The organism is Streptomyces cellostaticus (assembly GCF_023630175.1).
Taxonomy (GTDB): domain Bacteria; phylum Actinomycetota; class Actinomycetes; order Streptomycetales; family Streptomycetaceae; genus Streptomyces; species Streptomyces cellostaticus_A.
Genome location: NZ_JALLIN010000055.1, coordinates 1 through 46,149, shown reverse-complemented (window position 1 = coordinate 46,149; position 46,149 = coordinate 1). Strand labels below are relative to the sequence as shown.

Here is a 46,149-nt window from a genome sequence, read left to right as displayed (position 1 = left end):
GGGCGGCCGGAGCCGGCCGCGGGTCGGACCCCGCGTCGTCCTGGGCACCCTCGGCGTCGCCGACCGGCTTGCGCACCACGACCGGCGGAATGGGCCGCGATCCGGGGATGTTGATCCGGATCCGGGTCGTCAGCGTGGTCTCGGTCTTCCGTTCCTCCGGCTGCGCGGCCGAACGGCCCGCGTCCGCACCGGCTTCGGAGGCGACGGGGGTTCCGTACGGAGGCGTCCCGGAGGGGTATGCGGCTCCGCCGCGCCCGCTGGGCCCGGAGGACGGAGTGTCAGTTTCACGACTCAAGGCAGGTTCTCCCGGTTGGCTCCACCGCCCGTTACGACCTCAGCGGGCAGTTCGGCGGCGCGCACCACCATACTGGCCACTTCTGGCGCGTATCCCATGACCGCTGAGGAAATGCACACCGGACTCGCACGTGCGCCGTGCGGCGAAGTGGTACGTCACTTGCCAAGTCGGGCGGCGCCACCGCCGTGTTACCGCCGCGGACCGAGGGTGGCGCAGATCACAGCCACCGCCATGCCGCCGAACAGGAAGAGGTAGGAACCCAGTCCGGCGCTGAACAGGAAGTCGCCCTCCGGGCGGCTCGTGGTGAGCAGGATGACGGCGACGATCCAGCCCGTCACCGGCGCCACCGCCCCGCCCCGGCCGCGCAGCGCGTAGGCGCCGCCGAGGAAGAGTCCGGCCGCGCCCGCGAGGGCGAGCAGCAGGCCCCCGGGGAACCAGGCGCCCTGGACCAGGGCCCCGGCGAGGCCGACGACCGCGCCGAGCACGAGCAGCCCGGCGTAGGCGGCGAAGAGCCCGGCCGGGGAGCGCCACAGCGGCTGGACCGGGTTCGGTCCGCGTCCGGCGGAGCTCATGACGCCTCCTCGGTGCCGCCGCCGACACCGGCGAACAGGTCGGTCTCCCCGGGCACGGCGGTACCGCGCACCAACTCGTAGTACTCGGTGGTGAACAGCGGCTGCGCCAGCTCGTTGGAGAGCGCGAAATAGGGTTCGGCCACCTCGATCTGGGTGGCGTGCGCGCGCATCGCGGCGGCCTTGGCCGAGGCGTGGGCGGAGCCGTCGACGGCGGTGGTGATCCGCTCGTCGTCGACCACTCCGGGCACGTCGGCCAGGGAGGCGCCCTTGGCGAACGGCAGCGCGGGCAGCTCTTCCCGAAGGCGGGCGAAGGCGGCCTCGGCGACGGAGCGCGGGACGCGGTTCCAGTAGACCTTCTCGACGAGGTGCCCCTGTTCGGCCGCGAGTTCGACGGCGCGCATGGCCACGCGGTGGGCCTGGATGTGGTCCGGGTGGCCGTAGCCGCCGTCGTCGTCGTAGGTGACGAGGACCTGCGGGCGGATCTCCAGGATCACCTCCACGAGCGACGCGGCGGCGGTGTCCGGTTCGGCCTGCCAGAAGCAGCCGGCGGCCTCGTTGTCGGGACCGCCCATCATCCCGGAGTCGCCGTAGCGGCCGGCGCCGCCGAGCAGCCGGAGGTCCGTCACGCCCAGCTCGCGCAGGGCCGCGGCCAGCTCGCCGCGGCGGTGGGCGCCCAGCGCGGCGCCGGTCAGGTGGCGCAGCTCGGGCGGGATGACCTCGCCCCGTTCCCCGAGGGTGCAGGTGACCAGCGTCACATGCACCCCCTCGGCCGCGTACCGGGCCATGGTCGCGCCGTTGTTGATCGACTCGTCGTCCGGGTGCGCGTGCACCAGCAGCAGACGCCGGTCGGGCAGTTCCGTCATGGGACCACCCTACGAGGCGCCACGGGGCGGCGCCCGGGACCGGGCTCCGCCATCGGTCATCCCCCGGTTCTCCCGGTTCGCGCGGCCCGGGGTGCCGACCCGCCCCGGAGGGCCGTCGCGAGGGGTGAGCGGTGACCGCGGCGGGGCGGGCGTACCGGTGGACGGCGAGGCGGTGCGGGTCCGGACCGGGACGGGGCGGGCCGGTCAGCCGGGGCGGGAGGTGGACCGAGGCGACGACGACCGCGGAGATCGCGGCAGCGCCCCACACCGTGCACGCCCGTGACCCGAAGGGCGTCGAGGGGCCGCGTCCCGCCTTCGTCCCCGCCGCGTGGTCGTGCTGCGTGCCGTACGCGGTGAAGCTGCGACCCGGCCCCTGCCGCCGCCCGGTCCCGGGCGCGGTCAGAACTTGATGCTGCCGATCATGCTGGCGACGTTGGTCGTCAGTTCGCTGATCGTGGGGGCCACGGTGGAGGAGGCGAGATAGAACCCGAGCAGCATGCAGATGACCGCATGACCGCCCTTCAGCCCCGACTTCTTGATCAGCAAGAAGACGATGATCGCCAGCAGCACCACCGCCGAAATCGAGAGTGCCACGGCGGCTCACCTCCAAAAATCCCAGGGACACGGCGGGTTCGGACTATGGGGGTTGTGACCCGGCCGCAGGCCGGGCGTCGATCCGTAAGGCAAGTCCATGCGGACGCCAGCGGGTTCATACCCACTCAGCGGTAGTGATCATAACTATCCGTGCTCGCGCATCGCTCGGCGCACGGCCGCACAAGGGGGCGCATGGCCAATATGGTCGGGGTATGACGACCGAGGCTCACTCCTTCCCCCGCCGGCACGCCCGCACCCAGCGGTTCACGCTCGGCGCGCCGCGCGCGTTCGCGGTGGCACCCGACGGTTCGCGTGTCGCGTTCCTGCGCTCCAACTCCGGCACCGACCGGGCCAACTCGCTCTGGGTCCTGGATCCGGCGGACGGCTCGGAGCGCCTGGCGGCCGATCCGGCCGCCCTGCTGCAGGGCGCCTCGGAGGAACTCCCGCCCGAGGAGCGGGCACGCCGCGAGCGCAGCCGGGAGGGCGGGGCCGGCATCGTCGGCCACGCCACCGACGCCGCTGTGGAGTTGGCGGCTTTCGCCTTGTCAGGGCGGCTTTTCACAGCCGAGCTGCGAGCCGGTACGGCGCGTGAACTCCGGGTCCCGGGGCCGGTGATCGACCCCCGCCCGTCGCCGGACGGACGGCACATCGCCTACGTGGCGCGGGGCGCGCTGCGGGTCACGGGTGCCGAGGGCGAGGGCGACCGGGCGCTGGCGGAGCCGGAGGGCGAGCAGGTGGCCTACGGGCTCGCGGAGTTCATCGCGGCCGAGGAGATGAGCCGCAGCCGGGGCTTCTGGTGGGCCCCGGGCTCGGACCGGCTGCTGGTGGCGCGCGTGGACGACACGCCGGTGCGGCGCTGGTGGATCGCCGACCCGGCCCACCCGGAGCGTGACCCGAACCACGTCGCGTACCCGGCGGCGGGGACTCCTAACGCGGACGTACGCCTGTTCGTCCTCGGTCTCGACGGGGGGCGCACGGAGGTCGCGTGGGACCGGGCGCGCTATCCGTACCTGGCGCGAGTGCACTGGTCAGAGGCGGGGGCGCCGCTGATCCTGGTGCAGGCCAGGGACCAGCGCAGCCAGCTCTTCCTGGCCGTGGACCCGGACACCGGTTCGACCCGGATGGTGCATGCCGACGAAGATCCAACATGGCTGGAACTGTTCACCGGAGTGCCCTGCTGGAGCCCGTCCGGGCGGCTTGTCCGCATCGCGGACGAGGGTGGCGCGCGCGTGCTGACCGTGGGCGAACGCCCCCTGACCGGACCGCAGTTGCACATCCGCTCGGTTCTCGATGTGACGGCCGACGACGTGCTCGTCACGGCCTCGGCCGGCGAGGAGGCCGCGTCGCCGGAGATCGGCGAGATCCATGTCTACCGGGTGAACGAGCTCGGCGTGGAGCGTGTGTCGCAGGAGCCCGGTGTGCACTCCGCGGTACGGGCCGGGGACGTGACGGTGCTGGTGTCCGCGACACCGGACAGTCCTGGCACCCGTGTACAGGTGCTGCGTGACGGAAAACGGACGGCGACTGTCACGTCGTACGCCGAAGATCCCGGTTTGTCGCCCCGTGTGACACTCACCCAGGGGGGCGCACGGCGGATTCCGTGCGCCGTGCTCATGCCTACGGACTACCAGGGTGACACTCCGCTCCCCGTGCTCATGGACCCCTACGGCGGCCCGCACGGCCAGCGGGTGGTCGCGGCGCACAACGCGTACCTGACCTCGCAGTGGTTCGCCGATCAGGGGTTCGCCGTGATCGTGGCCGACGGGCGGGGCACACCGGGCCGCTCGCCGGCGTGGGAGAAGGAGATCCGGGACGACCTCGCGGCCGTCGTGCTCCAGGACCAGGTCGACGCGCTGCACGCCCTCGCCCGGGACTTCCCGCTCGACCTCGGCCGGGTGGCCGTCCGGGGCTGGTCCTTCGGCGGCTACCTCGCCGCGCTGGCGGTGCTTCGCCGCCCGGACGTCTTCCACGCCGCGGTGGTGGGCGCGCCCGTCACCGATCTGCGGCTGTACGACACCCACTACCAGGAGCGCTACCTCGGGCTGCCGGACGAGCAGCCGGAGGTCTACCGCCGCAACTCGCTGATCGACGACGCGGGCCTGGTCGACGCGGCCGAGCCGCACCGGCCGATGATGGTCATCCACGGCCTGGCGGACGACAACGTGGTCGTCGCCCACTCCCTGCGCCTGTCCTCCGCCCTGCTGGCCGCGGGCCGCCCGCACGAGGTCCTGCCGCTGTCCGGCGTGACCCACATGACGCCGCAGGAGACCGTCGCGGAGAACCTGCTGCGCCTGCAGCTCGACTTCCTCCGCCGCTCGCTGCCCCAGCCCGGCAAATCCACGTGAACTGCTTTAACAGACAGGCAACTTCACGGACGCCGTACCGATATGTGAACGACCCAGGCTGAACAGCGTACGGCCGTGCGGGTGCCGTAGGCGGGCCGGGATGCGCCATGTCATCCCGGCCCGCTGCCGTTGCCCGCCGGCTCCCCCGTCTCCGCCGGCGGCACCGCCCGCGCGGTCGGCGGGCGGCTCACGGGCAGGGGTTCGGCGAAGTGACAGGCCGAGTCGTGGGCCGCCGGCCCCGGCGCTTCCCGCAGGACGGCCGGGACCGCCAGTGCCGGGACCTCACGGGCGCACCGCTCCCGGGCCTTCCAGCAACGGGTGCGGAAACGGCAGCCGGAGGGCACGTCGGTGGGCGACGGCACGTCGCCGGACAGGATGATCCGCTCGCGGACCTCCCTGGCCTCCGGGTCGGGCACCGGGACGGCCGAGAGCAGCGCCTGCGTGTACGGGTGGGTCGGATGGTCGTAGATCTCGGTGTCCGTGCCGGTCTCCACGATGCGCCCCAGGTACATCACCCCGACCCGGTCCGAGATGTGCCGGACGATCGACAGGTCGTGCGCGATGAACAGGTAGGAGAGGTCGAACTCCGACTGGAGGCGGGCCATGAGGTTGATCACCTGGGCCTGCACGGAGACGTCCAGGGCGGATACCGGTTCGTCGGCGACGATCACCTCCGGGCGCAGCGCCAGACCCCGCGCGATGCCGATGCGCTGGCGCTGCCCGCCGGAGAACTGGTGCGGGTAGCGGTTGATGTGCTCCGGGTTGAGACCCACGACGTCCAGCAGTTCCCGGACCCGGCGCCGGCGGTCGCCCCTGGGGGCCGCCTCCGGGTGGATCTCGTACGGTTCCCCGACGATGTCCCCGACCGTCATGCGGGGGTTGAGCGAGGTGTACGGGTCCTGGAAGACCATCTGGATGTTGCGGCGGACGGCCTTCAGGGCCCGGCCCGACAGCCCGGTGATGTCCTCGCCCTTGAACCGGATCGAGCCCGCCGTCGGCCGTTCCAGATGGCACAGCATCTTCGCGACCGTCGACTTGCCGCAGCCCGACTCCCCCACGATGCCGAGGGTCTCGCCCCGGCCCAGGGTGAAGTCGACGCCGTCGACCGCCTTCACCGCGCCGATCTGTTTCCGCAGGACGATGCCGCGGGTCAGCGGGTAGTGCTTGACGAGGCCGCCGACCTCCAGGACGGGCTCAGTGGTCACGGCCATCCAGGCACTCCCTCCAGAAGTGGCAGGCGCTGCCGCGCTCCTCGGAGACCGGGTGCAGCGGCGGTACGTCGGTGCGGCAGACGTCCCGTGCCATCGGGCAGCGGGGGTGGAAGGCGCAGCCGGACGGGACGTGCGTCAGGCTCGGCGGCAGGCCGCTGATGGCGTACAGCTCCCTGCCCTTGAGGTCCAGGCGCGGGACGGAGTCCAGCAGGCCGCGGGTGTAGGGGTGCGCGGGCGCCTTGTAGATGTCGCGCACGGGCGCCGACTCCACGATCCGCCCCGCGTACATCACCGCGATGCGGTCGGCCACGTCCGCGACGACCCCGAGGTCGTGGGTGATCAGGAGCAGACCCATCCGGTACTCGCGGCGCAGCTCGGCCAGCAGCTCCATGACCTGGGCCTGCACGGTCACGTCCAGGGCGGTGGTGGGCTCGTCGGCGATGACGAGCGCGGGCTCCAGGGCCAGCGCCATGGCGATCATGATGCGCTGGCGCATGCCGCCGGAGAACTGGTGCGGGTAGTCCCGCACCCGCTGCGCGGCGGCCGGGATGCGCACCCGGTCCATCAGTTCGACCGCCCGGGCCCGGGCGTCCTTCTTCGACATGCCCCGGTGCACCACGAACATCTCGCCGAGCTGGTCGCCCACGCAGAGCACGGGGTTGAGGGCGGACAGCGCGTCCTGGAAGATCATCGCCATCCCGGAGCCCCGGACGGCGCGCCGCTCCTCCTCCTTCAGCCGCAGCACGTCCCGGCCCTGGAAGAGGATCTCCCCGCCCGTGATCCGCCCCGGGGGCGTGTCGAGGATGCCCATCACGGCCTGCGCGGTGACCGACTTCCCCGAGCCGGACTCGCCGAGCACCGCCAGGGTCTCGCCCGCGTCGACGGCGTACGACACCCCGTTGACGGCCTTGGCGACCCCGTCCCGGGTCCGGAACTCCACGTGCAGGCCGCGGACTTCGAGCAGCATGCCGTCCGTCACCTCAGCTTCGGATCGAGGGCGTCGCGCACGGCGTCGCCGAGCATGATGAAGGCCAGGACCGTGACGGCGAGGGCGCCCGCGGGCCACAGCAGCGCGTGCGGGGCGTTGCGGACGTAGGGCGAGGCGGCGGAGATGTCGATGCCCCAGGAGACGCTGGGCGGCTTGAGGCCGACGCCGAGGTAGGACAGGGTCGCCTCGAGCGCGATGTACGTGCCGAGCGCGATGGTCGCGACGACGATGACCGGGGCGACGGCGTTCGGGGCGATGTGCCGCAGCAGGATCCGGGAGTGGGAGGCGCCGAGGGCGCGGGCCGCCTGGACGTAGTCGTTCTGCCGGACGGTGATGACCGAGCCGCGCGCGATCCGGGAGACCTGCGGCCAGCCCAGCAGCACCATGAACCCGATGACCGGCCAGACCGTGTTGCTGCTGACCACGGAGAGCAGGACGAGACCGCCGAGGACGACCGGGATGGCGAAGAAGATGTCGGTGCCCCGGGAGAGCACCGAGTCCCACACCCCGCCGAAGAACCCGGCCAGGGCCCCCAGCACCGACCCGAGCAGCGCCACCCCGAGCGTGGCGCAGACGCCGACCGTGACGGACGTGCGGGCGCCGTACACGGTCCGGGTGTAGACGTTGCAGCCCTGGCCGTCGTACCCGAAGGGGGCGCCGGGGCCGGGGCCGTCCTGGGCCTTGGCCAGGTCGCAGCTCAGCGGGCTGCCGGGGGCGATCACCGAGGGCCACAGGGAGATGAGGACCAGGAAGAGGATGACGAGGGCGGAGACCAGGAAGACCGGGTCGCGGCGCAGGTCCCGCCAGGCGTCGGACCACAGCGAGCGCGGCCTGCCGGGGTCCGGCCCGCCCTCGGGGCCGCCCCCGGTCCGCTCCAGTGCGGTCGCCTCACTCGCCGCGAGGTCCATGGCACCTCCCATGCCGGTGCCCGCGATCGCTCCGTCCTGCTCCCGTCGCTGCTCAGGCATAGCGGATCCTCGGGTCGAGTACGGCGTACAGGAGGTCCACGAGCAGGTTGGCGACCAGGAAGACCAGCACGAGCACGGTCACGAAGCCCACCACCGTCTGGGTGTTCTGCCGCAGGATGCCCTGGTAGAGCTGGTAGCCGACGCCGTGGATGTTGAAGATCCGCTCGGTGACGATGGCGCCGCCCATCAGCGCCCCGATGTCGGCGCCGATGAAGGTGACCACGGGGATGAGGGAGTTGCGCAGCAGGTGCCGGGTGATCACCCGGTGCCGGGGCAGGCCCTTGGCGACGGCCGTGCGCACGTAGTCGGCCCGCTTGTTCTCGGCGATGGAGGTGCGGGTCAGCCGGGTGACGTAGGCGAGGGAGACGGAGGCGAGGACCAGTCCGGGCACGATCAGCTCGTCGAAGGTCGCGGCCGGGGAGACGGAGGGTTTGATCCAGCCCCACTCGACGCCCAGCAGCAACTGGAGCAGCAGGCCGGTGACGAAGGTGGGTACGGCGATGACCACGAGGGTGACGACGAGCACCGAGGTGTCGACCGGGCGCCCCCGCCGCAGTCCCGTGACCACGCCCAGGGCGATGCCGACGACGATCTCGAAGAGGATCGCGACGATCGTCAGCCGGATGGTGACCGGGAACGCCGTCGCCATCAGCTCGGTGACCGGCTGGCCGTTGAACGCCGTTCCGAAGTCCCCGGTGAAGACGTTGCCCATGTAGGTCAGGTACTGCTGCCAGAGGGGCTTGTCGAGGCCGAACTCCCTCTTGAGCTGGGCCGCCGTCGCCGGGTCGCAGCTCCGCTCGCCGCACAGGCCGGCGACGGGGTCGCCCATGACGTTCACCATCAGGAAGATCAGCAGTGTGGCCCCGACGAACACCGGGACCATCTGCAGCAGACGCCTGACCACGTACCGCCCCATGCCGGCTCAGCCGACCTTGATCTCGTTGTAGACCGGGACGCTGAAGGGGTTGAGCGCGACGTGGGACAGGCGGGCGGAGTAGCCGGCGCTGCCGTTCTGGTACCACAGGGGGATCGCGGCCATGTTGTCCCGCACCACCTCCTCCGCCTGCTGGAAGAGCGCGACCGAGCGGGCGGTGCCGGTCTCGGCGTTGGCCCGGTCGACGAAACGGTCGAACTGCTTGTTCGACCATGTGCCGTCGTTGGACGAGGCTCCCGTGTAGTACAGCGGCTGCAGGAAGTTCTGGATCAACGGGTAGTCCATCTGCCAGCCGGCCCGAAAGGGACCGGGCATCTTGTGCCGGGAGATCTGGTTGCGGAAGTCGGCGAAGGTGCCGATCGGGTTGCCGACGCAGGCACGGTCGTCGCCCAGGGCGTTGTCGATGGAGTGGCAGACGGCGTCCACCCACTGCTTGTGCGAGCCCGAGTCCGCGTTGTAGGTGATCTTCAGCTGCCCGCCGGGAATCCCGCCCCCCTCCTCGATCAGCCTCCTGGCGCCGGCGGGGTCGTAGTCGCAGGCGTGGCCGCACAGACCGGACCGGTAGCCGCCCTCCGCGCCGAGGACCGGGGACGTCCAGTCGGTGGCCGGGGTGCGGGTGCCGCGGAAGAGGGTCCGGGTGATCTGCGCGCGGTCGATGGCCATGGACAGGCCCGTGCGCACCTTCCGGGCTCCGTCGGTGTTCCACCTGCGGTCGTAGAACGGGAAGGCGAGGGTCTGCAGGATGCCGGCCGGGGTGTTGATGTACCGGCCGTCGAGGTCGGTGTCCACGTTCTTGAGCTGGGTGGCGGGCACGTCGTCCACCAGGTCGAGGTTGCCGGCCAGCACGTCGGTGTACGCGGTGTTGTTGTCCGTGTAGACCAGCAGGCTGACGCCCTCGTTGCGGGCCCGGTCCGGGCCCGGGTAGGCGTCCCACTTCTCCAGGGCCATCGCGGAGCCCTTGGTGTAGGACCGGACCCGGTACGGCCCGTTGCCGACCGGCTTGCTCACCCAGGCCGCGTGGTCGGTGAAGAACGTCCGCGGGAGCGGGGCGAAGGCGACGTAGCCGAGGGTGTCGGGGAAGCCGGAGAACTTCTGGTTGAGCCTGACGGTGAAGGTCCGCGGGCCGGTGACCCGGAGTCCCGACAGGGTCTGCGCGCTCTGCCTGCCGCTGTCGGGGTGGACCTTGTCGTAGCCCTCGATGTAGCCGAAGAAGTACGCGTTCTTCTGGTTGTTGCGCAGGCCGGCCCCGTAGTTCCAGGCGTCCACGAAGGACCTGGCGGTCACCTTCTCGCCGTTGGAGAAGGTCCAGCCGTCCTTGACCGTGACCGTGAAGTTCGTGGAGTCCGTGGTCTCGATGCTCTCGGCGAGCATGTTCTTCGCCTGGCCGGTCCTCGGGTCGTAGCGCTTCAGGCCCCGGAAGATCATGTCGAGCACCTTGCCGCCCTGCACCTCGTTGGTGTTGGCCGGCTCCAGCGGGTTCTGCGGGTCGCCCCAGGAGGAGGTCAGCACCCCGGCGCCGCCCGCGCTGCCGGCGCCGCCCCCGCAGGCCGTCGCGGCGAGGGCCAGCACCACCGCGCCCGCGATCCGTCGGGCGTACCCGGCTGCGCGCATCCGGCACCTCCTCCTGATACCCGATCAGGCATATCACAAGAAAAGCCATATAAACGCACACCTCGCGGCGGATTCCCTGATCCCCTTACTGATCGGCGGATCAGCAGGCAGACTCACGGCATGGTCGATCGCGTATTCGCCGACATGGAACTGGCTTCGCTGTATGACAAGTTGAACGCCTGGGGTCCCGACGACGACTTCTACCTGGGGCTCGTCATGGAGGCGGAGGCGGTCCTGGACGTCGGCTGCGGGACCGGCCGGCTGCTGCGTGCCGCCCGGGAGGCGGGGCACCGGGGCCGGCTCACCGGCCTGGATCCGGCCGCCGCCATGCTCGTCCAGGCCCGGCGGGCGGAGCCGACGGGCGAATGGGTGCTCGGGGACCTCACGACGCACGGCTGGGACGGGGCCTTCGACCTGGTCGTGATGACCGGTCACGCCTTCCAGGAACTGCTCGGCGACGAGGACGTGCGCGGTTGTCTGCGCGGGGTGCGGCGGGCGCTCGCCGACGGCGGCCGGTTCGCCTTCGAGACACGGAACCCGGCGGCCCGCGTCTGGGAACGCTGGACGCCGGAGAAGGTGCACGAGATCCCCGACGGGGACGGCGGCCTCGTGCAGGTGTGGCACGACGCCGAGCCGGCCCCCGTCGGGGACCGGCTCGGATTCACGGAGACCTATGCGGGCGCGCGGTGGGACCGGCCGCTGGTGTGCCGCAGCACCCTGCGGTTCCTCGGCACCGACGCCCTGGACGGCTTCCTCGGCGAGGCCGGGCTGACCGTCGCCGAGCGCTACGGGGACTGGCGGCGGGGGCCGCTGACCCCCGCCGGACCCGAGATCATCACCGTGGCCCGGGCGGCGTCCTAGGGCCCGCCGCGCCGGTCGGGCAGGGGGGCCGTGCCCGCGGCCCCCGGCCCCGCACCCCGGTCCGGACCGGGCCGGACCGGACCGGACGAGGGTCCTAGGCCTCCGGGGTGTCCCCCTCCTCCATGGCCATCAGCGCCGGGTCCATGACGATGTCGTCGCCACGGGACCCGGTCGTCGGGTCCTCCGGGAAGTGGCAGGCCGTCAGGTGGCCGTCGCCGTTGCCGGAGAGCTGCACCAGCGGCGGCTCCTCCGTCGCGCACTTGTCCTGCGCCTTCCAGCACCGGGTGCGGAAGCGGCAGCCGGACGGCGGGTGGATCGGCGAGGGGACGTCGCCGGAGAGCCGGATGCGCTCGCGGTCCGCGGCCTCCGAGTCGACACCGACCTCCGGCACGGCCGACAGCAGGGCGTGCGTGTAGGGGTGACGGGGCCGGTTGTAGATCGACTCGCGGTCACCGACCTCGACGACCTTGCCGAGGTACATCACCGCGACGCGCTGCGAGAAGTGCCGCACCACGGCGAGGTCGTGGGCGATGAACAGGAAGGCGATGCCCAGTTCCCGCTGGACCTCCTGGAGCAGGTTCACCACCTGCGCCTGGATGGAGACGTCGAGCGCGGAGACCGGCTCGTCGGCCACGATCAGCTTCGGGTTCAGGGCCAGCGCTCGGGCGACGCCGATGCGCTGACGCTGACCGCCGGAGAACTCGTGCGGGAAGCGGTTGTAGTGCTCCGGGTTCAGGCCGACGAGCTCCAGCAGCTCCCGGACCTTCTTCTCCCGGCCGCCCTCCGGCTCGATCCCGTTGACCTCCATCGGCGACTTGATGATCGAGCCGACGGTCTGCCGCGGGTTCAGCGACGAGTACGGGTCCTGGAAGATCATCTGGATCTCGGACCGCACCGGCGCGATCTGCCGGCGCGAGGCGTGCGTGATGTCCTGCCCGGCATAGGTGATCGAGCCCGCGGTCGGCTCCAGCAGCCGGGTGATGAGCCGGCCCGTGGTCGACTTGCCGCAGCCCGACTCGCCGACCAGGCCGACGCTCTCGCCGACGCCGACCGTCAGGTCGATGCCGTCGACGGCCTGCACCGCGCCGACCCGGCGCTTGATCGGGAAGCCGCCGTAGATCGGGAAGTGCTTCGTGAGGCCCTTGACCTCGAGAAGCGCGTCCGCCGGGGTGCCGGAGGTGCCCTGCGGTGCGGGGAGGGTGAGGTTGTCGCTCATGTCTCAGTTCTCCCTAGCGCAGCCGGGGCTGGATCTTGTCGATGAAGATGGTCTGCTTCTGCTCGGCCGTGAGGTGGCACGCGGCCGCGCGACCGTCGCCCAGCGGCGGCCGCACCTCCGAGCAGAGGTTGCCCTGCACCTCTTCCTTGAACGCGCAGCGCGGGTGGAAACGGCACCCGGCGGGCGGGTTGAGCAGCGAGGGCGGGCTGCCGGGGATCGGCGTCAGGTGCTGGTCGAGGTCGCTGTCCAGGCGCGGCATCGAGCTGAGCAGACCCCAGGTGTAGGGGTGCTTCGGCTCGTGCAGCACCTCGCGGACGGTGCCGCGCTCCACGGCCCGGCCCGCGTACATCACCAGCAGGTCGTCGGCCATGTGGGAGATGACGCCGAGGTCGTGGGTGATGAAGATGATCGCGGAGCCGAACTCCTGCTGGAGGTCCTTCAGCAGGTCGAGGATCTGCGCCTGCACGGTCACGTCGAGCGCGGTGGTCGGCTCGTCGGCGATCAGCAGCTCGGGGTCGCACATCAGCGCCATGGCGATCATCGCGCGCTGGCGCATACCGCCGGAGAACTGGTGCGGGTAGTCGTCGAAGCGGACCTTGGGCTGCGGGATGCCGACCTTCTCCAGCATCTGGATGGCCCGGTCCCTGGCCTCCTTCCTGGAGGCGCCGCGGTGCTTCATGAACGGCTCGGAGAGCTGGCGGCCCACCGTGTAGAACGGCGACAGCGCGGTCAGCGGGTCCTGGAAGATCATCGCCATCTTGTTGCCGCGGAGCCGCTCGAGCTCCCGCTCACCGGCGGTGACGAGTTCCTTGCCGTCGAGCACGATCTCGCCGTCGATGGTCGAGGTCCGCGGGTTGTGCAGGCCCAGGATCGTCAGGTTGGTGACGGACTTGCCGGAGCCGGACTCGCCGACGATGCCCAGGGTCTTGCCGCGCTCGACGTCGAAGGAGAGGCCGTCGACCGCCTTGACGATGCCGTCCTCGGTGGAGAACTGCACCTTCAGATCGCGCACCGAGAGGAAGCTCTCCGGACCGGTCGGGGCCGACGCGTCCTCGGTCTTGGTCAGTGTGGTCACGGTGGTTCGTTCTTCCTAGGAGAGCCGGACGCGCGGGTCGATCCAGGCGTACGCGATGTCGGTGAGGATGTTGAAGATCAGGATGAAGAAGGCACCGAACAGCATGACGCCCATGGTCATGGGGAGGTCCTTGTGGATCGCGCCGTCCACGGCCAGGCGGCCGATGCCCTGCAGGGAGAAGGTCAGCTCGGTGACGACGGCGCCGCCGAGCATGCTGCTCAGGTCGATGCCGAGGACGGTCACGATCGGGATGAGCGCGCCACGCCAGGCGTAGCGGAAGAAGACGTACTTGCGCGACATGCCCTTGGCGCGGGCGGTGCGCACGTGCTCCTCGGCGAGCTGCTCGATCATCGAGGAGCGCGCCATACGGGTGTACTGCGCGGTGAAGATCGTGGCCATCACCAGGGTCGGCAGCAGCATGCCGACGAACCAGCCCCAGGGGTCCTGGGTGATGGGGACGTACCCGGGGTTCTCCATCCAGCCCGTGCTGTAGACGAAGATCCACAGGACGATCGGGCCGAGGAGGTAGATCTGGAACGAGCTGAGCACCATCGAGGCACTGGTGGCGACCTTGTCGACCACGGAGCCGCGCCGGTAGGCGGCGATCATGCCGGCCCCCACGCCGACCACGAGGAAGACGACCGCACCGCCGGCGGTGAGCGTCAGCGTGGTCGGGAAGCGGTCCATGATCGTCGACCAGACCATCTCGCCCGAGTAGAACGACTGGCCGAGGCACGGGGCGGTGCAGTGACCGGTCGGGAAGTCACGGCCGACGAAGATGCCGGACATGAAGTCCCAGAACTGCTGGGTGATGGGCAGGTTGAGGCCGAGGGCCTGGCGGATGTCCTCCAGCCGCTGAGGAGAGCAGTCCTTGCCACAGGCCAGGGAGGCGTAGTCGGAGGGCGCGGCAACGAACAGGAAGAACGTGACGGCGCCGATGAGGAACAGGGTGACGACGGCACCGACCGTGCGCCGGATGATGAACTGAAGCATGGCGGGAGGGCTGCTCTCTGCGGAGTCGAGTGGGAGGTTTCACGGAGGTGCGGGGACGCGCTCCGCCTGGTGCGCGTCCCCGCGTTCAGCCGTAGAGAGTTACGACTTCTTCAGGAACAGGTGGTTGATGTCGAGGAGGCTCGACACCGAGCTGTAGCGGGTGCCGCCCACGTTGGAACCCGAGAGCTGGAACTGCTTGGTGTACCACAGCGGAGCCGCCGGAACGACCTTCTCCAGCAGGTAGTGCTGCGCCTCCTTCCAGGTGGCCGCGGCCTCCTCGGGCTTCTGGTTCAGCGCCTTCTTGATCAGCTCCTGGACCTTCGGGTCGTTGACGTGCGAGTAGTTCGACGCACCGTCGGAGACCTGGTCACCGTCGTAGATCGGGGTGATGACCGTGGACGGCGACGGCCAGTCCTGGCCCCAGCCCGTGACGTACATGTCGTACGGGTTCTTCAGCTTGCCGATCTGCTCGTAGTAGCTCGCGGCGTCGACCTCCTTGGAGACGACGTCGAAGCCGACCTTGGAGAGCGCGTCCTCGATGGCGACCTTGCGCTTCTGGCCGTTCTCGGTGTTGCCGTAGGCGAAGACGACCTTCTTCTCGGCCGCCGGGACGTCCTTGAGGAGCTCCTTGGCCTTGGCGATGTTGCCCTGCGGCGTCTTCAGACGGCCGTAGGGGTCGTAGCCGGCCTCGTAGCCCGGGAGGGTCGGGGCGAAGTAGTTCGGGGCCACGTCGCCGCCGTAGACACCGCCCTCACCGGCGATGAGCGACTTGGAGTTCAGCGCGTAGGTGACGGCCTGGCGGACCTTGAGGTTCTTCACGCGGTCCAGGTTGAAGGTCAGCTGCATCACGTAGGGCTGGTAGCCCTTGACCGTGCGCTTGTTGACCGACGGGTTCTTGATGACGTCCTGGATCTGCGTGGCCTCGACGCCGCCGGTGAACTGGATGGCGTTCTTGTCGCCGCCCTGGTCGGCGATCAGACGCTTGGTCTGGGTCGACTCGGTGACGCCGAACTGGAAGTTGAAGCCGTCCACGTACTGGTGGCGCACGGAGTCGGTCTTCGGGTCCCAGTTGGTGTTCTTGACGAGCACCAGGGACTTGCCGTTCTTGTACGACTTGATCTTGTACGGGCCGGTGGCGACCGGGGCCGTGTCGTACTTCTCCTTCGTGTCGTCCTTGGCCGGGACGATCGCGTAGCCGGCCATGGCCAGCGTCTGCGGCAGGTCCTGGCGCGGCGTGTCGAAGTGGAAGATGACGGTCTTGTCGTCCGGGGTGTCCAGGACGGACTTCGGCAGGTGCTTGCCGTCGAAGCCGCCCTTCGGCAGCGCGTCGCGGTACTTGGCGCCGCTCAGCCAGTTCTGCAGGTAGGTCGGGCCGTCGAAGATGAACTTCGCGTACAGGCGCTCGACGGAGTGGCGGACGTCGGCGGACGTGATGACGTTGCCCTTGGCGTCCTTGACGTCGTCCTTGAGGGTGAACGTCCAGGTCTTGCCGCCGTCCGACGACTTGCCCGAGTCGGTCGCGAGGTCACCCACGACCGAGACGTTGCCCTTGTCGTCCTCCTGGAACTGGGTCAGGCGACGGAAGAGCAGGTTGGCGACCTGACCGGCGTCGGAGACGTAGATCTGCCCCGGGTCCAGGTGGGAGAGGCCCGCCTCCTGGTACACGGTGATGGTGCCGCCGCTCTCGGCGCCGGCGATGTCCTCGGCCGGGCCGGTGGAGCCGGCGGCGTCGGCGTAGGTGACCGCCTTCGACTGGACCGAGGCTTCCTGCTGGTCCTTCTTGGAGTTCGCGCCGGTGTCGGAGCCCTTGTTCTCGGAGCATCCGGTGAGCACGAGGGAGCCGGCCGCGAAGGCGACGACGATGGCCTGCGCTCTGCGCGAGCTGAACGACTTCATGAGGCGAATGCACCTACCTGTCGGTTGTTATCCATGAGTACTGCCTGACGCGGCTGGTAGGCCGACTCCGGGGGTGGCAGTCATCCCCCCACAAGCGGACGATCTACCGCCCGGACTTGGGGTCGAAAGCGTCCCGTACCGAGTCTCCGAGGAGGTTGAAGGCAAGGACGAAGATCACCAAGGCGAGACCGGGGAAGAAGAGGAACGCCGGGTCCTGCTCGGTGTACTTGGCACCGTTGGCGAACAGCCTTCCCCAGTCCGGTGTCGGCTCGACGAAGCCGACACCGGCGAAGGACAGGAACGCGATGGTGAGGATGGTGCTGGGCAGCGTGTACGTGAACTGCACCAGGATGGGCGTCACCACGTTCGGCAGGATCTCCTTGCGGACGATCCGCCAGGGCGAGGCGCCGGAGACCTTGGCGGCCTCCACGAACTCGCGCTCGCGCAGCGACAGCACGGTCGAGCGCACCAGACGGGCCATGCCCATCCAGCCGAGGAGCCAGAGCACGATGAGCATCGCCACGGCACGGAGGTACGTGGGCGTCTCCTCACGCGGGTCCACGAAGAACGCGGTCACCACGGGCATGAAGGCGATGAAGAAGAGCTGCTGCGGGAAGGCGAGGAAGAAGTCGGTGACGCGGCCGATCCAGTAGTCGGTCCGGCCGCCGAAGTAGCCGCCGATCAGACCGAGGACGATGCCCGTCACCATCATCAGGACCGTGATGCCCACCGCCATGAACAGCGAGGTGCGCATGCCGTACACCAGCATCGCGAACACGTCGCGGCCGTACTGCGGCTCGACGCCGAACCAGTGCGAGCCGGACAGGCCGCCGAAGTAGCCGAGCGGCAGGCCGAAGTCGTCGAGGACCGGCGAGTCCTGGTAGGTCGGGTCCTGGCCGTACAGGGTGTACGGGTCCGTGCCGCTGAGCTTCGTCAGCAGGGGCGCGGCCAGCGCGATGACGAAGTACAAAATCACTGTCGCCGCGCAGACGACACCGGTACGGTCACGCTTGAAGCGCTGCCACATCAACTGACCGGGAGAGCGACCCTCGAGCGTGGTCTCGCCCTTGGCGGGCTCAGGAACCGGCTCGAGTTCGGGCTCCAGGGCAACCGACGGCCCGGAGCCTTCAGCCTTGGCAGGACTGGACATGTGAGTTCTTCCCCCGGGGGGTTGGAGAGCTGAGCGCAGCGCAGATACCGGAGAGTTCTGCGGTTTGGGGGAACTTTCGCCAATGCGTTCAACGCGCGTCAAGGGCGGAAGACATAGGGATCTCCCTACCGTCAATATTTTGAGCAAAAATTGCAGAGATCGACACCTGTGCGCGCTTGACACTTCAAGCGAGTTCTCGGCAAATCGGACAGCGCGTTACTTTTTTTTCGTTACATGTCCGAAACTTGACGCGCCTGTCCCCGGTATTCGAACACTCGGTACCGGCGTCTGTCCGGGTGAACCGGTCACGAGCGACGCTATCCACGCGAGTCCGGACATACATGCCGAAAGCCCGGCCCCCCTGGCGGCGGGGGGCCGGGTTCTGCGGGCTCGGGGCGCCGGCGTCAGCCGTGCTTGGCGCGGCTCGCGGCGCGGGCGCGCTCGCGGGCGTCCAGGTTCACCTTGCGGATGCGAACCGCCTCCGGGGTCACCTCGACGCACTCGTCGTCGCGGCAGAACTCCAGGGACTGCTCCAGCGACAGCTTGCGCGGCGGCACGATCGACTCGGCCACGTCGGCCGTCGAGGACCGCATGTTGGTGAGCTTCTTCTCCTTGGTGATGTTGACGTCCATGTCGTCGGAGCGGGAGTTCTCGCCGACGATCATGCCCTCGTACACCTCGGTGCCGGGCTCCACGAACAGCACGCCGCGCTCCTGCAGGTTCGTCATCGCGAAGGCGGTGACGGCACCGGCCCGGTCGGCGACCAGCGAGCCGTTGTTGCGGGTCTGCAGCGTGCCGAACCAGGGCTCGTGGCCCTCGTGGATGGAGTGGCCGATGCCGGTGCCGCGGGTCTGGGTCAGGAACTCGGTACGGAAGCCGATGAGACCGCGCGAGGGCACCACGAACTCCATGCGGACCCAGCCCGAGCCGTGGTTGGACATGTTGTCCATCCGGCCCTTGCGGACGCCCATGAGCTGGGTGACGGCACCCATGTGCTCCTCGGGCACGTCGATGGTCATGCGCTCGACCGGCTCGTAGACCTTGCCGTCGACCTCCTTGGTGACGACCTGGGGCTTGCCGATGGTCAGCTCGAAGCCCTCGCGGCGCATCTGCTCGACCAGGATGGCGAGCGCCAGCTCACCGCGGCCCTGAACCTCCCAGGCGTCCGGACGCTCGGTCTCCAGGACGCGCAGCGAGACGTTGCCGATCAGCTCGCGGTCGAGGCGGTCCTTGACCTGGCGGGCGGTGACCTTGCGGTCCTTGACGGCCGACTTCGCGTCGGCGCCCTTGCCGGTGCCGCCACGGCCGACCAGCGGCGAGGTGTTCGTACCGATGACCATGGAGATCGCGGGCTCGTCGACCGTGATCAGCGGGAGCGGGATCGGGTTCTCGGTGTCGGCGAGGGTCTCACCGATCATGATGTCCGGGATGCCGGCGACGGCGCAGATGTCACCGGGGCCGGCCATCTCCGCCGGCTTGCGGGTGAGCGCCTCGGTCATCATCAGCTCGGAGATGCGGACGTTGCTTACGGACCCGTCACGCTTGATCCACGCGACCGTCTGGCCCTTGCGCAGCTCACCCTGCTCGACGCGGAGCAGCGCGATGCGGCCGAGGAAGTTGTCGGCGTCGAGGTTGGTGACGTGGGCCTGGAGCGGGGCGGCCTCGTCGAAGGTCGGGGCCGGGATGTGCTCCAGGATGGTGGAGAAGAACGGCTCCAGGCTGTCGCTGTCGGCCGGGACCGTGCCGTCGTCCGGCTTGGTCAGCGAGGCGACGCCGTCGCGGCCGCAGGCGTAGACGATCGGGAACTCGATCTGGTCCTCGTCCGCGTCCAGGTCCAGGAACAGGTCGTACGTCTCGTTGACGACCTCGTCGATCCGGGAGTCCGGGCGGTCCGTCTTGTTGATGCACAGGATGACGGGCAGGCGCTGCTGGAGGGCCTTGCGCAGGACGAAGCGGGTCTGCGGCAGCGGGCCCTCGGAGGCGTCGACCAGAAGCACCACGCCGTCGACCATCGACAGGCCGCGCTCGACCTCACCACCGAAGTCGGCGTGGCCGGGGGTGTCGATGATGTTGATGGTGATCGGGTCCCCGCCGTCCTTGGGGTGGTACCTGACCGCCGTGTTCTTGGCGAGGATCGTGATGCCCTTCTCACGCTCCAGGTCGTTCGAGTCCATGACCCGGTCGTCCACCTGGTCGAGCTGGTGGGCGGCGAACGCGCCGGCCTGCTTCAGCATGCCGTCGACGATGGTGGTCTTGCCGTGGTCGACGTGGGCGACGATGGCGACGTTGCGGATGTCGTGGCGCGTGGCCATATTGCGGCGTTCTCCCGGAGTATGAGGACGGCCCTGCGCGGACGTCTTGCTGATGCGCGGGCCCTGCCGGGCTGGACACGCCACGGCCTCACCCCATGGTACGTGGCCCTGCGGGTGACGGCCTCCGCAGGGCCACATAGGCCGGGTGCCGGACGTCTCGGCCCCACCTTCCGGACGGACTCCGGTTCACCCGCCGGACGGGCCGGGCCTCACTTCGAGGCGGTCGGGCCTGGGGCGATCTTCGCCCCCTTCTTCAGGAAGCCCATGTCCTCGTAGACCGGCGTCCGGAAACCGAACGCGCCCGCGTTGACCACGTCCTTGCGCACGCCGACCAGTTCGGGCCGCTGGAAGAGGGGGATGGAGGCGGCCGCGGCCCAGATGCGGGAGTCCGCCTTGCGGATCAGGTCGCGCGCCTCGTCCTCGTCCAGCGTCGCCGCGGCCTGGTCGAAGAGCTGGTCGACCTGGTCGGTGCCGACCCGGGTGTAGTTCTGCTCGATGTTGACCGAGCCGTCGGCGGCCGGGATCGGCTTGCCGTAGATCGGCCGGGCGTCGGTGGCGGGGAAGGCGGAGGACGGCCACGAGTACAGGGCGAGGTCGTAGTCGCCGGAGGCGATGTGGTCCTTGAAGTAGCTCTCGTCCGAGACCTTGGTGATCGTCGTACCGATGCCGACCTTCGCCAGCATCGCCGAGATCCGGGCGGCGACGGTGTCGAGCGTCTGCGACCCCGGCCCGGAGGGAAGCACGAATCGCAGGTCGAGCGCCTTGCCGTCCTTGGCCAGCGGCGCGGTCGCGGTGCCGGCCGGGGCGGCGGTGCCCTGCGGGGCGTAGGCGCCCGGCGCGCCGCCGGTGTACTGCCGGCCGTCCCGGGCGAGGTGCTTGCCGCCCTCGTCGCCCTTCTCCCGCCGCTCCTCGGCCGGCTCCTGCCGCTTGGCCTTGTCGTCCTCGCCGACGATGTACTCGCCGTCCTTGCCGCCGTCGGACTTCTTCTCCTCGTCGCCCTTGCCGTGCTCGGCGCCGGCCGCCTTCTCGGCCGGCTTCTGCTCCTTCACCGGTCCGCCGGCCACCCAGCCGGCCTCCGCGAGCAGCGCCTGCGCCTCCTTGACGTCCGGACCGCCCAGCGCACCGCTGCCGTCGGCGTAGGCGTCCTGCCCGGACAGGGCGAGGTGGCTGCCGACCGGCACGGCCGGCAGGCCGAGCGGGGTCAGCACGACCTTGGCGAGCTCCTCGCGGTCCAGGGCCCGCGCGACGGCCCGGCGGACCCGCTCGTCGCCGAGCGTGCCCCCGGCACCGTTGAGGGCGAGCTGGGTGTACGCGGGCTCCAGCGACTTGCGGACGCCGAAGGCGCGCAGTTCCTCCTGCTGCTCCAGGTACCGGGTGATCGCCTTGCGCAGCTTCTTCCTGCCGACCTTCACCTGCTCGGCGTCGAAGCCGTGCGCCAGCGCCCAGGACCGCAGCTTGCTGGCGGAGGTCTTGCCGCCGCCCTGCAGCGGGGAGCCGCCCGAGCCGGAGGCCGCCTTGATCCGCGCGGCGTCGGCGGCGTCGATGTCGGCGATCTGCACGGTCCCGTCGGCGAGCGCCGACGCCCGCTTGTCGCGGTCCACCGCGTGCAGCACGAGCTCGTTCAGCTTCGCGGGGCTGCCCCACCAGCGCGGGTTGCGGGTGAGGACGACGTCCTTCTGGGCAGTGTCGACCTTCTCCACCTTGAAGGGGCCCGCGGTGACGTCCAGCTTCCGGCGCGCCCCGTCGTTGAAGGCGTCCGGGGTGCCCGTGACGTCCTTCGGGTACAGCGGGGAGAACAGCGACTTCCAGTCGGCGTAGGGGCGGGAGAAGGTGACCCGGACCTGGAGGTCGCCGGAGCCGCGCTCGATCTTCTCGATGCGGTCGTAGCCGGCGTTGCGGGCGGTCCAGTAGGCGCTGTCCTTGCCGGACAGGGCGCGCCACTGGGCCGCGAAGTCGGCGGCACCGATCTCCCGGCCGTCGCTCCACACCGCCTGCTGGTTCAGCTTGTACAGCACGACCTGGCGCGGCTCGGTCTCGATGACCTTGGCTGACTCCAGATAGGCGGGGTTCGCCTCCGGCCGGCCGTTCGCGTCGGTCCGGAACATCGACGGCAGCACCGCCTGCGCGACGCGCGTGGTGCCCGCGTCGGCGTCGGCCTGGTAGGCGTTCAGGGTCTCCGGTACGGCGTCCACGGCCCATTTCAGCGTGCCGCCCTCGGTGACCTTGTCACGGGCGACCAGGCCGATGTCCTGCCCGGCCAGGGGGCGGCTCGCCTCCTCGTCCGAACCGCAGCCGGCCAGGAGCGGCACCGCTAGGGCGCCCGCGGTGAGGAAGGCGGCCGGGCGCAGGACCGCGCGCAGGCCGACGCAGTGGTGGGACATCTCTGCTACCTCCAGGAAGCCGCGGGCGTTATGATCACTTTTGGCGGTATATGGAGCTGATCAGATCTATGCACCCACTGAAGAGGAAAGGATCCGGCAGCAGCGGGCGACACGGCGGCGACGGGCACGAACCCCACCCGTGCGGCGCAACACACCGAATGGGCGTCCACAGGCCTCGGCCAATCGGTGCACATCTCTTCACAGCACCAGGCGTGACGCGCAACACTCCAAGGCGCATGAACGTCGCCGCCCAAGGCCCGCAGACCCGCGGAAGTGAGGGCAAGTCATGTCCGTGCACGACGAACTGACAACCGTCCAGCGCTGCCTCGACGACCTGCACCGGTCCGTCGGACGCCTGGAGCAGCAGCTCGGCAGCGGTGGCCTGGAGATGCGCCGGGTCCGGATGGACGCCGACCATCTGCGTGACAGCCTGCGGCTGCTGCGCGAGGCGGTGGACCACCCGTCGGCCCCGAACCGGCCCGACCTCGTCACCATCTCCGACACCCCGTACGACATCAGCCTGTGGACGGACTCGGACGACGAGGGTCTGGGCGCCCGCGACCGGCACGCTCCCTGAACCCCGAACCGACCGGAGTCCCGTCTTGGCTACTGGTACGGAATCCCAACCGGACAGCGGTGGCGTACGCGGCCGTACGCGCGCCGCGATCGCCGCGCCGCATCTGCGGACCGACCGCTGGTGGCTGGCACCCGCCGTCACCGCGGCCGGTCTGCTCGCCTTCGTCGTCTACTCGACCTGGCGGGCGTTCTCCAACGCGCACTACTACGCGGCGCCGTACGTCTCCCCGTTCTACTCGCCCTGCCTGGCGGAGAACTGCCGCACCATGCGCGCCGGGCCGAACGCGGAGGTCTTCGGGAGCTGGTGGGCACTCTCCCCGGCGATCATCATCCTGATCTTCCCTCTCGGCTTCCGCCTGACCTGCTACTACTACCGCAAGGCGTACTACCGCAGCTTCTGGGCGTCCCCGCCCGCCTGCGCGGTGGCCGAGCCGCACCGCGGGTACACCGGCGAGACCCGCTTCCCACTGATCCTGCAGAACGTCCACCGCTACTTCTTCTACGCCGCCCTGCTGGTCGCCGGCGTGCTCACCTACGACACCGTGCTGGCCTTCCGGGACCCGTACTACCACTGGGGCCACATGGGCCTGGGCACCCTGGTGTTCCTGGCCAACATCGTGCTGATCTGGGCGTACACGATCTCCTGCCACTCCTGCCGGCACATCGTCGGCGGCAAGCTCCGGCACTTCTCCCGGCATCCCGTCCGCTACCGCGCCTGGCAGTTCGTCGGGCGGCTGAACGCCCATCACATGCTGCTCGCCTGGGCGTCCCTGGTGAGCGTGGCGCTCGCCGACTTCTACGTCTATCTCGTCGCGTCCGGCGTCTTCGACGATCCGCGCTTCTTCTAGTGACTCCAGTGAGGGACTGATTGATGTCCGTGGTCGACCGGCAGGAGTGGGACGTCGTCGTGGTCGGTGCCGGGGGCGCCGGGCTGCGCGCCGCGATCGAGGCGCGCGAGCGGGGCGCCCGTACGGCGGTGATCTGCAAGTCGCTGTTCGGCAAGGCGCACACCGTGATGGCCGAGGGCGGCATCGCGGCGGCGATGGCCAACGCCAACGAGCACGACAGCTGGCAGGTCCACTTCCGCGACACGATGCGCGGCGGGAAGTTCCTGAACCAGTGGCGGATGGCCGAGCTGCACGCCCGGGAGGCCCCGGACCGGGTGTGGGAGCTGGAGACCTGGGGCGCGCTGTTCGACCGGACGAAGGACGGCCGGATCTCGCAGCGCAACTTCGGCGGCCACGAGTACCCGCGGCTCGCGCACGTCGGCGACCGCACCGGCCTGGAGCTGATCCGCACCCTGCAGCAGAAGATCGTCTCGCTCCAGCAGGAGGACGCCGAGCGGACCGGGGACCACGAGGCGCGGCTGAAGGTGTTCCAGGAGTGCACGGTCACACGGATCCTCAAGGACACCGCGTCCGAGGGCGGCTCCGCCGCGGGCCGGGTCGGCGGAGTCTTCGGCTACGAGCGCGAGACCGGACGGTTCTTCGTCCTCGAGGCCCCCGCCGTGGTCGTCGCGACCGGCGGGATCGGCAAGTCGTTCAAGGTCACCTCGAACTCGTGGGAGTACACCGGTGACGGGCACGCCCTCGCGCTGCTGGCCGGGGCGCCGCTGCTGAACATGGAGTTCGTGCAGTTCCATCCGACGGGCATGGTCTGGCCGCCGTCGGTCAAGGGCATCCTCGTCACCGAGTCGGTACGCGGCGACGGCGGCGTGCTGCGCAACTCCGAGAACAAGCGGTTCATGTTCGACTACGTCCCGGACGTGTTCAAGGAGAAGTACGCCGAGTCGGAGGAGGAGGCCGACCGGTGGTACGACGACCCCGAACACAACCGCCGGCCCCCCGAGCTGCTGCCCCGCGACGAGGTGGCCCGGGCGATCAACGCCGAGGTGAAGGAGGGCCGCGGCTCGCCGCACGGCGGGGTCTTCCTGGACGTGTCCACGCGGATGCCCGCGGAGGTGGTCCGGCGCCGGCTGCCGTCGATGTACCACCAGTTCAAGGAACTGGCGGACGTCGACATCACGGCGGAGGCGATGGAGGTCGGGCCGACCTGCCACTACGTGATGGGGGGCATCGCCGTCGAGTCCGACACCGCGGCGGCACGCGGGGTGCCGGGGCTGTTCGCTGCCGGTGAGGTCGCCGGCGGCATGCACGGCTCCAACCGGCTCGGCGGCAACTCGCTCTCCGACCTGCTGGTGTTCGGGCGCCGGGCCGGCTGGCACGCGGCGCAGTACGCGCGGGGACTGGCGGACCGGCGCCCGCGGGTCGACGACGCCCAGGTCAACACGGCGTCCGCGGAGGCCCTGCGCCCGTTCTCCGCGCGGACGGAGGGCGAGGCGGGCCCGCCGGAGAACCCGTACACCCTGCACCAGGAGCTCCAGCAGACGATGAACGACCTGGTCGGCATCATCCGCCGGGAGGGCGAGATGGAGCAGGCCCTGCACAGGCTGGCCGAACTGCGGGTGCGGGCGCGGCGGGCCGGCGTCGAGGGGCACCGCCAGTTCAACCCGGGCTGGCACCTGGCCCTCGACCTCAGGAACATGCTGCTGGTCAGCGAGTGCGTGGCACGGGCCGCGCTGGAACGCACCGAGTCTCGCGGCGGCCACACCCGTGAGGACCACCCCGCCATGGACCGCGGCTGGCGCAACGTGAACCTGCTGTGCGCGCTCGCCGACCCCGGCGGCACCCTCGCCGGCACCGATCCCGCCCGGGGGCAGATCCGGCTCACCCGGGAGACCACCGAACCAGTCCGCCCGGACCTGCTCGCCCTCTTCGAGAAGGAGGAGCTGGTCAAGTACCTCGCCGAGGAGGAGCTGTACGAGTGAGCAGCTACGAGGCCCGCTTCCAGGTGTGGCGGGGCGATGCGAGCGGCGGTGGCCTGGCGGACTTCACGGTCGAGGTCAACGACGGCGAGGTGGTGCTCGACATCGTGCACCGCCTCCAGGCCACCCAGGCCCCGGATCTCGCGGTGCGCTGGAACTGCAAGGCGGGCAAGTGCGGTTCCTGCTCGGCGGAGATCAACGGGCGGCCCCGGCTGATGTGCATGACGCGCATGTCGGTGTTCGACCGGGACGAGACCGTCTCCATCACCCCGCTGCGGGCCTTCCCCGTGGTCCGGGACCTGGTGACGGACGTCGGCTACAACTACCGCAAGGCCAGGGAGGTCCCGGCGTTCGTGCCGCCGGCCGGTCTCGCCCCCGGCGAGTACCGCATGTCGCAGGAGGACGTGGAGCGCTCGCAGGAGTTCCGCAAGTGCATCGAGTGCTTCCTGTGCCAGGACGTCTGTCACGTCGTACGCGACCACGAGGAGAACAAGCGGGCGTACGCCGGCCCGCGCTTCCTGATGCGCATCGCGGAGCTGGACATGCACCCGCTGGACGCGGCCGCCGAGAAGGGCCTGGACCGCGGGCGCGCGGCCCAGGACGAGCACGGCCTCGGCTACTGCAACATCACCAAGTGCTGCACGGAGGTCTGCCCGGAGGGCATCCGGATCACGGACAACGCTCTGATCCCCCTGAAGGAACGCGCCGTCGACCGCAAGTACGACCCGCTGGTGTGGCTGGGTTCGAGGATCAGGAGGCGCTCCTCGTAGCGGGCCGCCGCCGTCACCGCACCCAGTCCCTGCGGTACGCGGTCCAGTCGTCCTCGGTGGCCGCGAAGTCGACGTACAGGGCGACGCCGAAGCGGGTCCGGCCGGCGTCGGTGCGGGACAGGCCGAGCCGGACGCCGCGGACGGCCGCCGGGACGGTCTCGGCGTGGGCCCAGTGGCCGAATCGGTTCTCGTGGTAGAAGGGCAGGCCCATGAGCAGGTCGGTGGACCTGGGCGTGACCTCCAGGGCGAGGCTGGTCTGCTGGGCCACATAGCCGCCGTACAGGCTCGGCATCGGCTGCATGGTGTCGTACGACATCACGGCGATCTGGTCCACGCGGCGGGCCACCTGCCCGAAGTAGGCCTGCGACCACCACTTGGGGTGGCCGGTGGTCGTGGCCCAGAAGGAGTGGAACCCGGGCAGCGGGTCGATCTGGTGGGCGGCGACGGAGAGCAGGGCGTGCCGGGCGCGGGTGAGGGCGCGCAGGTCGTCGAGGAGGGAGAGGTAGTCGCGGTCGCCGGAGTGGAGGGGCTCCAGGTCGAAGTGGGCACCCTCGAAACCGGCGGCGAGGACGGCCCGGGCCGATTCGACGATCGCCGCGCGGGTGGCGGGGCGCTCCAGGCGCAGCCCGTCGGGGCCCTCGCTGGCCAGCACGTCGCCGAGCCAGGCCTGGACCCGGACGCCGGGCAGTTCCCGGTGCACGGCCGCCGTCAGCCAACCCGCCCGCTCGTAGGCCGACTTCGGGAGCGTGCCGTCGTGCTCCAAGGGGCCGGAGTGGACGTACAGGTCGCGGATGCCGGTGCCCCGCAGGCGGTCGGCGAGGGCCTCGACGTCCGCGTCGGTCTTGCGCCCGTCCACCCAGGCGTGCCCCAGCCAGAGGGCGTCCTTGTCACGGGTGAGGGTGCCGGGTGCCGGAGTTCCGGAGTAGTTGGCGCGAAGGCCCGTCTCGGCGGCGAGCAGGGGCAGGGTCAGGACGAGGAGGAGCGCCAGCAGGACGCGGCGCAGGCGTCGGCGCCTGGGGTTCCGGCCGCGGCCGGGTCCGGGCTGGGCGTCGGGTACGGGCTGGGCGTCGGCCGGTGCGGGTGCCTCTCCGCCGGATCCGGGCTGGGCGTCGGGTACGGGCTGGGCGTCGGCCGGCGCGGGTGCCTCTCCGCCGGGTCCGGGCCGGGCCTCGGGTACGGGCTGGGCGTCGGCCGGCGCGGGTGCCTCTCCGCCGGGTCCGGGCTGGGCCTCGGCGGAAGGGGGTTGCTCGCCGGCGGGTGCGGGTTGCTCATCCGCGGACACGGACTCGTCCGCCGCGGACACGGCCTGCTCACCCGCGGACACCGGCCGGTCCTCCGCGGACACGGCCTGCTCATCTGCGGACGCGGGCCGGTCCTCGGCGGGTGCGGACTGGGCCGCGGCCGGTGCGGGCGAGGCCTCGGGGGCCCGCCCTCGCGGTGCCCCCCGGTCCGGTTCCGCCTCCCGGTCGTGCCGTTCCCTGTCCATCCCGACCCCCTGTCCTCGTGTTCCCCCAGCCGTGTCCGCCCCACTCGCGCGGGCGCCTACCTGCCCATACGCTCCGAAATGTGACGTCCTCCCCGATCTCCGGCCGATCCCGGCGCAGCCGGGCACCCATACGGGTGCGCGTGGCGCTCGTCGCGGCCGGCGCACTCGTGGGGACCGGGTTGTCGATGGTGCCAGTGATGACGATGGGGAGCGGTGATCCGGTTCCCGCCGCCCCGAACGGACCGGTCGCCGGCTCCGCCGCACCACGCCAGGACGAGACCTCGACGACCGACCTCGTGCTGCCGCTCGCCGCCCTCGGCGCCGCCGGGGTGCTGGCCGGTTACGGGTATCTGCGGCGCACCCGGCGGGCCCGGACCCGCACCACACCGGGCGTGGTGCCGGCGGCGCCGCCCGTGCCCACCCCGGCCGAGAGCGAGCGGCAGGCCCGCGCCGCGCTGGTACTGGCCGACGACTGCGTGCGCGGCAGCAGGGAGGAACTCTCCTACGTCGAGGAGTTGTTCGGAGCGGAGGCGGTGGAGCCGTTCGTGCACGCCCTGCGGGCCGCGGAGACCGAGCTGTCGGCCGCGTTCGCCATGTGGCGGCGGTACGAGGAGGGGCTCCCGGAGGACGCGACGGCCCGGCGGCAGGCACTGGCGGGGGTGGTCGGACGGTGCGCGGAGGCGGGACGGCGGCTGGACGCGCGGGCCGCGGACCTGGACCGGTTGCGCGGGCTGGAGCACGGGGTGACCGCGGCACTCCGGATCGCGGAGGACCGGTTCCGGGAGCTGGCCGCGCGGACGGCGGCGGCGCAGGCGACGGCGGCCGGGCTGCGGGAGCGGTACGCGCCCTCGGCGGGCGCACCCGTCACCGGGTTCGTCGAACAGGCCAAGGACCGGCTGGTGTTCGCCACCGAGCGGCTCAACGAGGCCCGGCAGGCCGCCGACGCGGGCGAGCTGCCGCGGGCCGCCCGGCAGTTGCGCGCCGCCGAGGGGGGCATCACCCAGGCCGGGATCCTGGTGGGCGGAGTGGAACGCCTCGCGACCCGGCTGCGGGAGGCGGCCGCGCTGGTGCCGGCCGCGCTGACCGGCGCGGAGGCGGAGATCGCCGGGGTGCGCAAGGGAGGCGGGCGCGGCTCCCTGACCGGCGGCGAGCTGCGGGCCCGGCTCGCGCACGCCGACGCCGCGCCGGCCGCGGTGCGCGCCGAGCTGACCGGCGGCCCGTACGACCCGCTGGACGCGCTGCGGCGGATCACCCGGGCCGTGGAGCGTCTGGAGGCGGGGCGGTCCGGGGTGCTGGAGGCCGCCGGGCTGCTCGTGTCGCGCGGCTCGGTCGACACCGCCGAGGACTTCGTCGCCGTGCACCGGGGGGCGGTGGGCGCACCGGCACGGGCCCGGCTGGCGCAGGCGGTACGGGCCCTGGACGCGGGCACCGAGGCGGACGTGCTCGCCGGGCAGGCCCGGGAACTGGCCGAGCGGGACGTCGGCATCCGTGGGAACCCGTTCGCCGACGGCCGTGGCGCCGGCCTGACCGGCGCCGTCCTCGGTGGCGTCCTCCTGGCCGAGGACCCGGACGGCGGCCCCCCGGCGAGCTTCGGCGGCCCCCTGACCCGCTCCCGCCGCCACCTGCCGTGAGTCCGCCCGGCGGCACGCGCCCGCGGTGGCGGAGGGTACGCCGGCCCCGTTCGCCGACCTGCCCGTCGCGACGGGTGGGTCGGGGTCTCAGAAGAGGCTGAGCAGGGCCTCCGCCGGATCGGTCAGGCCGGTTTCACCGCCGGGGAGAGGGAGTTCGAACCACACCGTCTTGCCGCGTGGCGTGCGCCGCGAGCCCCAGGCCGCGCTGAGCAGCCCGACGAGTTGCAGACCGCGGCCTCCCTCGTCCGTGTCCCGGGCCCGGCGCCGCCGCGGCTGCACCAGACCGGAGTCCCACACCTCGCACACCAGGGTCCGGTCCAGCAGCAGCCGCAGCCTGATCTCGCCCTCCCCGTAGCGCAGCGCGTTCGTCACCAGCTCACTGACCAGCAGTTCCGCCGTGTCGACCAGCGGTTCGAGACCCCAGCCGACCAACTGCGTCCGGGCGTACTCGCGGGCCCGTCCCACGCTGCGCGGCTCGCGCGGCAGCGTCCAGTCGCCGACGGACTCCACGGGCAGCCCCTGGACCCGGGCCATCAGCAGCGCGATGTCGTCCTCGCCGTGGTGCGTGTCGAGGGTGTTCAGGACGTGGTCGCAGACGTCCTCCAGGGGCCGGGCGGGGTCGGTGAGCGCCCCCACGAAGGCCTGGAGCCCCTCGTCGAGGGGGTGGTCGCGGGACTCGACCAGTCCGTCCGTGTAGAGGGCGAGCAGCGCGCCCTCCGGCAGTTCGACCTCGACCTCCTCGAACGGTTCGCCGCCGACCCCGAGCGGCATCCCGGGCGGCACGTCGAGCATCAGGGCCGCTTCCCCGGGCTCCACCAGGACGGGCGGCAGGTGCCCGGCGTTGGCGAACGTGCAGCGCCTGGTGACGGAGTCGTAGACGGCGTAGACACAGGTCGCGAGGTAGACCTCGGAGAGGTCGGCGTCGCGGGGCTGGCGCGCGGCGCGGGTGGCCTGCTGGACACCCCCGGGGGTGCCGAGGCCGCGGGCGATCTCGTCCAGCGCGGAGAGCACCTCGGCCGGTTCGAGGTCCAGCAGCGCCAGGGTGCGTACCGCCGTGCGCAGTTCGCCCATCGCGACCGCCGCGCGCAGTCCGCGCCCCATGACGTCGCCGACGACGAGCGCGGTGCGGTGACCGGGGAGTTCTATGACGTCGAACCAGTCACCGCCGACCTCGGTGGCCGCGTTCCCGGGCAGGTACCGGCAGGCGATGTCGAGACCGGACGCCTCCGGATCGCCGGGCGGGAGCAGGGAGCGCTGGAGGATCAGCGCCCGCTCGTGTTCGCGGCGGTACAGGCGGGCGTTGTCGATGCAGACGGCGGCGCGCGCGGCCAGTTCGACCGCGAGGTCCCGGTCCCGGTCGCCGAACGGCTCGCTGCCCTTCGTGCGGGCGAACCGCGCGAGTCCGACGACGGTGTCGTGGGCGACCATCGGCACGGCCAGCGTCGACTGCACGAGTCCCCCGTCCTCGGCCGGCACACGCTGCGGCCGGGCGGTGCGCAGGGCGTCCGCGCAGGCCGAGTTGAAAGGGAAGTGGTGGACCGCGCCGACCGCGACGGCGTCGCCGGAGCCGCTGAGGGGGGCGTCGGAGACCGCGCTGGCGAAGGCGACGCGGCGCAGTTCGGCGCTGCCGTCGGCGAGGCCCGGCGGGGTCTCGTCACCGATGAGCAGCCCCTGGTAGAGGTCGACGGTGGCGAGGTCGCAGAAGCCGGGGACGACGACGTCGAGGAGTTCGCGGGCCGTGGTCTCCAGGTCGAGGGAGTTGCCTATGCGGGCGCCGGCCTCGTTGAGCAGGGCGAGGTTGCGCCGGGCCGAGGCCGCCTCCCGGGCCGCCGCGCGGCGGGCGGTGATGTCGGTGCCGAGCCAGGCGATGCCGATGGGCCGGCCGCTGCCGCTGTGCACCCGGTAGAGGTTGACGGACCAGTGCCGGCGCTCCTCGGAGCCCGGGACGAACCCGGTCACGTGCATGTCGGTGATGGAGTCACCGGTCTCCAGCACCCGCCGCAGGGTGGCCGAAACCCGATCCGCCTCGGCACGCGGCAGGTAGTCGTGAACTCCCTTGCCGCGGTGGTCGTCCGGGGTTCCTCCGAAGATGGAGGCGAAACGCATGTTGGCCCGGCGGATCCCCAGATCGGTGTCGATCAGCAGGAATCCGAACGGGGATTGACCGAAAATCGCCTGCGAGGCGGCGAGGTCCGTCTCGATGCTGCGCAGGGTCCGGACATCCACCACTATGCAGACGGCGGCCCGCTCGCCCTCGGCGGTCCGGGTGGGCATGACGTAGACCTCGGCGAGCCCCTCCTCGCCCGGGGCGCCGTCCGGCCCGTCCGGCATCCGGAAGGGCACCGCTCCGGTCCACTCCCGCCCGTCGAGGATCTCGGCCATCTTGCGCTGGCTGCGCTCGCGGAGGTCGGAGTCGACGAAGGCCTCGATCGGGTCCATCCCGACGGCGCGTTCGGCGGGGATGCCGAAGAGCTCCTCGGCCCGCAGGCTCCACTGGTCGACCAGCCCACCGGGACCGATGGAGAAGGACGCGACCCTGATGTAGTCGTAGATGGAGCCGGGCGGACTGCTCTGCCACATGGCGTCGCCCGGGCCGCCCGCGTTGCGTGCGGCCTGGTCACTAGCGCCGTCCGACGGGTCCTCGGACTCCGTGGCCTTCGCTGGTATCTCGCTCACGCGAACCGTCCCCTCCAGCTCACCGCACCCGGCACCGGTCACCGGGGGCGGCTGCCCGCAGTATCCAGCACTACGGCGCCGCACAACACGGTGTTCACGATCACAGCTCGGTCGAGGTGCTTTTCGGACCCGGCCGTGACAACACTTCCAGTCTTCTAACCAGGTAACACGGCCTCGAATCACGTCATCCCGCACCGTTCGCCGGAGGACCGGTGCGGGGGGGGCGCCCACGGGGGCGCACACCGGCTCAGCCGGGCACCGCGAGCTCGAACCAGACGGTCTTTCCACCGCCGCCGGGCCGGGTTCCCCAGCGGCGCGCGGCACCGGCCACGAGCTGCAGACCGCGCCCGCTCTCGTCCTCGGGCCGGGCGACGCGCTCGCGCGGCGGGTCCGGGAGCGGGTCGGAGACCTCGACCAGCAGTGTGCCGCCGAGCCGGGCGGGGCGCACCAGGCGTACTCCGATGGGGCCGGTGGCGTGCCGCAGGGCGTTGGTCACCAGCTCGCTCACCAGCAGCGCGGCGAGGTCGGCGACGCAGTCGAGGTCCCAGCCGCGCAGTTGGCCGCGGACCGCGCCGCGGGCGGTGCGCACGACGCCCGGCTCCGCGGGGAAGACCCACTCGGCGCAGTCACCATCGGTGTCGATCACGCCGATCACTTCCCAGGCGAGCGAGCCCACCCATGTCCATTTTCATGGGGTTAATGGGCACATACCCGGTATCCGGTGGGCAGTACCGCGCGGGACGGCGCACTGTGGTGCGAACGGCGCAGGGCCCTCTCCGCCCCGCACGCACCGGCCGGCGGCCGCGGGCCCCGCTCAGCGCGCTGGCGCACCGAGACGGGCGGCGACCTCGCGGACGGCCGGGACGTCCTGCTCGAGCCAGGGCACCTCCCAGAGCCGGTCGGGGGTGAGCCAGCGCAGCTCGTCGTGGTCCTGGAGGGGCCGGGGGGCGGCGGACCCGGCACGCAACCGGGCGGTCCACACCCGCAGTACGTACGGGGACTTCAGCGGCCACTCCCCCGGTACGCGTTCGACGGGCTCGGCGTCGACGCCGAGTTCCTCGGCCAGTTCACGGGTCAGGGCGTCCTCGGCCCGCTCGCCCGGCTCGACCTTGCCGCCGGGCAGTTCCCAGCGTCCGGACAGCTCGGGGGGTGCGCTGCGGCGCGCGGCCAGCAGCCGGCCCGCGTCGAGCAGGGCGGCTCCCACCACCACGATCCGGTCCGTCATGGGGCGTTCCGTCATGGAACGGAGCCTACGGGAAGCCGGAACAGGTCAGTTGCGGGCACCGTTGCCGTTCTGACCGATGCGCTCGACCCAGTAGAGCTGCTTGTGCCCGTGGTCGTCGAGGCTGTCGGCGATCTTCTGGGCCTCGGCCCGGGTCGCGTACCGTCCCACTCGGTAGCGGTTGCCGTTGTCGTCCTGCCTTATCACGATCCAGGGCAGGGAGACGCCCGTGCCCTCACTCATGGCCCCAGCCATTCCATCTCGCACCGCCCCGCCCTCCCTCGCTCTCGGGCGTCCGCCGTGCCCCGCCCGAGGAAACCGCAGTCCGCATATGCCCGAGCGTACGCCCAACCTTCACGGAGCGAATACGTGTTTTCACAAAGAGGTACGCAACCAGCCAGAACGCGGGGGGCGCGCGATCGCGAACGCGCCGCCCCCCGTGCTGCTGTCGTGGGTCGGGAGGCATTTCCGCGGCACCCGCGATCACCTGGGAGAACGGCCGGATTGCAGCGGCGGGTACGGCACCGGGTGCCACGGGGCGCGCAACGGGACGCGGGGCGTCGGCGCGCGCCGGGGTGTGCGCTACTTCACGGGCAGGTGGTACGCGGCCCGGTACCGGTCGGCCGGGATCACGACGTCGGCGGTCTCCACCGGGCGGCCGGAGGCGAAGTAGGTGCGCTGGATGACGAGGACCACATGACCGGGGACGCCGCCGAGGACGTGCAACTCCTCGGCCAGACCGGGGCGGGCGCCGACCTCCTCGGTGACGTTGTCCACGATGACGTCGATGGCCCGCATCCGCTCGACCACCCCCATGCCGCCGAGCGGCCCCTCCTCGGGCAGCATCACCGGGGTGCGGCCGGTGACGGCGAGGGGTTCCCAGGAGGTGGAGAGCATCATGGGCTCCCCCGTCTCCCGGTACAGGTACTTCGTGCGCATGACGCGCGCGCCGGGTTCGACACCGAGCCGCTCGGCGATGACGGCCCCCGCCGTGGTCTGCGCGCTGCTGGACTCCCAGGTGCCGCGCACCGAGGCGTCGGCCTGCTCCTGGCGGAAGGGTGTGGCCCCCGCGGACGGACGGAAGCCGGAGCGGGCCACACTCCTGGGCACCGGCCGCTCGCGCACGTACGTCCCCGAGCCGGAGCGCCCCTCCACCAGCCCCTCGGCCATCAGGACCTTGCGGGCCTCCAGCGCGACGGTGTCCGAGACCCCGTACTCCTCGCGGATACGGGCCTGGGAGGGGAGCCGGGTATGGGGAGGCAGTGAACCGTCGACGATCTTCTTGCGGAGATCACCCGCGACACGCAAGTACGCCGGCTGCTCACCGAAAGTCACTGGCCGCTCCCATCAGGTTGTACAGACAGCAACAGCCTGGCAACCGTGGGTTGTCTCGTGCAAGTGAAGGCCAGACAATCACTCGATGTGATGACAAGCAGCCGGGAAGGGCTTTACCCAGGCACTTTCTCCCCGCTATGGCAGAAGCCACACCTCCATGGGATCACCGCGGCCACGCCGCCGCTCATACCGCCATGCCGCTGCCGCCGTCCGAGTCGCCGTCCCGCGCGTCACCGCCGGCACGGCCGTCGGCGGCCGGCGGGGTGGTGTCCAGTCCGAGGGCGGTGCGCGCAGGGACCCCCTTCTCCGGGTCGAGCAGTCGCAAGCCGGTCTCGTAGTGCCGGTAGAACGCGCCGGCGTCCTTCGCCTTCGCGGCCTTCGCCCACTCGGCCCGCGCCCGGTCCAGGTCGGCGGCCAGCGCGGTGACCGGCTTCCGGGCGCGGGCGGGCCACTCGTGCCCCCGCAGCGACCGGGCCTGTCCGTCCAGGGCGGTGGTGATCCGCCCGGCCCACGCCCGGTGCCCCGGCAGGTCGTCCTCGACGTAGCGCTCCTCGGGGGCGGACTCCATGGCCGCGTTGAGGAGGTGAGCGGCCCTCAGATAGGCCCTCTGGTCGGCGTCGAGGACGGTCGCGTCGTTGCGCAGCGAGCCGGTCAGGTTCGCGCCCTCGGTGACGTTGCCGAAGACGCAGGTGACCTCCCGGTCCCCGGCCGACCAACTCCGCGCGGTGGGCGTGAAGTAGTAGACGTCGACGTCGTCGGGGACGGCCCAGGCGTCCATCGCGTAGGTGTACCGCAGTCCGTAGCAGCGCTCGTCGGCGGTGTCGGTCACCGAGCCGTCGCCGGGGTAGCCGCCGTCCCGCAGCCGGAACGAGGCGAACACCTCGCCGTCGTGCTCCCCGGAGCAGGGCACCCCGGTCACGACGCCGGCCCCGCCGCTCAGCGTTCCGCCGGGGGAGTCGAAGCACTCCCCCGTCACCAGCGAGGCGTCCGCGCCGTCCCGCGCCCCTTCCTTCACTCCCTCCCAGAAGCTGGACGCGCCGCCCGTGGCGAGCATCAGAGCCCACAGCGCCAGCCCGATCCCGGACAGCACCGAGCCGGTCACCGCAAGCGCCGTCCCGCGCTCACCCCGACGCCGGACCTGCCGCAGGGCGATGAGCCCGAACACCAGTCCCAAGCCCGGCAGACAGCACAGCAGGCCGAACACCAGGGAGGTGATGGCGAGCCCGTTGACGGGGGCGGGCCGGTTGTAGGGGCTGTAGCCCTGGGCCCACGGCTGGTATCCCGGCCCCTGCGGGTGCGGCGGCTGGGGCGGCTGGTACGGCCCGTGCGGCTGCTGGGGGCCTGGGGGCGGGGGTATGGACACCGGTGCATGTTAAGCCAGGTCAACCGATGCCTTGCTCAGGTGCGCGACCGATGCCCCTGCTCCGGGCCTCTCGTCCGGGACGAGCCGCGCGGCGCGCGGGAAACCCGCCGAGTCCGCTCCCGAGGGGGCGACGGCATCCGGCTTCCGCGGGCGCGGGAGGAACGGGCTGCCGTGGTTCGCCGCTCTTCCCCGGCCACCGGGGCGCGCGGAGGCCGTTACGGTGACGGCGTGAGCAGACCGGACAGCGTGATATTCGAGGGCAGGGGCGGCAGTCTGCGCCTCGACGGCGGCACGGTGAGCGCGGCACGGGGCGGTACCACGGTCATGGCGTCCTTGCGCGCGGTGCACCATGTGGACGTCGAGGAGAGCGGCGGTCGGGCGCACGTGCACCTTCACATCACCGAGGAAGGTGCCGACGGGTCCAGGAGCACCACCGCGTACACGGTGCGCGACGGCAACGGCGCGGCCGCGCACGCCTTCCGGCGTGTGGTCACCGCGGCGGTCGAGCACGCGCGCCGCGACCCGGAGGCCCGGGCGGAGGTCCGCCGCGTGGAAGCCCCCGGCTGGTCACCACGCAAGCGCCGGTGGGTGACGGTCACCGTGCTGTACGCGGGTCTGGTGATCGGGGTGTCCGCCGCGGTGGACGGTCCGGCCCGGACACCCCTGTTCGTCCTCCACGTCGGCCTGGCGTTCCTGGGAGTCGCCGGTGTCCTCCTGTGGCCGCTCGTGGTGCTCACCAGCCGCGGGGTCAGCGTGCGGGCCGACGTGGTCCGCTACCACCACCTGAGCCGGACCGTCCGTCCCCGCTACCGCTACACCACCGCCGACGGTGTCGTGATCACGGCCGACTCGGCGGTCCAGCTCTTCTCCACCCACGCGAGCGACCGCGTCGACGTCACCTACGATCCGCACCGGCCCGAGTTCGTGGCCTGCCGGTCCGCACTGCACGGTCACCGGCACATACCGGAATTCCTGTGTGCGGCGCTGGGGCTGTGGTGGACCCTCGCCTCGGCGGCTCAGCTGACGGCCACGGCGGCAGCGGCCCTCACGCACTGACCCTGGCACGCACCTGGATCGACCGTACCGACCCGCACCCGGAGAGGTGACCGATGCCGTCCCGGCACCCGGACGAAATGGGCTACGGCCATGTGGTCAAGAGCTACGTCACGAGGACGTACGGGGGCCTCCCGCGCTACCTCGTGCTGAACGGCGGACGGTTCCTCGGCCCCCGGTGGTGGCACACCACACGTTTCACCCGGCACCTGATCGATGACGCCGCCGCGATCACCGACAAGGAGCTGGAAGCGCTCCTCGGGTACGAATGGCGCTCGCGCCTCACCGCCGGCTGGCTGATCGGAGTCGACCGCCGCGAACGGTTCCGGGCGCGTATCGGCGACCTGCTCCTGGCCAGCGAGGTCTGCTACTCCGGCAGCGCCTACTGCTTCGCCCTGGCCCGCCTCGGCACCCACGCCGACGCCGAGATCCTGACCGCCTACCTCGACCGCTACCTCCCCCGCGCCGACCTGCACTACGACCAGCCCGCCGCCCTCGGCGCCCTCCTCCGCCTCGACTCCCTCCTCGGTACCCGCCACGCCGACCGCTTCACGGAGCCCGACGGCCTCTGGGGTCTATGGATCGAGGGTGTGGGGCGTCTCGGCTACCCCGGCCACACTCCTGCCGAGCTGCTCCACTGGACGAACCTCCACTGCGAGTTCGCCAACGGCTGGACCCGGCCCTAGCGGCAGCCGACCGACCGCGGCTCCGTGGAGTCCGGGTGCGCCATGTACCGGCCGCACGTGCGGCAGATGAAGGGACGGTCCGTGGGCCGACTGTCCTTGTCCAGAGCACCCGGACAGTTCTCCATCGCCTCGGCCAGACCACCCCCACGCGCCGGCTTCGCCGCACAGTTCCTCCCGGGCATCCGGGAACGGGGCCGACTCGGCCGCCCCCACCGCACTCATGAACGCCGTACCGTCACCACAGCGGAAAACCACTGCGGGTCCTGCCGGTTGAACGGAAGCTGCACCACAAGGCCCTGACCTGAAGGCATTCGAGGTCGTCCCGGCACGGGACCCACGAGAAAGCACGGTTGCCCGGGATCGCCGACGCCGACCAGCGGTGCGGGCAGCTCCGCGGCGAGGATCCGCCAGGGTGCGCTGCGGGCCGTGCGCCAGGGGGCTACTGCCACAAGTCCGCTCCATCGCGCCCACTCGGGTCCATGGCCAAGAGATCTTCGTGCAGGCCCGAGAGGGCTCGACCAGTCGGGGCGCCGTCTTCGGCCGACTCCATGACGAGCCAGCCGACATCGATGCCCGATACGTTCACATCACTCCCGGTGTCGAGCTCGTCGAGCGTTGCGAACACTGCCTCATAGGCGACCGCTCGCGCCAGGCGAGCGAGATCCTCCTTGTTCGCCCCAGCAGCAAGGAGCCGCTGGGCGACAGGATGCTGATCGACGGCATCCGGATCGGCCCAACCGCCGATCGGACCGCGCCACAGCCTTCGCAGCAGCATGAACCGCGCGAGGTGTGGAAGGTCCTCGCAGATCTCCGACTTGGCCCAGTCGCCGGCATCGGCTGCGCCGAGTGCCTCGAATCGCGCGCGCAGCGACTCCGCTGCCGCCCTTCCACGCGCGTCCAGAGTGTCCAACCAGGCCTGCCACTCGTTTGAGGATTCACTCACCGTGACAGCATGCCCCACGCGTACCTCGGCTGGAGATCCGCCAGCACTGTCAGCAGCTTGGCAGCCCAAGCCGATCGCTACTCTGTTCGCATGACCGTGAACGGAGATCGCCGGTTCCCCGACGCGCTCGCCGCCGCCATGGCGGTCCGACTCGAGTGCATTGGCGAGGATGGTGTCGACTTCGAACCCTACGAGTCCTTTCTGACTGCCGACGAGACCACCGAGTGGTTCCGCGCGTGGACAGGCAACGGCGAGCTGAACGGCGACGGCTTCCGCGTATTCGGCCAGGACGGCACCGGCGGGAACGCGGCGTTCTGGCTGGTTCGTCCAGGTCGGGAACTGGTGGAGCAGCCCGTTGTCTTTCTGGGGTCCGAAGGAGAGACAGGCGTTGTCGCTCGCGACCTGGGTGCCTTCCTGTGGCTGCTGGCCGACGGCTTCGGCCCGTGGGAAGCAGCCACCTCGTACGAGCCCGAGCCTGATTGGGCTCCCCAGATCAATCGCGACCTGACGGCCATCGCGGAGCGATTCGCTCCGGACCGCCGCGCGTCGGCAGCGGCGATCACCGCGCAAGCCACACAGGAGTTTCCTGACTTCGACGACACCATCATGGAGCTCTGCCGCTGAGCCGGGGCCCGATGCCCCGCCACGAGGCGTGCTTCGGCTGCGCGCCGCCTGCTGTTCGTGGCCGCGCCGCTCGTGCCACTCGGCAGCGGCGCGGGCCAGATGCACGGTGGCGAACAGCGGGGCGACGGCGAGTCCCACCACGCCGGCCTGCTGATCAAGCACGGCGAGTCCGTGAAGGCGGCCTCCGAGCGCCTCGGCCACACCAACGCGGCCATGACGCTGAACATCCACACCCACCTGTGGCCCGACTCCGAGGAGCGGACCCGGGCCGCCGTCGACAAGGCGTACGCTGACCGGTCCGCCGATGCCCAGCCGCAGGTCGACGAAGCGGCGTAGCCGCTCCCCCGAGCGCTGACCGACGTCAGCACACTGCGGACTCCGTGCGGACCGCAAAGGCCGCCCAACCTGCTCCGCCGCAGGTCAGACGGCCTTTCGCCGAACGTATTAGACGTTGAAGCGGAACTCCACCACGTCCCCGTCCTGCATCACGTAGTCCTTGCCCTCCATGCGGGCCTTGCCCTTGGCGCGGGCCTCGGCGACGGAGCCCGTCTCGACGAGGTCGCCGAAGGAGATGACCTCGGCCTTGATGAAGCCCTTCTGGAAGTCGGTGTGGATCACGCCGGCCGCCTCGGGGGCCGTGGCACCCTTCTTGATCGTCCAGGCCCGGGACTCCTTGGGGCCGGCCGTGAGGTAGGTCTGCAGACCGAGGGTGTTGAAGCCGACGCGCGCGAGGGTGGCCAGGCCGGGCTCCTCGGCGCCGACCGACTCCAGGAGCTCCAGCGCGTCCTCCTCGTCCAGCTCGGCGAGGTCGGCCTCCAGCTTGGCGTTGAGGAAGATCGCCTCGGCGGGGGCGACCAGGGCGCGCTGCTCGTCCTTGAAGTCCTCGTCGACCAGCTCGTCCTCGTCGACGTTGAAGACGTAGAGGAACGGCTTGGTGGTGAGCAGGTGCAGGTCGTGCAGGAGCTCGTTGCGCTCGGTGCCCTGGACGATGCCGTGGGCGAAGAGCGTGTCGCCCTTCTCCAGGATCTCCTTGGCCTCCTCGACGGCCTTGACCTTGGGCGCGATGTCCTTCTTGATCCTCGACTCCTTCTGGAGCCGGGGCAGGACCTTCTCGATGGTCTGGAGGTCGGCGAGGATCAGCTCGGTGTTGATCGTCTCGATGTCGTCCTTCGGCGAGACCTTGCCGTCGACGTGGACGACGTTCTCGTCCTTGAAGGCGCGGATGACCTGGCAGATCGCGTCGGACTCGCGGATGTTCGCGAGAAACTTGTTGCCCAGGCCCTCGCCCTCGGAGGCGCCGCGCACGATGCCGGCGATGTCGACGAAGTCGACCGTGGCCGGGAGGATGCGCTCCGACTTGAAGATCGACGCCAGGCGGGCCAGCCGGCCGTCCGGGACGCCGACCACACCGACGTTCGGCTCGATCGTGGCGAACGGGTAGTTGGCCGCCAGCACGTCGTTCTTGGTCAGGGCGTTGAACAGGGTCGACTTGCCGACATTGGGCAGGCCGACGATTCCGATCGTGAGCGACACGTTGCGACTTCCCGTAGATGAGAGGGGCCAGGGGCTGCCAGGGGCCAGAGACACTGGCCGATCCACCAGTCTACGGCGTCCACGACGGCGGCCCCCAAGGAGCGTGGGACGTCCGGTGGAGCCGCGTCCACCGGCGTGTCTGAGGGGCGATTGAGCACATAAGCAGACCTAAGTTGGTCCAATGGAGCAGCGCAGAAGCCGACCCCTCAGCAACGGACGCCGACGCGGCACACCGCCCGCGCCGCTGCCGCCGCAGGCACGCCGTCCGGTGCCGTACGGGGCGCGGCCCGCGGACGGCCGGCCGGCCGGCGCCGGGGCACCGGACGGGCGGCCGGCGGGGCCGCGGCTCACCGGGCTCGGCGGAGGGCTGTTCTGCGTTGCGGTGATGCTCCTGCTCGGCCTGTCGGACCACCTGCTGTTCGGTGCGTCCCTGACGCTCTACGGCGTGCTGTTCCTGCCGGTGTGCGTGCTGACCGCGCTGTGGGTCCGGGGCGGTGACGTGTTCACCGCCCCGGTGGTCGCGCCGATCGCCTTCGCGGCGGGTCTGTTCCCCCTGGCGGACGGCAACGGCGGGCTGCTCGGGCGCCTGATGGGGCTGGTCACCGGGCTCGCCACGCAGGCGGGCTGGCTGTACGGGGGGACCCTGATCACGGGGGTGATCGTGCTGGTACGCCGGGTGCTGTGGGTACGGGCCCGCCGCCGCCGTGCCTGACCGCGCGCTCCGAGCCGCCCTTCGCGGGCCGGCGCCCGCGGTGCCCCTAGGACCGCGCCTGTGCCCGCGCGGCGTGCATGGCGGCCCCGACGATGCCGGCGTTGTTCTGGAGCTGGGCCGGCACGATCTCGGCCCGCACGCCCTCGATGAGGTGCAGGAACCTGTCGGCCTTGCGGCTGATCCCGCCGCCGATGATGAACAGCTCGGGTGAGAAGAGCATCTCGACGTGTGCGAGGTACTTCCCGACCCGTCGTGCCCAGCGCTCCCAGCTCAGGTCGTGGTCCTCCTTGGCCTTGCTGGAGGCCCGCTTCTCGGCTTCGTGGCCGCTCAGCTCGAGGTGGCCCAGCTCGGTGTTGGGGACCAGGACGCCGTCCGCGAAGACGGCGCTGCCGATGCCGGTGCCGAAGGTGAGCAGGATGACCGTGCCCCGCCGGTCCCGGCCGGCGCCGAACTGCACCTCGGCGACGCCCGCCGCGTCCGCGTCGTTGACCACGGTCACCGGCAGGCCGCCCAGCCGGCCGCCGAACAGCGCGCCCGCGTCCGTGTCGATCCAGCTCTTGTCGACGTTGGCCGCCGTACGGACCGTGGCACCGTCCGTGACCACTCCGGGGAAGGTCAGGCCCACCGGACCGGTCCAGCCGAAGTGGTCGATGACCTGCTTGACCCCGTCGGCGACGCCGTCGGGCGTCGCCGGGTGCGGGGTGAGCACCTTGCAGCGCTCCTGGGCCAGGTCCCCCCTGTCCAGGTCCACGGGGGCGCCCTTGATCCCGGATCCGCCGATGTCCACGCCGAAGATCTGCATGGCACCACGTTACGACGTGCCACTGAGGGTCACGCCATGGAGATGCCGGTCATGGACCCGGCGGGCCGGTCACGCCCCGGTGGTGCCGGTTCCGCCGCGCTCGGCGACGAGGGTCGCCGCCTCGTCGCGCAGGTCGCGGCGCAGCTCCTTGGGCAGCGAGAAGGTGATGGACTCCTCGGCGGCCCTGACGATCTCCACGTCACCGTAGCCGCGCTCGGCGAGCCACTCCAGGACCTGTTCGACCAGGACCTCGGGGACGGAGGCTCCGGAGGTGACACCGACGGTCGTCGCCCCCTCCAGCCAGGCCTCGTCGATCTCGTCGGCGAAGTCCACCAGGTGGGCGGCGCGGGCACCGGCGAGCTTGGCGACCTCGACCAGCCGCTTGGAGTTCGAGGAGTTGCGCGAGCCGACCACGATGACCAGCTCGGCCTCGGCACCCATCTGCTTCACGGCGAGCTGGCGGTTCTGCGTGGCGTAGCAGATGTCGTCGCTCGGCGGGGAGACGAGGCCCGGGAACTTCGTCTTCAGGGCGTCGACGGTCTCCATGGTCTCGTCCACCGAGAGGGTGGTCTGGGACAGCCAGACGACCTTCGAGGGGTCACGGACCTCGACCTTGGCGACGTCCTCGGGGCCGTCGACGAGCTGGATGTGGTCGGGGGCCTCGCCGGAGGTGCCGATGACCTCCTCGTGGCCCTCGTGCCCGATCAGGAGGATGTCGTAGTCGTCCTTGGCGTACCGGACGGCCTCCTTGTGGACCTTGGTGACCAGCGGGCAGGTCGCGTCGATGGTCGCCAGCCGGCCGCGGGCGGCCTCCTCGTGCACGACGGGGGCCACGCCGTGGGCCGAGAACATCACGATGTTGCCCGGCGGGACCTCCTCCGTGCGTTCGACGAAGACGGCGCCCTTCCTCTCCAGGGTCTGCACGACGTACTTGTTGTGGACGATCTCGTGCCGGACGTAGATCGGGGCCCCGTACTGCTCCAGGGCCTTCTCGACGGCGATCACGGCGCGGTCCACACCGGCGCAGTAGCCCCGGGGGGCGGCGAGCAGGACACGGCGGCCAGGCGAAGCGGTCATGGCACCCATCGTAAGGGTGTGTTCCCGGGCTCCGGGATCACGTGCCCGCGCGGGCCGTCGTGCGGCTCCGCCACGGGCGCGCGTGCGGGCGGGGCCTTCTGTCGGTGCCCGCCGCTACCCTCGCGGCATGGCTGTGAACACGTCGCCCGAGACCCCCCTGCCCGTAGGCGAGGTCTCGCGGCTGATCGGGAGGTGGATCGACCGGCTGGGCGCGGTGTGGGTCGAGGGGCAGATCACACAGCTCTCGCGGCGGCCGGGTGCCGGGGTGGTGTTCCTGACCCTGCGGGACCCCTCCCACGACATCTCGGTCGGCGTGACGTGCTACCGGCAGGTGTTCGACGCCGTGGCCGACGTGGTCGGCGAGGGCGCCCGGGTCGTCGTCCTGGCGAAGCCCGAGTGGTACGCGCCGCGCGGGCAGCTCTCGCTGCGGGCCGCCGAGATACGGCCGGTGGGCGTCGGTGAGCTGCTGGCCCGGCTGGAGCAGCTCAAGAAGACGCTCGCGGCCGAGGGGCTGTTCGCGCCGGAGCGGAAGAAGCCGCTGCCGTTCCTGCCGCAGCTCATCGGGCTGGTCTGCGGGCGGGCCTCCGCCGCCGAGCGGGACGTGCTGGAGAACGCCCGCCACCGCTGGCCCGCCGTCCGCTTCGAGGTGCGCAACGTGGCCGTGCAGGGTGTGCACGCCGTTCCTCAGGTGGTGCAGGCCGTGAAGGAGCTGGACGAGCTGGCGGACGTGGACGTCATCGTCGTGGCCCGTGGCGGCGGCAGCGTGGAGGACCTGCTGCCCTTCTCCGACGAGCAGCTCGTGCGCGCGGTGGCCCGGTGCCGGACGCCCGTGGTGTCCGCCATCGGGCACGAGCCGGACAATCCGCTGCTGGACCACGTGGCCGACCTGCGCGCCTCCACCCCGACCGACGCCGCCAAGAAGGTCGTGCCGGACGTGGGCGAGGAGTTCGAGCGGGTGCGGATGCTGCGGGACCGGGCGCGGCGGTGCGTGTCGGCGTCCGTGGAGCGCGAGGAGCGGGGGCTGGCGCACGCGTTGGCGCGCCCCTCGATGGAGGATCCGCACCGGATGGTCGACGAGCGCGCCGACCATGTGGCGTCGCTGCTGGACCGCGGCCGGCGCACCCTCGGCCACCTCTTGGACCGTGCCGACTCGGAACTGACGCACACGCACGCGCGCGTGGTGGCCCTCTCCCCGGCCGCGACCCTCAAGCGCGGCTACGCGGTGCTGCAGCGGTCGGACGGGCACGCGGTGCGCGACCCGGCGGAGGTGACCGGGGGCGAGGCGCTGCGGGCGCGGGTCGCCGAGGGCGAGTTCGCCGTCCGGGTCGACGCCACGGGGGCGGGGCCCGCGGACCCGGCCTGAGGGGCGCGGGAGAACCCGGTGCCGCGCCGGGAACCCGGTGCCGCGCCGGCCGGGGTTCGCCCCGTCGCGACGCCCGGCGGGCCCGCCCGCCGCACCGGCCCAGAGCCCGCGCACATCGGGTACGAGGGCGTCCGGCCGGCGTGCCGGGCAGCACCCGCCGGACGCCGCTCCTCGACGGGCGGGCCCTGACCGGCGCGGCACTAGGGTGGGCGGATGACCAGCAAGGTGGACGAGACACTCTCGTACGAGCAGGCCCGGGACGAGTTGATCGAGGTCGTACGGCGGCTGGAGACGGGCGGTACGACGCTCGAGGAGTCCCTGGCGCTGTGGGAGCGGGGCGAGGAGCTGGCCAAGGTGTGCCGTCGCTGGCTGGAGGGGGCGCGCGCCCGGCTGGACGCGGCGCTGGCCGAGGAGGACGGGCAGGACGCCGAGTAGCGGGCCGGGACAGGGTTCGGCACTGTGCCGCGGCTCACCACGCCATCACTTTGGTTGAAGGTTGAACTTTGCCGTAGGGTCGTGTGCATCAGCCGGTCCGGCGCCCGGACCGGACGCGCACCCGAGGAAGTCACGCATGTCTCTCGTTCTTGACCCCGCGGCCCAGGACCTGCTGTTCCGCGAGGCCCGCACCGCGAACGCCTTCACCGCCGAAGCGGTGACCGAGGAGCAGGTCCAGGCGATCTACGATCTGGTCAAGTACGGCCCCACGGCCTTCAACCAGACCCCGCTGCGCATCACCCTGGTCCGCTCCCCCGAGGCCCGCGAGCGGCTGCTGCAGCACATGGCCGAGGGCAACCGGGCCAAGACCGCCGCCGCCCCGCTGGTCGCCATCCTCTCCGCGGACAACGAGTTCCACGAGGAGCTGCCGGCCCTGTTCCCGGCCTTCCCGCAGGCCAAGGACGCGTTCTTCGCCGAGCGCCCGGCCCGCGAGGGCTCCGCCGCGATGAACGCCGCCCTCCAGGCCGGCTACTTCATCGTCGGCGTCCGCGCCGCGGGGCTCGCCGCCGGCCCGATGACCGGTTTCGACTTCGAGGGCGTCCGCAAGGAGTTCCTGGACGACGACCACACGCCGCTGATGGTCGTCAACATCGGCCGTCCGGGCCCCGACGCCTGGCACCCGCGCTCGCCGCGCCGGGCGTACGAGGACGTCGTCACGACCGTCTGACCCTGCCCGTGCGTGTGAGAGGGGCCCCCCGCGGCGCCGGGGGCCC

At 71.4% G+C, this 46,149-nt stretch carries 41 protein-coding genes and 1 pseudogene; 15 read left to right on the top strand and 27 right to left on the bottom strand.

Annotated elements, in window-relative coordinates; all coding sequences use genetic code 11:
- The 4 genes and pseudogenes from MXD57_RS27685 to MXD57_RS27670 all read right to left on the bottom strand — a co-directional run.
- Nucleotides 1-295: pseudogene (locus tag MXD57_RS27685) on the bottom strand (hypothetical protein); the annotation flags it as partial.
- A 188-nt stretch (nt 296-483) separates the two neighbouring features.
- A complete protein-coding gene (locus MXD57_RS27680; protein WP_250404813.1) occupies nt 484-867 on the bottom strand; it encodes a DUF6113 family protein in 384 nt (127 codons plus the stop codon).
- Nucleotides 864-1,730 carry an N-acetyl-1-D-myo-inositol-2-amino-2-deoxy-alpha-D-glucopyranoside deacetylase gene (gene mshB, locus MXD57_RS27675; protein WP_250404811.1) on the bottom strand — a complete coding sequence of 289 codons (867 nt, stop codon included), beginning with the start codon at nt 1,728-1,730 and terminating at the stop codon, nt 864-866. Before mshB ends, MXD57_RS27680 begins: the two co-directional genes overlap by 4 nt.
- Nucleotides 1,731-2,129: 399 nt before the next feature.
- On the bottom strand, nt 2,130-2,324 hold the full coding sequence (locus MXD57_RS27670) for a hypothetical protein (RefSeq protein ID WP_020942059.1): 195 nt from the start codon (nt 2,322-2,324) through the stop codon (nt 2,130-2,132).
- A 212-nt stretch (nt 2,325-2,536) separates the two neighbouring features.
- Between MXD57_RS27670 and MXD57_RS27665 the strand changes: the two genes are divergently transcribed.
- Nucleotides 2,537-4,669 (top strand): S9 family peptidase, encoded by a 2,133-nt coding sequence (locus tag MXD57_RS27665; protein ID WP_250404809.1) that lies wholly within the window; start codon nt 2,537-2,539, stop codon nt 4,667-4,669.
- Between the two features lie 110 nt (nt 4,670-4,779).
- On the opposite strand, the gene MXD57_RS27660 is transcribed toward MXD57_RS27665, so the two are convergent.
- The 5 genes from MXD57_RS27660 to MXD57_RS27640 are packed head-to-tail and all read right to left on the bottom strand — an operon-like array spanning nt 4,780 to nt 10,381.
- A complete protein-coding gene (locus MXD57_RS27660; RefSeq protein ID WP_250404807.1) occupies nt 4,780-5,880 on the bottom strand; it encodes an ABC transporter ATP-binding protein in 1,101 nt (366 codons plus the stop codon).
- On the bottom strand, nt 5,864-6,847 hold the full coding sequence (locus MXD57_RS27655) for an ABC transporter ATP-binding protein (protein ID WP_250404805.1): 984 nt from the start codon (nt 6,845-6,847) through the stop codon (nt 5,864-5,866). Before MXD57_RS27655 ends, MXD57_RS27660 begins: the two co-directional genes overlap by 17 nt.
- Nucleotides 6,848-6,855: 8 nt before the next feature.
- Nucleotides 6,856-7,836 (bottom strand): ABC transporter permease, encoded by a 981-nt coding sequence (locus MXD57_RS27650; protein ID WP_250404803.1) that lies wholly within the window; start codon nt 7,834-7,836, stop codon nt 6,856-6,858.
- Nucleotides 7,829-8,752 (bottom strand): ABC transporter permease, encoded by a 924-nt coding sequence (locus MXD57_RS27645; protein WP_250404801.1) that lies wholly within the window; start codon nt 8,750-8,752, stop codon nt 7,829-7,831. Before MXD57_RS27645 ends, MXD57_RS27650 begins: the two co-directional genes overlap by 8 nt.
- A 6-nt stretch (nt 8,753-8,758) precedes the next feature.
- The gene (locus tag MXD57_RS27640) at nt 8,759-10,381 is read right to left on the bottom strand and encodes a peptide ABC transporter substrate-binding protein (RefSeq protein ID WP_250404800.1); all 1,623 of its coding nucleotides are present in this window, start codon (nt 10,379-10,381) and stop codon (nt 8,759-8,761) included.
- A gap of 120 nt (nt 10,382-10,501) precedes the next feature.
- Here MXD57_RS27640 and MXD57_RS27635 point away from each other — a divergent pair, with 120 nt between their 5' ends.
- Nucleotides 10,502-11,242: a class I SAM-dependent methyltransferase gene (locus tag MXD57_RS27635; protein WP_250404799.1), complete on the top strand. Its 741-nt coding sequence runs from the start codon at nt 10,502-10,504 to the stop codon at nt 11,240-11,242.
- Between the two features lie 94 nt (nt 11,243-11,336).
- On the opposite strand, the gene MXD57_RS27630 is transcribed toward MXD57_RS27635, so the two are convergent.
- The 7 genes from MXD57_RS27630 to MXD57_RS27600 form a co-directional block, all read right to left on the bottom strand.
- A complete protein-coding gene (locus MXD57_RS27630; protein WP_250404798.1) occupies nt 11,337-12,458 on the bottom strand; it encodes an ABC transporter ATP-binding protein in 1,122 nt (373 codons plus the stop codon).
- Between the two features lie 13 nt (nt 12,459-12,471).
- Entirely contained in the window at nt 12,472-13,533 is a 1,062-nt protein-coding gene (locus MXD57_RS27625; protein WP_250404797.1) for an ABC transporter ATP-binding protein, read from the bottom strand.
- Nucleotides 13,534-13,548: 15 nt separating this feature from the next.
- Nucleotides 13,549-14,526: an ABC transporter permease gene (locus tag MXD57_RS27620; RefSeq protein ID WP_250404795.1), complete on the bottom strand. Its 978-nt coding sequence runs from the start codon at nt 14,524-14,526 to the stop codon at nt 13,549-13,551.
- Between the two features lie 99 nt (nt 14,527-14,625).
- A complete protein-coding gene (locus tag MXD57_RS27615) occupies nt 14,626-16,422 on the bottom strand; it encodes an ABC transporter substrate-binding protein (RefSeq protein ID WP_250404794.1) in 1,797 nt (598 codons plus the stop codon).
- A 103-nt stretch (nt 16,423-16,525) separates the two neighbouring features.
- Nucleotides 16,526-17,572 (bottom strand): ABC transporter permease, encoded by a 1,047-nt coding sequence (locus MXD57_RS27610; protein WP_250404792.1) that lies wholly within the window; start codon nt 17,570-17,572, stop codon nt 16,526-16,528.
- A 404-nt stretch (nt 17,573-17,976) separates the two neighbouring features.
- Entirely contained in the window at nt 17,977-19,884 is a 1,908-nt protein-coding gene (typA, locus tag MXD57_RS27605) for a translational GTPase TypA (protein ID WP_250404790.1), read from the bottom strand.
- Between the two features lie 209 nt (nt 19,885-20,093).
- Nucleotides 20,094-22,265, bottom strand: a complete 2,172-nt coding sequence (locus tag MXD57_RS27600) for an ABC transporter family substrate-binding protein (protein ID WP_250404788.1) — start codon at nt 22,263-22,265, stop codon at nt 20,094-20,096.
- A 286-nt stretch (nt 22,266-22,551) separates the two neighbouring features.
- Here MXD57_RS27600 and MXD57_RS27595 point away from each other — a divergent pair, with 286 nt between their 5' ends.
- Genes MXD57_RS27595 through MXD57_RS27580 form a run of 4 tightly spaced genes read left to right on the top strand, consistent with a single transcriptional unit; the run spans nt 22,552 to nt 26,435 of the window.
- The gene (locus MXD57_RS27595) at nt 22,552-22,842 is read left to right on the top strand and encodes a hypothetical protein (protein WP_250404786.1); all 291 of its coding nucleotides are present in this window, start codon (nt 22,552-22,554) and stop codon (nt 22,840-22,842) included.
- Nucleotides 22,843-22,867: 25 nt separating this feature from the next.
- Entirely contained in the window at nt 22,868-23,689 is an 822-nt protein-coding gene (locus tag MXD57_RS27590) for a hypothetical protein (protein ID WP_250404784.1), read from the top strand.
- A gap of 23 nt (nt 23,690-23,712) precedes the next feature.
- Nucleotides 23,713-25,668, top strand: coding sequence for a fumarate reductase/succinate dehydrogenase flavoprotein subunit (locus tag MXD57_RS27585; RefSeq protein WP_250404783.1), 1,956 nt, complete (start codon nt 23,713-23,715; stop codon nt 25,666-25,668).
- Nucleotides 25,665-26,435: a succinate dehydrogenase/fumarate reductase iron-sulfur subunit gene (locus tag MXD57_RS27580; protein WP_250404780.1), complete on the top strand. Its 771-nt coding sequence runs from the start codon at nt 25,665-25,667 to the stop codon at nt 26,433-26,435. The genes MXD57_RS27585 and MXD57_RS27580 overlap by 4 nt, the downstream gene beginning before the upstream one ends.
- Before the next feature lie 13 nt (nt 26,436-26,448).
- Here the strand turns inward: MXD57_RS27580 and MXD57_RS27575 are convergent, their stop codons facing one another.
- Nucleotides 26,449-27,717, bottom strand: coding sequence for a hypothetical protein (locus tag MXD57_RS27575; RefSeq protein ID WP_374114755.1), 1,269 nt, complete (start codon nt 27,715-27,717; stop codon nt 26,449-26,451).
- 401 nt (nt 27,718-28,118) lie between these two features.
- Between MXD57_RS27575 and MXD57_RS27570 the strand changes: the two genes are divergently transcribed.
- Entirely contained in the window at nt 28,119-29,552 is a 1,434-nt protein-coding gene (locus MXD57_RS27570; protein WP_250404776.1) for a hypothetical protein, read from the top strand.
- An 87-nt stretch (nt 29,553-29,639) separates the two neighbouring features.
- Here the strand turns inward: MXD57_RS27570 and MXD57_RS27565 are convergent, their stop codons facing one another.
- The 6 genes from MXD57_RS27565 to MXD57_RS27540 form a co-directional block, all read right to left on the bottom strand.
- Entirely contained in the window at nt 29,640-32,228 is a 2,589-nt protein-coding gene (locus MXD57_RS27565) for a SpoIIE family protein phosphatase (RefSeq protein ID WP_250404775.1), read from the bottom strand.
- A gap of 247 nt (nt 32,229-32,475) precedes the next feature.
- The gene (locus MXD57_RS27560; protein ID WP_250404773.1) at nt 32,476-32,904 is read right to left on the bottom strand and encodes an ATP-binding protein; all 429 of its coding nucleotides are present in this window, start codon (nt 32,902-32,904) and stop codon (nt 32,476-32,478) included.
- A gap of 138 nt (nt 32,905-33,042) precedes the next feature.
- A complete protein-coding gene (locus tag MXD57_RS27555) occupies nt 33,043-33,453 on the bottom strand; it encodes a (deoxy)nucleoside triphosphate pyrophosphohydrolase (RefSeq protein WP_250404817.1) in 411 nt (136 codons plus the stop codon).
- Nucleotides 33,454-33,498: 45 nt separating this feature from the next.
- Nucleotides 33,499-33,693: an SPOR domain-containing protein gene (locus MXD57_RS27550; protein ID WP_250404771.1), complete on the bottom strand. Its 195-nt coding sequence runs from the start codon at nt 33,691-33,693 to the stop codon at nt 33,499-33,501.
- A 339-nt stretch (nt 33,694-34,032) separates the two neighbouring features.
- Nucleotides 34,033-34,785, bottom strand: coding sequence for a GntR family transcriptional regulator (locus tag MXD57_RS27545; protein WP_250404769.1), 753 nt, complete (start codon nt 34,783-34,785; stop codon nt 34,033-34,035).
- A 184-nt stretch (nt 34,786-34,969) separates the two neighbouring features.
- The gene (locus MXD57_RS27540) at nt 34,970-36,148 is read right to left on the bottom strand and encodes a DUF4190 domain-containing protein (RefSeq protein ID WP_250404768.1); all 1,179 of its coding nucleotides are present in this window, start codon (nt 36,146-36,148) and stop codon (nt 34,970-34,972) included.
- 228 nt (nt 36,149-36,376) lie between these two features.
- On the opposite strand from MXD57_RS27540, the gene MXD57_RS27535 reads away from it, so the two are divergent.
- Together MXD57_RS27535 and MXD57_RS27530 are read left to right on the top strand one after the other, a co-directional pair.
- Nucleotides 36,377-37,204, top strand: coding sequence for a DUF3592 domain-containing protein (locus tag MXD57_RS27535; protein WP_250404767.1), 828 nt, complete (start codon nt 36,377-36,379; stop codon nt 37,202-37,204).
- A 53-nt stretch (nt 37,205-37,257) separates the two neighbouring features.
- Nucleotides 37,258-37,887 carry a DUF6000 family protein gene (locus tag MXD57_RS27530; RefSeq protein ID WP_250404766.1) on the top strand — a complete coding sequence of 210 codons (630 nt, stop codon included), beginning with the start codon at nt 37,258-37,260 and terminating at the stop codon, nt 37,885-37,887.
- Between the two features lie 439 nt (nt 37,888-38,326).
- On the opposite strand, the gene MXD57_RS27525 is transcribed toward MXD57_RS27530, so the two are convergent.
- Nucleotides 38,327-38,830 (bottom strand): hypothetical protein, encoded by a 504-nt coding sequence (locus MXD57_RS27525; protein ID WP_250404815.1) that lies wholly within the window; start codon nt 38,828-38,830, stop codon nt 38,327-38,329.
- Nucleotides 38,831-38,920: 90 nt separating this feature from the next.
- Between MXD57_RS27525 and MXD57_RS27520 the strand changes: the two genes are divergently transcribed.
- Together MXD57_RS27520 and MXD57_RS27515 are read left to right on the top strand one after the other, a co-directional pair.
- Nucleotides 38,921-39,454 (top strand): SMI1/KNR4 family protein, encoded by a 534-nt coding sequence (locus MXD57_RS27520; protein WP_250404765.1) that lies wholly within the window; start codon nt 38,921-38,923, stop codon nt 39,452-39,454.
- Between the two features lie 57 nt (nt 39,455-39,511).
- Entirely contained in the window at nt 39,512-39,790 is a 279-nt protein-coding gene (locus MXD57_RS27515; RefSeq protein ID WP_250404763.1) for a hypothetical protein, read from the top strand.
- A 108-nt stretch (nt 39,791-39,898) separates the two neighbouring features.
- Here the strand turns inward: MXD57_RS27515 and ychF are convergent, their stop codons facing one another.
- Complete coding sequence (gene ychF / locus MXD57_RS27510; protein WP_250404761.1) at nt 39,899-40,987, bottom strand: redox-regulated ATPase YchF; 1,089 nt, start codon at nt 40,985-40,987, stop codon at nt 39,899-39,901.
- A 181-nt stretch (nt 40,988-41,168) separates the two neighbouring features.
- Between ychF and MXD57_RS27505 the strand changes: the two genes are divergently transcribed.
- On the top strand, nt 41,169-41,699 hold the full coding sequence (locus MXD57_RS27505) for a DUF6542 domain-containing protein (protein WP_250404759.1): 531 nt from the start codon (nt 41,169-41,171) through the stop codon (nt 41,697-41,699).
- A 46-nt stretch (nt 41,700-41,745) separates the two neighbouring features.
- On the opposite strand, the gene ppgK is transcribed toward MXD57_RS27505, so the two are convergent.
- Both ppgK and MXD57_RS27495 read right to left on the bottom strand, forming a co-directional pair.
- Entirely contained in the window at nt 41,746-42,501 is a 756-nt protein-coding gene (gene ppgK / locus MXD57_RS27500; RefSeq protein ID WP_250404757.1) for a polyphosphate--glucose phosphotransferase, read from the bottom strand.
- Between the two features lie 69 nt (nt 42,502-42,570).
- Nucleotides 42,571-43,587, bottom strand: a complete 1,017-nt coding sequence (locus MXD57_RS27495; RefSeq protein WP_250404755.1) for a 4-hydroxy-3-methylbut-2-enyl diphosphate reductase — start codon at nt 43,585-43,587, stop codon at nt 42,571-42,573.
- 118 nt (nt 43,588-43,705) lie between these two features.
- Between MXD57_RS27495 and xseA the strand changes: the two genes are divergently transcribed.
- The 3 genes from xseA to MXD57_RS27480 all read left to right on the top strand — a co-directional run bounded on the left by xseA (nt 43,706) and on the right by MXD57_RS27480 (nt 46,103).
- Nucleotides 43,706-44,941, top strand: coding sequence for an exodeoxyribonuclease VII large subunit (gene xseA, locus MXD57_RS27490; RefSeq protein WP_250404753.1), 1,236 nt, complete (start codon nt 43,706-43,708; stop codon nt 44,939-44,941).
- A gap of 213 nt (nt 44,942-45,154) precedes the next feature.
- Nucleotides 45,155-45,376 carry an exodeoxyribonuclease VII small subunit gene (locus MXD57_RS27485; protein WP_250404751.1) on the top strand — a complete coding sequence of 74 codons (222 nt, stop codon included), beginning with the start codon at nt 45,155-45,157 and terminating at the stop codon, nt 45,374-45,376.
- Between the two features lie 136 nt (nt 45,377-45,512).
- Nucleotides 45,513-46,103, top strand: coding sequence for a malonic semialdehyde reductase (locus tag MXD57_RS27480; RefSeq protein ID WP_250404749.1), 591 nt, complete (start codon nt 45,513-45,515; stop codon nt 46,101-46,103).
- Nucleotides 46,104-46,149 lie beyond the last annotated feature (46 nt).

Coding starts and splice junctions, on each gene's coding strand:
- MXD57_RS27655 (WP_250404805.1), bottom strand. CDS start 6,847: ATGCTGCTCGAAGTCCGCGGCCTGCACGTGGAGTTCCGGACCCGGGAC.
- MXD57_RS27550 (WP_250404771.1), bottom strand. CDS start 33,693: ATGAGTGAGGGCACGGGCGTCTCCCTGCCCTGGATCGTGATAAGGCAG.
- MXD57_RS27555 (WP_250404817.1), bottom strand. CDS start 33,453: ATGACGGACCGGATCGTGGTGGTGGGAGCCGCCCTGCTCGACGCGGGC.
- MXD57_RS27640 (WP_250404800.1), bottom strand. CDS start 10,381: ATGCGCGCAGCCGGGTACGCCCGACGGATCGCGGGCGCGGTGGTGCTG.
- typA (WP_250404790.1), bottom strand. CDS start 19,884: ATGGCCACGCGCCACGACATCCGCAACGTCGCCATCGTCGCCCACGTC.
- MXD57_RS27635 (WP_250404799.1), top strand. CDS start 10,502: ATGGTCGATCGCGTATTCGCCGACATGGAACTGGCTTCGCTGTATGAC.
- xseA (WP_250404753.1), top strand. CDS start 43,706: ATGGCTGTGAACACGTCGCCCGAGACCCCCCTGCCCGTAGGCGAGGTC.
- MXD57_RS27610 (WP_250404792.1), bottom strand. CDS start 17,572: ATGTCCAGTCCTGCCAAGGCTGAAGGCTCCGGGCCGTCGGTTGCCCTG.
- MXD57_RS27505 (WP_250404759.1), top strand. CDS start 41,169: ATGGAGCAGCGCAGAAGCCGACCCCTCAGCAACGGACGCCGACGCGGC.
- MXD57_RS27530 (WP_250404766.1), top strand. CDS start 37,258: ATGCCGTCCCGGCACCCGGACGAAATGGGCTACGGCCATGTGGTCAAG.
- MXD57_RS27570 (WP_250404776.1), top strand. CDS start 28,119: ATGACGATGGGGAGCGGTGATCCGGTTCCCGCCGCCCCGAACGGACCG.
- MXD57_RS27650 (WP_250404803.1), bottom strand. CDS start 7,836: ATGCCTGAGCAGCGACGGGAGCAGGACGGAGCGATCGCGGGCACCGGC.
- MXD57_RS27485 (WP_250404751.1), top strand. CDS start 45,155: ATGACCAGCAAGGTGGACGAGACACTCTCGTACGAGCAGGCCCGGGAC.
- MXD57_RS27585 (WP_250404783.1), top strand. CDS start 23,713: ATGTCCGTGGTCGACCGGCAGGAGTGGGACGTCGTCGTGGTCGGTGCC.
- mshB (WP_250404811.1), bottom strand. CDS start 1,730: ATGACGGAACTGCCCGACCGGCGTCTGCTGCTGGTGCACGCGCACCCG.
- MXD57_RS27520 (WP_250404765.1), top strand. CDS start 38,921: ATGACCGTGAACGGAGATCGCCGGTTCCCCGACGCGCTCGCCGCCGCC.
- MXD57_RS27645 (WP_250404801.1), bottom strand. CDS start 8,752: ATGGGGCGGTACGTGGTCAGGCGTCTGCTGCAGATGGTCCCGGTGTTC.
- MXD57_RS27495 (WP_250404755.1), bottom strand. CDS start 43,587: ATGGGTGCCATGACCGCTTCGCCTGGCCGCCGTGTCCTGCTCGCCGCC.
- MXD57_RS27620 (WP_250404795.1), bottom strand. CDS start 14,526: ATGCTTCAGTTCATCATCCGGCGCACGGTCGGTGCCGTCGTCACCCTG.
- MXD57_RS27660 (WP_250404807.1), bottom strand. CDS start 5,880: ATGGCCGTGACCACTGAGCCCGTCCTGGAGGTCGGCGGCCTCGTCAAG.
- MXD57_RS27680 (WP_250404813.1), bottom strand. CDS start 867: ATGAGCTCCGCCGGACGCGGACCGAACCCGGTCCAGCCGCTGTGGCGC.
- MXD57_RS27615 (WP_250404794.1), bottom strand. CDS start 16,422: ATGAAGTCGTTCAGCTCGCGCAGAGCGCAGGCCATCGTCGTCGCCTTC.
- MXD57_RS27665 (WP_250404809.1), top strand. CDS start 2,537: ATGACGACCGAGGCTCACTCCTTCCCCCGCCGGCACGCCCGCACCCAG.
- ppgK (WP_250404757.1), bottom strand. CDS start 42,501: ATGCAGATCTTCGGCGTGGACATCGGCGGATCCGGGATCAAGGGCGCC.
- MXD57_RS27630 (WP_250404798.1), bottom strand. CDS start 12,458: ATGAGCGACAACCTCACCCTCCCCGCACCGCAGGGCACCTCCGGCACC.
- MXD57_RS27600 (WP_250404788.1), bottom strand. CDS start 22,265: ATGTCCCACCACTGCGTCGGCCTGCGCGCGGTCCTGCGCCCGGCCGCC.
- MXD57_RS27480 (WP_250404749.1), top strand. CDS start 45,513: ATGTCTCTCGTTCTTGACCCCGCGGCCCAGGACCTGCTGTTCCGCGAG.
- MXD57_RS27595 (WP_250404786.1), top strand. CDS start 22,552: ATGTCCGTGCACGACGAACTGACAACCGTCCAGCGCTGCCTCGACGAC.